The sequence below is a fragment of the Bradyrhizobium genosp. SA-4 str. CB756 genome (assembly GCF_000473125.1).
Classification (GTDB): Bacteria; Pseudomonadota; Alphaproteobacteria; order Rhizobiales; family Xanthobacteraceae; genus Bradyrhizobium; species Bradyrhizobium arachidis.
This window is the reverse complement of the sequence record NZ_KI421499.1, coordinates 6,522,789-6,580,459: the sequence shown is the minus strand read 5'-3', so window position 1 is coordinate 6,580,459 and position 57,671 is coordinate 6,522,789. Positions and strand designations below refer to the sequence as shown.

The following is a 57,671-nucleotide window of genomic DNA, read 5'->3' as shown; positions in this document are numbered from 1 at the left end:
GCAAAGGTGTCGGCCGAGCATGTGTCTGCCGATCAGGCGGTCAAACTGGTTTTGGTGGATGGTATATTCGTGCCGGAGCTATCCGATCTCGGCAAGCTGGAAAATGGACTTGTTGTGCGGTCGCTGCGAGAGGTTCTGGAGCATTCGGTCCCTGGCGACATGGCAGGTCTGGTTCTGTCGACGACGAGCGATTCCGTTATCTCGCTCAACGCCGCAATGGCAACAGATGGCCTGGTGATTACGATCTCCGACGGCAACGCGGTGAAGCGTCCAATTCAAATCGTTCATGTCGCAACCGGCGTGTCGGTGTCCACCTTTACACGCTCGTATCTACAGCTTGGTAAAGGCGCGCATGCGGCCATCGTGGAAAGTTTCGTCTCGGCTGAACACGCGAGCGGCTATCAAGCCAACGATGCGATAATCGCCCTAGTCGGTAACGAGGCGAGCCTTTCGTATATCCGCGTCGCAGCCGCGGCCTCTGACGCCGTGAATATCTCGTCGGCGATCATCGCAGTCGGCGCCAGGGCTAAGCTCGACCTCTTCAGCATGACCTGCAGCGGCTCTATCAGCCGCTATCAGGGATTCATCTCGCTGGCTGGCGAGGGAACCGAGGTCTCGGCGAATGGAGTTAATCTCATCAGGGCCGAGCTTCACGCCGACACAACGATGGTGGTCGACCATGCCGTGCCACATTGCACCAGTCGGGAGAAGTTCCGCGCGGTCGTCGACGATCGAGGCCGCTCGGTATTTCAGGGACGAATTGTCGTTCGTCCTGCCGCCCGGAAGACGGACGCCACCTTGACGACGCGAGCGTTGCTCTTATCCGACGAGGCTGAGGCCGACAGTAAGCCGGAACTTGAAATCTTGGCTGACGACGTGACCTGCGGCCACGGAGCGACATCGGGTGCGCTGGACAACAGTCTCGTATTCTATCTGCGCGCTCGAGGGCTACCCGAGAAGGATGCGAAGTGGTTGCTGATTAAGGCGTTCCTTGGCGAGTCGATTGAGGAGATCACTTCCGAGAATCTGCGCGATTTTGTGACAGCTCAAGCTGAACACTGGCTGCAGGCGGGGCGATGAGCGCACATCCCGCGGTGAGCAATGGCAGTTACGACGTCAACCGTATACGTACGGACTTTCCCGCGCTCGCCATGACGGTGTACGGCAAGCCGCTTGTTTACCTCGATAACGCTGCATCCTCGCAAAAGCCAAACGCGGTGCTTGACCGTATGATGCGGGTGTACTCCAGCGAATACGCCAACGTTCATCGCGGCTTGCACTACCTCGCAAACGCGGCGACCGAGGCGTATGAAGGCGCCCGTACCAAGGTGGCGCGGTTTGTGAACGCGCGCGCAAACGAAGAGATCATCTTCACTCGGAGCGCCACGGAGGCAATCAATCTGGTCGCCCAGACTTTTGGCCGTGAACGCATTAAGTCGGGTGATGAGATCGTGCTCTCCATTATGGAACACCATTCGAACATTGTGCCATGGCACCTTCTCAGGGAACGACTCGGTGCGGTGATCAAATGGGCGCCAGTGGATGATGACGGAAACTTCTTGCTCGATGAGTTTGAGCGACTGCTGACCCCGCGCACCAAGATGGTTGCAATCACACAAATGTCGAACGTGCTCGGCACAGTATTGCCGGTGAAAGACGTGGTGAGGATCGCGCATGCTCGTGATATCCCGGTGCTGGTTGACGGCTCGCAAGCTTGCGTCCATCTGAGCGCCGACGTTTGCGACATTGATTGCGATTTCTACGTCATGACAGGCCACAAACTCTACGGTCCGACCGGGATCGGTGTTCTTTACGGCAAGTCTGAGCATCTGGCATCGATGCCGCCCTTCAACGGCGGCGGGGAGATGATCCGCGAGGTCTCCCGTTCCGGCGTCATTTATAGTGATCCGCCGCACCGGTTCGAAGCAGGTACGCCGCCGATCGTCGAAGCCATCGGTTTAGGGGCAGCTATCGATTACATCAATTCAATAGGCAAGGTGCAAATCCGCAGGCACGAGAGCGTACTGCTCGCTTACGCGCAGGAGAGGCTGGCGGGGATCAATTTCATGCGCGTGATCGGGACCGCGGCACACAAGGGACCGATCGTTTCCTTTGATATGAAGGGGGCGCATGCGCATGATATTGCCACCGTCATCGACCGCGCCGGTGTGGCGGTGCGGGCGGGGACCCATTGTGCGATGCCGCTGCTCAAGCGCTTCGGCGTGCTGGCAACGTGCCGCGCGTCCCTCGGACTTTACAATACACGTCAGGAGATCGATGTGCTCGTGCGTGCGCTTATCAAGGCGCGGCAGCTGTTCTCGTGATTCGGCGAGCCTGCGATCTCCAGGTGGGCAGCTCGCATTGAGGCCTGGAGGATGAGGTCATGCACCTCATGCATAACAGCAGGTAAGCACCTGTAGGTCGCAACAAGCATACATAGGATTGATGGGCCTGTGTCGGCCAGCCGCCCTTGCGGCCGGTCTTCCAGTGCGGCGCCTTCGGCGAGGTCGATCGCAGAGTACTGCGATCGCGAACACGCTCGAGAATTGGGCTGGCAATTTCACGCATAGCCAGCCCTTGTTCAATTTCGAACAGGGCCACGCCAAGAGTTCTCTGCCCCAAGCGTAATGTCGGGTTCGCAACACCAGCCACCGTAACCGCATGAGGCGCGCTAAGCGATTTTGATTGCTATGTTTTTGGTGCTTATGATGCGCTGGCATGCTGGTTGCAAAAGTCTTGCCCAAGAGGCCGCCCTCGCAACAGCTAACTTTTTGAAGGACATCAGATGAGTCTCGCCACGACCCAGAGCATCGCAGAAATCAGGGCTCGCAATAAAGAGCTGATCGAGGAGGTGCTGAAGGTCTATCCGGAGAAAACCGCGAAACGGCGTGCCAAGCACCTCAACGTTCACCAAGCCGGCAAGTCAGATTGCGGGGTGAAGTCCAACATCAAATCCATACCTGGCGTGATGACAATCAGAGGCTGCGCCTATGCAGGGTCAAAGGGAGTGGTCTGGGGACCGATCAAGGACATGGTCCATATCAGCCATGGCCCGGTAGGCTGCGGTCAATATTCGTGGGGCTCCCGACGAAATTATTACGTTGGCACGACGGGGATCGATAGCTTCGTGACCCTGCAGTTCACCTCCGACTTCCAGGAAAAGGATATCGTATTCGGTGGCGACAAAAAGCTGGTCAAAATTCTTGACGAAATCCAGGAGCTGTTTCCGCTCAACAACGGCATCACGATCCAATCGGAATGCCCGATCGGATTGATCGGTGACGACATCGAGGCCGTGTCGAGAGCAAAGTCCAAGGAATACGGCGGCAAGACCATCGTGCCGGTCCGTTGTGAGGGCTTTCGGGGTGTGTCGCAATCACTAGGCCATCACATCGCCAATGATGCGGTGCGCGATTGGATTTTCGACCAGCTCGAGTCCGATGGCAAACCAAAGTTTGAGCCGACGCCGTACGATGTTGCGATCATCGGAGACTACAATATCGGCGGGGACGCCTGGTCATCGCGAATTCTGCTAGAGGAGATGGGCCTGCGGGTGATAGCGCAGTGGTCCGGCGACGGTTCACTAGCTGAGCTCGAGGCAACGCCGAAGGCAAAGCTCAACATTCTGCATTGCTACCGTTCTATGAACTACATCTCGCGCCACATGGAAGAGAAGTTCGGTATCCCCTGGTGCGAGTACAACTTCTTCGGACCTTCAAAGATCGCAGAGTCGCTGCGCAAGATTGCTGGCTATTTCGACGACAAGATCAAGGAAGGCGCCGAGCGGGTGATTGAAAAGTACCAACCCCTGGTGAACGCTGTGATCGCAAAATATCGCCCGCGCCTGGAGAGCAAGACGGTGATGCTGTACGTCGGAGGGCTCCGTCCGCGTCATGTGATCGGCGCATACGAGGACCTCGGGATGGAAGTCATTGGTACCGGATACGAGTTCGGTCACAACGACGACTATCAGCGCACAGCTCAGCACTACGTAAAGGACAGCACGCTCATCTACGATGACGTTAATGGCTATGAGTTCGAGCGCTTCGTAGAAAAGCTCCAGCCTGACCTCGTCGGCTCGGGCATCAAGGAAAAGTACGTTTTTCAAAAGATGGGTGTGCCGTTCCGGCAGATGCACTCCTGGGACTATTCGGGCCCATATCACGGCTATGACGGCTTTGCCATCTTTGCCCGCGACATGGACATGGCCATCAACTCGCCCGTCTGGAAGAAAACGAAGGCCCCCTGGAAGGAAGCTTCGAGGGCCAAGCTCCTGGCTGCAGAATAAACCAACTCATCTCGGTCCGCGCGAAGGCCGGGGCGACACCAATCTCGATTGTGAAGGATTTCAACAATGGCGCAGAGTGCCGAACACGTGCTCGATCATCTCGAACTGTTCCGAGGTCCAGAATACCAGGAGATGCTGGCCAAGAAGAAGATATTCGAGAATCCGCGCGAGCCCGCCGAGGTCGAACGCATCAAGGAATGGACGAAGACGGCCGAATATCGCGAAAAGAACTTTGCGCGGGAGGCGCTAGCGGTAAATCCGGCCAAGGCATGCCAGCCGCTTGGCGCCGTATTCGCCTCTGTTGGCTTTGAGGGCACGCTGCCCTTCGTCCACGGCTCGCAAGGCTGCGTTGCCTACTACCGCAGCCATCTGTCGCGGCACTTTAAGGAGCCTTCTTCCTGCGTCTCCTCGTCGATGACGGAAGACGCTGCCGTATTCGGCGGTCTGAACAACATGATCGATGGGCTCGCGAACAGCTACAACATGTACAAACCCAAGATGATTGCAGTCTCGACCACCTGCATGGCCGAGGTGATCGGCGATGACCTCAATGCCTTCATCAAAACGTCGAAAGAAAAAGGCTCGGTCCCGGCGGACTTCGACGTGCCATTCGCCCATACGCCGGCGTTCGTCGGGAGCCACGTCACCGGTTATGACAATGCGCTCAAGGGCATTCTGGAGCATTTTTGGGACGGTAAGGCCGGAACAGCGCCGAAGCTGGAGCGCAAGCAGAACGGGGCGATCAACATCATTGGTGGGTTCGATGGCTATACCGTCGGGAACCTTCGCGAAATCAAGCGCATCTTGGCGTTGATGGGCATCCAGCACACGATTCTCGCTGATAATTCTGAAGTCTTCGATACTCCGACAGACGGCGAATTCCGGATGTATGACGGAGGCACGACGCTGGAAGATGCGGCCAACGCGGTTCACGCCAAGGCGACAATCTCCATGCAGCAGTGGTGCACCGAAAAAACGCTGCCATTCGTTGCTGACCATGGGCAGGACATCGTATCCTTCAACTACCCGGTGGGCTTATCCGCAACGGATGACTTTATCGTGGCGCTGTCACGCATCAGCGGCAAGGAGATTCCCGAGCAGCTCGCGCGAGAACGTGGCCGCTTGGTCGACGCCATCGCTGACTCCAGCGCGCATATCCATGGCAAGAAGTTCGCGATCTATGGCGATCCGGATCTTTGCTATGGGCTGGCTGCGTTTCTGCTCGAACTCGGCGCCGAACCGACCCATGTGCTGTCCACGAACGGCAGCAAGGCATGGCACGAAAAAATGCAGATGCTGCTTGCAAGCTCGCCATTCGGGCAGGGCTGCCAAGCCTATCCGGGCCGGGACCTCTGGCACATGCGCTCACTCCTGTTCACCGAGCCAGTGGATTTTCTGATTGGCAACACCTATGGCAAGTATCTGGAGCGCGATACTGGAACGCCACTGATCCGCATCGGCTTTCCGGTTTTTGATCGGCATCACCATCACCGGTCCCCCCTATGGGGCTATCAGGGCGGCCTGAATGTGCTCGTGAAGATCCTGGACAAGGTCTTCGATGAGATGGACAAAAAGACGAACGTTCTTGGCAAAACTGACTACAGCTTCGACATCATTCGTTGATGAGCGACGGTGTCGCGTGCCATCGCGATAACTGCGATGGCACTAGCACGTGACCGTTGACCATGCAATTAGTTTGCGCTGAGAGGAAAAAGGGATGAGATCACTAGCGGCCACGGTCCAGAATATTTTTGACGAGCCGGGCTGCGCCAAGAACGGCAGTAAGTCGGAGGCTGAACGCAAGAATGGCTGCACCAAGCAACTGCAGCCGGGTAGCGCTGCGGGCGGCTGTGCTTTCGATGGCGCCAAGGTTGCGCTACAGCCGTTCACCGATGTCGCTCACTTGGTGCATGGTCCGATCGCGTGCGAAGGGAATTCCTGGGACAATCGCGGCGCGGCGTCGTCAGGCTCGAATCTGTGGCGCACCTCGTTCACAACCGATTTGAGCGAAACCGATATTGTATTCGGAGGCGAGAAGCGGCTCTGCAAAGCGATCAAGGAGATCATCGACAAGTGCGACCCGCCCGCGATCTTCGTTTATCAAACCTGCATCCCGGCGATGATTGGCGACGATATCAACGCAGTCTGTAAGGCCGCATCTCAAAGGTTCGCAAAGCCGGTGATCCCGATCAATTCCCCGGGCTTCGTCGGCTCGAAGAACCTCGGTAACAAGCTCGCCGGCGAGGCGTTGCTCGACTATGTGATCGGGACGCAAGAGCCAGACTACACCACCCCGTACGATATCAACCTGATCGGAGAATACAACCTTTCGGGAGAGCTCTGGCAAGTGAAGCCACTGCTAGACGAACTTGGAATACGGATTCTTTCCTGCATCTCCGGCGATGGCAAGTATCGCGAAGCCGCTTCAGCCCATCGCGCGCGGGCGGCGATGTTGGTGTGCTCAAAGTCCATGATCAACGTCGCACGCAAGATGGAGCAACGCTACGGGATTCCGTTCTTCGAGGGGGCGTTCTACGGTATTCAAGATTCGAGCGAATCGCTGCGTCAGCTTGCCCGCTTATTGGTTGAGCGCGGCGCGCCTGCAGATCTGCTCGGGCGCACTGAATCGGTGATCGCGCGCGAGGAAGCGTGGGCCCGGGCTGCGATAGGGCCGTACAAGCCACGATTCCAAGGCAAGAAGGCTTTATTGATTACCGGCGGCGTCAAGTCATGGTCGATCGTTGCGGCACTCCAGGAATCTGGGCTTGAGTTAGTCGGAACCAGCGTCAAGAAATCAACCAGGAAAGACAAGGAGCGCATCAAGGAGCTGATGGGGCAGGACGCCCACATGATTGAGGACATGACGCCGCGCGAGATGTTTAAGATGTTAAAGGACGCAAAAGCGGACATCATGCTATCGGGCGGCAAGTCGCAGTTCGTCGCGCTGAAAGCGGCGATGCCATGGCTCGATATCAATCAGGAGCGTTGCCACGCCTATATGGGCTATGTCGGAATGGTCAAGCTGGTGGAGGAGATCGATAAGTCACTCTCGAGTCCGATGTGGGAGCAGCTACGTCGACCGGCCCCATGGGATGTATTGGCCAAGGCGATGGAGCAGATGCAATCGCCCGTGGCCGCGATCGCCTGCGATCCGGCGCTCGCCGAAACCGCGCGCCGCGCGAGGAAGATCTGCGTGTGTAACGCGGTCGATTTGGGCACGATTGAGGATGCAATCTACGCGCACGGCCTGAGGAGCGTCGCAGCGGTGAGAGAGCATACCAATGCGGCCGGTGGCTGCTGCCAGAGACGCATCGAAGGTATCTTGGTGTCCGAGCCATCTGCCATGCGACAGGCCGCAGAATAGGGAGGCGTCATGGCCATCGTCACGGCGCCGACGAAAGCCTGCGCTGTCAACCCGCTGAAGATGAGTCAGCCGATCGGCGGCGCATTCGCCTTCATGGGGCTGCGCGGGGCGATGCCGCTTCTGCACGGCTCCCAGGGATGCACATCCTTCGGGCTCACGCTCTTCGTCCGGCATTTCAAAGAGGCAGTACCGCTGCAGACCACGGCGATGAGCGAGGTCGCGACCGTACTCGGCGGTTATGAGAATCTCGAGCAGGCGATACTGAACATCTACAACCGTACCAAGCCAAAGGTCATCGGTATCTGCTCGACCGGTGTCACCGAGACCAATGGCGACGATGTGGATGCCTACCTCAAGCTAATCCGCAACAAGCACCCGCCACTCGCAAAGTTGCCAATGGTGTATGTCTCGACGCCTGATTTCAAGGGCGCGTTCCAGGACGGGTGGGAGAAGGCTGTGGCACGCATTGTGGAGGTGCTGGTGGAAGGGCCCAGCGCCAATGGCCTGAGGGACCCATTGAAAGTGAATGTTCTGCCAGGATGTCACCTGACGCCCGGCGACATTGATGAACTCCGCGCCATAGTGGAGGATTTCGGCTTGTGCCCGTCCTTCCTCCCTGACCTGGCCGGATCGCTCGATGGGCATATCCCCGATGAGTATACGCCAACGACCATCGGCGGCATCGGCGTCGACGAAATTGCGAGCATGGGGCGCGCCGGATGGACGATTGCGATCGGGGCGCAGATGCAGCGTGCGGCAGAGGTCATGCAGGTCAAAACCGGCGTGCCTTTTCGTGTCTTCGAGCGGCTGTGTGGTCTCTGTCCGAGCGACGAATTCATGACCTTCCTGAGCGAGATCAGCGGCCGCCCCATACCCTTGAAATATCGGCGCCAGCGCGGTCAGCTCGCCGATGCAATGCTGGACGCACATTTCCATATTGGCGGTCGCAAAGTTGCTATCGGCGCTGAGCCAGATCTTCTGTTCGATCTGTCAGGCATGCTGCATGACATGGGAGCGCAGGTGACAGCGGTCGTGACGACCACTCAGTCGGAGGTGATCGAGCGGATCAAGACCAAGGAGGTACTCATTGGCGATCTCGAGGATCTGGAAGGGCTTGCCAAAACACACCATTGCGACCTCTTGATCACGCATTCGCATGGCAGGCAAGCGGCGGCTCGGCTGAAATTGCCGTTCTTTCGCACGGGTTTTCCGATGTTCGATCGACTTGGTGCGGGACACCAACTATCCGTGGGCTATCGTGGTACCCGCAATCTGATCTTTGAAATCGCCAACCTCGTGATCGCGCACCGCGAGGAAAACGATCGGCCTACGCCCGATAAGTGGCGGACTGCGTCCCGGTTGCCACTTTGCTCGGGCTATCGCAGCTCCACCGGCGCGGCTGCGGGGTCGATTGGATGAAGGTCGCGTTTGCCACTCAGGACCTGAAACGAGTCGACGCCCATTTTGGTTGGGCAAAGAATATCGCAATCTACGATGTCACGCCTGGAGGGCACGTGCTTCTCAAAGCGATCGAGTTTGAGGGCGATCTAAAGGAAGACGGCAACGACGACAAGTTGGCGCCGAAGATCGAGGCGATCAAGGATTGCGCAATCCTTTACGTCGCCGCCATTGGTGGTGCCGGGGCTGCGCGAGTGGTGGCCAATAAGATCCATCCTATCAAGGTGAACAAGCCGGAAAGCATTCTGGTGTTGCTCGAAAAACTCGAGCGCGTACTGAAGGGCACGCCACCTCCCTGGCTACGCAAGGCCATGGCAAAGGACCGAGGGCGTACGTTCGAGTTCGACGAATGAGGTGATATGACCGCAAAAATAGAGCAGCAGGGCAGCGCCGTCGACGCGCCGTTCCTCAAGGAGTTGATCAAGATTTGGCGTGCTCAGGATACCAACGGAGCCTGGGAAGCGAAGAGTGATCTTGACCTGCTCGAACCCTATATCCTGGACAAGCAGAAAAGGCGCGCATTGCCGATTATCGGTGATCCCGATTCCGATACACTGTGGCGGCTTAAGCTGTTCTTCGATGCGGTCGCGCTCTCGATCGAGAAGGAGACCGGCGGGATGATCCAGCCGATTCTGGATCTGCATCATGAAGGCTTCGGCCGCATGGTGCTCATCTCAGGCCGGCTGATCGCCGTGAACAAGCAGCTGCGCGACGTCCATCGCTTCGGATTTGATAATTTCGTAAAGCTCGCGCAGGAGGGCGACAAGTACGTCGGCGACGGAATCGACTTGATTCGGAAATTTCCGGACGTGGCGAACTATTGGGGATACTCATGAGCGATCGTGAAGCACTGAAGGCCGAGCTAAGGAAAGTATCCGTCAAGGCGACGCAGGCCAAGATGGATTTGCACGACCTTTCGGAAGAATTGCCCGTCAACTGGACTTCGATCATGGTGGTGGCGCAGAAGGCGCACGACGCCTATGCCGAACTGGAGCGTAAGAGCCGTGATCTGAAGGCCATGGAAAATACCTAAAGGAGGCCCGACCCATGTCATTTGCAACGCGAGGTGGGCGCGAATGGACGCCAGAATATCTGATCTCGATCAACAGCAAGAAGTGCATCGGCTGCGGCCGCTGTTTCAAGGTGTGCGGTCGAGATGTCATGACGTTGAAAGCAATCAACGAGGAAGGCGAACTTGTCGACCTCGACAATGACGAGGACGATGAGGTCGAGAAGAAGATCATGGTCCTGGACGATCAGGGTGCCTGCATCGGCTGCGGTGCGTGCGCCAGGGTTTGCCCGGCCGACTGCCAGACCCACGTTTCAGCTGCAGCCGAAGCTGCATGAGCGAAGGCAGCTCTCCGGGGCCTCTAAGAGCAGCAGGCCCGGCTCGGATTAAAGGAGAGCATTTTCAGGAACAGCTGAGCCGTAACGATATTACGTCCGTGGTAGGTCTTCAGGTTACTCGTCGCGTCGAGAACGCGGGCGATAAGTTCCAAGGAACATCAAATGCTAGAGGAGACGATCATCCGTTGGTCTTGTCACGCCTGCCAGGAGAGGCATGGAGCCCGTCTAGCGGAAAAGGGTGTTGTTCACGTGGGCAGCAACCTGTGAGTGCTTGATCCTAACCAGCACCCCGAAGTGTGGACGGAGAATGAGAACGACGAGTGGAAGCGGGTCGACAAGCCTACGAGGTAGTCGTCCGTTCTTTATCGCAGGCACGGTGTCAACCCCGATAGTAAACGTGATCCACTGCCGGGTTAATGGTTCTTTCCGCGGTAGTCTCCACAGGGAGCCGCCGCATGATCGCGTTCAAGAGGTGTGCATCTCGACGTGAAGAATGCGGCGCGTAAAGCCCGCAGGCACGACTTCAAGAGGCCAACACCTTCGTACCGGCAGGGACGCTTGTTCCGCCGAAGGCGCACCTGGTGTAGTTTAAGACATGCCTCATGCGGGGCGCAAGTCTTCAGCCAGGCGCGCAAGATGCCCAACTGCCGCCGACGGCCGCCTGGGGAGCAAATAGCGGCCTTACCTTCGCAGCTTGTGTGGCCCGATGCTGACCGCTCGAAACGAGCTCGTGAACCTGCGGCGCGCCGGCCGTTCTCGCTGTACAGCGGCGGATGTCGATCCAGTCCCAACCGACCTTGCCGGCGAGCTGAACCGCGCGTGCTTCATATTGACGATCTGGTTCAGCCTGGCCAGGAACAGATTGCCCGATCCCGTCGTCCTGTGCTTCTGCGGCCGCATCGCCACCTCCGATGCGACGGAATTATGGTTGTCGATAATCCAGAAAATGAAATTCCGAGACTCCGATACCCGGTGCACCATAACCGTACATTCGCAGATCGGTCCACAACGACGAGATGCGGTTTTAGCTCATTTGCTCAGCCGTCCTTCACTGACGAGGGGTTAGCTTCCTCTCACAAGAGCCGGCGACAGATGCTCAACCTCGGCGTCAGCTCGTGGTCAGCTAGACATCTTACTATCCTCGGTAGAGCTCGAGCAACGCGAGCTCAGCACCCCAACCGTACTGACAGGAGAGCGATCCGATGTATGGCCGAATTGTTGGCTCATCTAGCCAATCCACAAGCGCTACCCAGGCTGATGAAGCAAGGCATTCAGATGACGAGGGCTTTGCTGAAAAGCTTGTAGGCATGGCGCCCGATGCTGGCCCAAGTTCGTCTCAGGCAGCGACACGGCCGTACTCCGTAATTTCCCAACCTCCGATCAAAGAGATCGACATCGATGAGTTCGGGGAAGAAGTGAAGGCCTTTTATGGCGACGACATAAAGCACATTGCCGATAATCCACTGGAGTACTCGGATTTCATATCCACAAAAGCTGAGCGCGCGGCAAATGTTGCTAGAACCCAGGGTCACACCGACGAAGATACGGACGAGGCGCGATATTACGCCTATCGCTTGGGTGACAAAACTGTTGGGCTTCTGAGGACAGAAGGAGGACTTCGGGTAGGAGGAAGGCGATTCAGCGCCCAGTTTCCCGGTCGAAACGCGGTCACATCCCAAGTAGATCTTCGGGTTACTCATCCGCTCGTCGAGAACGCTGGCGATATTCTACTTGAGCATCAGCTTCGGCAAGACGGCGAACAGGCATTGATTATGTCAAAACCTGCGCTCCCAGGCATAGAGCCCCGTCTCGCTCAGATGGGCTTTGTTCCTGTGAGTGATAAGAATCACTGGGTACTTGATCCTCACCAGCATCCCGACAAGTGGACGCATAACGCTGAAGGTAAATGGCAACGTGTAGGCAAACCCGAAGGATATCTTGCCGCCGAGAGTACTGGTGCTCAGGCAAACATCGAGCGAGCTTCGAGTGAAGCAAGTGATGAGACAGAGTCGTCAGGCGATGACACGTCTTGGTACTTCGAGCGCCTCAATCTACGCCCGGGGTCGGCTGCCGAATAGTCGCTGTGGACGAGGTCGGGCCTGAAAGCGGTGGCTGCTCGAGCTCATTGAGTATGTTCTGCAGGAATGGCTCGCCACTTCAACACGCGCTTGCGTCAGGCGGCGGGATCGCGCCCAGAGTGCTGCACCGACCAGCGCTGGGGCCGCTCGCCGCCAACGCGGCTTAGCCCTCAGCTGCCTGCGCTGGCGCTGCGCAGCCCGGTGCTCCCCCACCGCGGGTTGGCTAGGGGCCGGTCCTACCGACCAATCCTGCTTGAGTGGGGCATCTTGATACAGTCGGCGACATCGTCAATGCACCAAAGCAGAGCCCGTAAGAGCAGGGGAGGGAGCTCAAAGAGAACCATGAAGCCGATCGCAACCTGGAAATGATATGGCCTCACTACGGGACGGTCAAACTTGGCCGCGAGCCTGATCAAGGACCGCGAAACCCTGCTGGCCTTCTACGACTTCCCTGCCGAGGATTGGGTTCAACTGCGAACGACGGATGAGATAGACTAGCGATTTCTTCATGGGAGACGACGATTGCGGCGATCATTCGACCGCCCGTCCGCATCTAGCGCCGTCGATTGCCGCTGCGGGCGGCCGTCCGGCTCGGCGCCCAATAGACCTGGCGCAAACCCTCCTGATCGCGGCTTGCACCGAGAGCGGTACCTTGTCCAGGATATTAACAGTGTTGTGCACCTAGCATCGCTAGTGTAGGGTGCCGGGAAGCCTTCCAGGGGCCGAGCGCGCCATCGCCGACGGCGACTCCCGGGCCGATCTAGAACTCGCGCTTTGCTTGATCGATCGGGAGTTCGCGCCTGATGGAACAGTATTGGTAGTGTCATTCATGGCGTATCGCTCTCCTCGAGAGGTTTTGGCAGCCTTCCACACCCGCCTCCATACGTCGCCGATCTCAGGCCGTCATCACTCACATTTCCGCAAAGTCTAGCGAAGCTCGAAGGTTCGGTCATCTCGGGCATCGGCCAATAAGCAAGCCGCCTTCTTCGATCAGGAGTCGGGAGCCAGGCTCAGCGAGGTGGTTTCTTCGCGATGGTATGAGCTGGTGCCGGCGCCTGGGTCACGTCCTCGTTCTTATATTTGGTCGTCCGTTAGGAATCCGATCTCAGCGGTGATGGTCGCTGACGGCAACAATGATGGTTGTGCGCCAAAGAGTACTCAGCCAGGTGAGAATGCGGCGGAAGTTGTGGCGCGACGGCGGAGAGGGTGATTATCGGCGCCGCCGGCGCGGCCTTTGACGTAACCGCGGCCGAGGTGACCATCTGCCCCAGTTGTCCTATGCCGGGTTCGATGGCGGAGGGGCGGCGCAGCTCGCGCTTGATGATGCCGAAGACCCCGGGCTTTTGGCCGGAGATGAAGGCGCGACGCGGGTGCACCGAAATTATCAGGTGCGCTGGCGCCCCTCATCGCCGTGGTACTCCACGTCCGAGGCGTGGAAGGAATGCAGCTCCTGCCGCGCTGGCGCTGCCGCTGCGGCGAATCTGCGTGGCCCGGCCAAGCGGAAGGGTGAACGCGTTCTCGAGCGCAGGTTGACCTTCGATCTTGCGGCGGATCTCGCGGATAATCCGGCCCAGCCGCCTGCGCAGGATGCGCAACCGCCGGTGACGCCGCTTGAATTGCTTGCAAGGGCGTAGCAGGAAGCCATCACTGCCGCGGTCTTGGCAATACAAAGATAGGACTGCCGCAGCTTGACGCCCGGGCTTGCTCGCCAGGCGGCTGATCCCCTTGATCACCGCCGGGGCGGCAGCTTAGAGGCTCCGATGCCCGGTGCACTAAAAAGCAGGATTTGCAAACCAGTCCACAACGACAAAGTGCGATTCTAACTCGTTCGCTTAGCCGTTCTTCACGGGCGGCGAAGTATCTTGAAAGCTGAAGACGGTGGTATCGATACTGAGGGAGGTTCGAGCCTGATTCCTCAGACAATGAGCCTTCACTGGAGCGCGCTCTTAGTAGGGGGCTGCTCGTGCAGTAAAGTAGCTCCAACAGCAGCTGCGGGCCAGAAATGACGGACATTTCGCCGTTCCACGCGGGCACTAGCCTAAAAGCGGGGGCACGTTCGCCGCGTGCGCCCCCTCGCGGGCGGGGAGCGAGCGTTCACGTTCTGGGAAGCACTTGCGATGCCGCGATGGATACGCCATCGCAGGGCATCCGGGCCTTCCGCAGCGTGGCGATTAGCGAGCAGCAACCAGCCATCGAGTTTAGCAGTCCGGCAAATGGTCCAGAAAGTTTGGAGCGCGAAAGCTGTAGCTGCGCAGCCCGGCATGGAAAGGGCAGCAAGGCTCAATGCTCCAGCGAATTGTTCTGAATTGTGCGTCAACGCCAATGAGGTATGCTGCGACGGCGAAGCTTGCGGTTGGATTGCCGGAAACACGTTCCGACACTTGTACGGTTCTTGCAGGCTTGATTGCGCGCGACAATGAAGAACGTTTTGCAATAAACGAGCGATGAATGCAGCCAGACGCGATCTATGCGATTTGCGGCTTTAACGACATTCCGAGCCGCCAGGCCATAGGATTCCATCTTATGATCGTCGATGATGATGGCAATCACGGACCGTGGTCCATCATTGTGGTGCGCTGGGGCAAAAAGGTACTTGGCTATGTCAACAAATGCCCTCACAACAACGTCAATTTGGACTGGGAGCGGAACCAATTCCTGGACCCAGACGGTATCCGACTGATGTGCGGCAAGCACGGTTCGACCTTCGAACTCGGCACCGGCCGGTGTGTCGAAGGTCCATGTCAGGGTAGAACGCTCACACCGATCGCGTTGGCAGTTCTGGATGGTGATATCTGTGTTCTCGGTGTGCGTCTTGTCGAAGACGATGCATCGCCCAACAACTGAAGACCGCCTCAGACCGGGCGGTTCTCGTTGCGGTTTTTCACCGGCTCCATCCTCTTTAGCCCGCCGTCGTAAGAGATCTCCTCATAGGACAGATCGAGATCCTTTGCGGCATCGAGGAGGTAATCAAGCTTACCGCGCGGATCGAGTTTCTTGATGTCGTCCTTGTTCAGCCCAACCAGATCCATCATCTCCTTCCAGACCGTGGATTCATCGCACGGTAGGACGTGAAAGCTAATATCACCGATCTTCACTCGGTACTTCGCCAGTAAATCAATGTTGTTGCAGAACATGAAGTAGCGGCCGGTTGGGCTTAAGGCGCCGTCAAGGACGGTTGCGACGTCAGCAAGATAGGCGAAGGAATGCAGGTAGCCGGCCAGCACCGGAATAGTGCGTTCGCCGTCCTGCGCGATCGTCAACACCTGCTCAATCGAATAGTCTGGCGGTCGTTTCTCGTCCGCGACCTGATTCTGGAATTGTAGTGCCACGTCGCCGCGGAAGCCGAACCGGCCCGCCTTCGTAGTCCCGCCTTTGAGTACAGCATTGAGCAGGCGGCCCTCCTTCTCAAGTCTGCCGAGTGCGGTGTTCTCGATTGCAGTCATTAAATTCTTCCTCGATCTAAACTCTTCACCGACGCCTTGGCCGGTGCAAGATGCGATGCAAATTGCTTGCCGTTCCATGCGTAGCGGCCTTCGCCGTAACTTAAAAGAAAACGCGTCAGTGCCTGCTATCGGCTCACGGAGCCTTGTCGGAAACCCGACACCGGTTTCCAACACCAACAGTCGCGATTCAAAGAAGTGAGCATCATCAAGCGTATGCGCGCTGGCACGTGACTTGCCCCTAGCAGCTAGATCCAAGATGATGAGGGAAAGCCGTGATCAACCTGACGCACAGCGCAGTGAACGCAATCAAGAGCGCGATTTCATCGTCGACGCACCCGACCGGCGGTCTGCGCGTCATGATCGAACCGGGCGGCTGCAATGGATTCAAATACAAGATGGGTCTGGCCGAAGAACCGAATCCTGACGACGCCGTGATCGAATGCGATGGGCTGAAGGTGTTCGTCGATAACAAGAGCCGTGAGCATCTGATCGGGACGACCATCGATTTCGTAATGGCACTGGAGGGTTCTGGCTTTATGTTTCACAACCCGAACGCCACCGCGAACTGCTCGTGCGGAAAATCGTTTGGCTGATGAAACAGATCGTTCAGCTGATGAGGAGGACATCGAAGCATGCCGGCCGAACCGGAACAACTGAGGCAATCGTCGCCCATTGCGACAGGCCGAGAGCGCCGCATTCGCGGCGCTATCGGAGAGATCCGACCCAATCTGGGACGCGATGGTCGCGACTGTCACCTGATCGGGATCAATCGTAGTAGGGTCATGGTCAGGCTGTCCGCTGCCCGCACGTTGTGTAAGCTTTCGAGCGTGACGCTGAAAGGTATTCAGGCGCGGCTTGTCGATAAACGCGACGAATTGGGTCGCCTGATCCCCGGCGTGGCTGCAGGCGAGGTGGCGGATTGAGCGAAAATCCAATGCTGATTTACCTCGATAACAATGCAACGACTCGGACCGATCCATCCGTCGTGCAAGCCATGTTGCCGTTTTTCACCGAGAAGTTCGGAAATGCATCGTCCACGCATGCGTTTGGCAGCGAGGTCGCAGTAGCTGTGAGGCAGGCCCGGCGTAGCTTGCGTATCCTGCTAGGGAACGCATGCGATCATGAGATCGTTTTTACCTCGGGAGGGACCGAGGCTAATAATGCCGCGATCCTCGCTGCGCTTGCGACACACGAAGATCGCGACGAGATTGTCACCACGTCAGTTGAGCACTCCGCCATTCTTGCGCTAACGGAGCAATTGGAGACAAGAGGAGTCAAGACGCACATCGTGCCCGTAGATTCCCGCGGCCGGCTCGACATCGAGGCGTTTCGCGGCGCACTCGGGCCACGCACAGCGATTGCCTCTGTTATGTGGGCCAACAACGAGACCGGAACGATTTTTCCCGTGGAGTTTCTGGCCGGGTTGGCCCGGGAGGCCGGCGCGCTGTTTCACACTGATGCGGTCCAGGCCATCGGTAAGGTGGGCGTGAACCTGAGGGACAGTGCGATCGACATGCTGTCGCTATCCGGGCACAAACTGCACGGCCCCAAGGGGACCGGCGCGCTATATCTGCGCAGAGGAACAAAATTCCGGCCGCTGATCTGCGGCGGATCACAGGAACGAGGGCGCCGAGGCGGGACTGAGAACATTCCCGGCATTGTCGGCCTGGGAAAAGCCGCCGAGCTTGCGGCGGAGCGGCTTGAACCCGAACGCGTTCGCATTGGCGCTTTGCGCGACCGTCTTGAACAGGGAATCTTAAAGAGTGGCGAGTGCGTTGTGCTCGGCGACACCGGCAATCGGTTGGCGAACACGACCAATATTGCCTTCGACAATCTCGAAGGCGAAGCCATCGCCCACCATCTCGATCGGGCAGGCATCGCTGTGTCGCTCGGATCCGCCTGCAACTCCGGCTCCATTCAGCCATCGCATGTTCTGCGTGCCATGCAGGTGCCGCAGTGGCGGATGCACGGCGTCGTGCGCTTTTCCCTGTCGCGTGAAACCTCTGTCGCGGAGGTCGATGAGGTCGTGTGCGCAGTGTCCGACATCGTCGCTCGCCTGCGCGCCACCTCCCCCGTCGCGGTCAGGGAGTAGACCTCGTGAAAATCATGATCCGCCGGTCTCCGGACGCGGGCCTGTCGATCTACGTGCCAAAAAAGGATCTCGAAGAGCCAATCGTTGAATCGGAGTACGAGACGCTATGGGGCGGCTGGATCAAAGTAGCTAACGGCTGGGTGCTTGATTTGCCTGAGATGCCGAGCAGCACACCCTTACCGATCACAATTGACGCTAAAAAACGGGGCGGGAAGGGGGACGATCCGTGAAGGCGCCCCCACAGATCGACTTGGTCGATGGTGCCGATGCAAAGGCGAGCTCGTGGACATCGCTGCCGGGTTGAGGGCCGCGCGCGCCATTCCCTATCTCGGTCCTGGCCTCGCCGAATCGTGCAGATCCGATATGCCGACCACGCCAGAGGCGTTGGCCAGCTTCTTCGCGAGCAAGGTTACGCCGCCGCGGCGGGCTAGCGACAATGCGTGGGCGCAGCATATCGAGATCAGTAAACACCGTCCGCCATGACGGCATTGATGACGCAGGCCTTCGCTCGGCCAGTCGAGCCGACGCGTTTGCACCATCATCTTGCGTCCCTGTCCCTGCCCGTCATAGTCGACCCGTGGTATGATGCCGCTATGCGGACGTGCTGGGTGAGCGCGATGGATAGGGCGAAGTGCAGGGTATCACCCGCATCGCCATTGACGAGAATTGCTGGTATCGCTTTTACGATTCACTTGGCCAAGAGGTCGTCAGTGCTGTGGCCGGCCGCTCGGCGACGGTGTTGTACAAGCCGCATGGCAGCGTGCAGCCGGCCAACAACTTCCTTAGTTCCGACGCACACATGTCGAGGCGTTGACCGAAATCGACATTCAGACACCAATTCCGGACATCATCAAGGAAAGGCGAACACCGGACAGACCTTTCTCTTCATCGGCTGTCGCTTCAACGATTAGCGTATCTATGCCCGGCAGATCATCAAGCGCTCGGCCGACACCCACTATGCGATCGTGGATCCCGGACGCGCCCTCTCGCAACGAGCTTCTCGAGCAAGGCCTTACACCGCTTGCGACCGGGCTCGCTTGCGCGGTTGAGATACTGATCACGCATTAGCGTCCTTGTGAAGCCCGAATCCCCCAGCTCGTGTCGAGTTATTTGCGAGCGCCGCAACGCGAGAAGATCCGTTCAGACGGAGCCGGGTTCCGGTGAGCTCAGCGCGAGAATGAATGCGCAAGCCATGAAGCGCTGCGTGAGAATGACGACGTATCTGTCGCACTGACAACAAGCGCATCATTGCATGTTCTTACATGAGTCAGCGCCCATCGTTTCCGCCAATTCGTGGGCGTATGGCTGCAATTTCATCGTCTCCTCCATGGCATGCAAGTTGCTACCCAGCTTCTTGAGGCTGGCTCACGGATGGTCTTGGGGGCCGATGATGCCTGAAGGGAAAAATGAAAATGAACGCGGTCGTCGGACGCGGAAAATATGTCAAAGCTGCAGTGGATGGCGGCAAGATGAAGTCCGCCGCCGAGCATAAGGGCTGCCGCGCTTCCGCCAACACCGGGCAGGCGAGCTGCGGCTCGCAGGCAGGGCAAGGCGATCTGCCGATCGAAATCTGGGAAAAGGTCAAGAACCATCCCTGCTACAGCGAAGAAGCGCATCATCATTACGCTCGCATGCATGTCGCGGTCGCGCCTGCCTGCAACATCCAGTGCAATTACTGCAACCGAAAATACGACTGCGCCAATGAATCGCGTCCGGGTGTGGTAAGCGAGAAGCTCACGCCCGAGCAGGCGGTAAGAAAAGTGCTCGCGGTCGCGACCGCCATTCCGCAGATGACGGTCCTTGGCATCGCTGGTCCCGGCGACCCCCTGGCCAATCCGGCAAAGACGTTCAAGACCTTCGAGCTGGTCGCCAAGGCGGCTCCAGACATCAAGCTTTGTTTGTCAACCAACGGACTGGCTCTGCCGGACCATATTGATACCATCGCCAGGTCCAAAGTTGACCACGTCACCATCACTATCAACACGATCGATCCCGAAATCGGCGCCAAGATCTATCCGTGGATCTTCTTCAACCACAAGCGCTACACCGGCATCGACGCGGCAAGAATACTTACCGATCGCCAGCTGCAAGGCCTCGAGATGCTTAGCGAACGAGGTATCCTGTGCAAGGTCAACTCGGTGATGATCCCGAACATCAACGACCGCCACTTGGTCGAGGTCAACAAGGCGGTGAAGTCGCGCGGTGCCTTCCTTCACAATATCATGCCACTGATCTCCGCGCCCGAGCACGGCACCGTATTTGGACTCAACGGTCAGCGCGGACCGACTGCGTGGGAATTGAAGGCGCTGCAAGATGCTTGTGAAGGGGAGATAAAAATGATGCGGCATTGCCGCCAGTGCCGCGCCGATGCGGTCGGTCTACTCGGGGAGGATCGCAGCGCAGAGTTCACCACCGATCAGGTCATGAAAATGGACGTCCAATATGACTTAGACATGCGCAAGGAATATCAGAGCAGGGTAGACCGTGAGCGTGCCGCCAAAGTCGCGGCCGGCCAAAAGGAGCTTGCCGAATGTGCCGGAGAGATGAGCGCGATCACTCTTCTAGTGGCCGTCGCAACCAAGGGCTCGGGGTTGATCAACGAGCACTTTGGGCATGCAAAGGAATTCCAGGTTTACGAACTTTCTACATCCGGCGCCAAATTCGTCGGCCACCGCCGCGTCGACGTTTACTGCAAGGGTGGTTATGGCGAGGAGAACCGGCTTTCCGCCATCATGGGGGGCATCCCTGACTGCCATGCGGTCTTCGTGTCCAAGATCGGCGGCTGTCCGAAAAGCAAACTGATCGAGGCGGGGATCGAGCCCGTCGATCAATACGCCCATGAGTTCATTGAGACGTCGGCGATCGCCTGGTTCAAATCCTATTTGGACAAGGTGAAACGGGGGGAGATCCAGCACGTGCAGCGCGCCGGCGCCGCGATCCGGCAAGTATCTGGGATCTCTGCAGCGTAAAGGGGGAATATGTGCCGTTCAAGATTGTCGCCTCGCAGTGTACTAGCTGCTCAGCCTGTGAACCCTTATGCCCGAACGATGCCATCTCGGAGAAGGGGGGGAGCTTCGTCATTGAAGCAGCGAAATGCACTGAATGTGTTGGCCATTTCGACGAGCCGCAATGTGTCGCCGCCTGTCCGGTCGACAACACCTGCGTGGTTGACACATCCTTGCCTCGCTACCAGGCGCCAGCTTAAAGCGTGAGGCCCGTGAGTGGCATGCCAATAGCTGGTTCAGAAAGCGTCATTAGCTACGTGCTGCGCGTTGGCGGCGGCGCAGGCGCCGACGTTCGGTCCTCCATCACGGACGAGGACTGCACTGGATCGCCGTGCGTTCGTGCTGTAGCTGGTCGGCAGCACGGCCTTGGCGGGCTTTCATTCCGCGCGGTGGTGCAAAGGCGGTTCGCGCTACCGAGAGCGACCTTCTCGCCAGGGCTGCCATCGTCGATGTAACTAACGATGCCGCGCGATCATGAAGTGATGCAGGATCTTGCCTGCGGTAGGCGCGGCGGCTCCCCGCATCTCCAAAGGAGCGAAGCATGAGGAGCGATACATGAACAGCATCGTTCGCGACAGCGACGTCGTCGAGCTCACCGAGCCGCCTGCCTTCAGCTTTGGCGAAAAGGTGCGAGCCAATCGCACCATCCGCAATGATGGCACCTATCGCGGCAAGGAGATTGGCGACGTTCTCGTCAAGAGGGGAGAGGTGGGTTACGTCGTATCGATCGGCACGTTTCTGCAGCAATTCTACATCTACGGCGTCGAATATCTGGAAAGCGGCTACCGGGTTGGCATGAAACGCAGGGAACTGGAGCCGGTGGACACCTGCGCGGAGGTCGATGATCTGCCGTTGCCGGAGGAGTCATGACGCAGCGCGGCTTTCCAAAATATTGGCGTGGCGAGCGGGCCAAGACCGCAGTCGACCTCGTTAACGACCACTCATTTCCCGATACAGAGCCCGAGGGAGTCTTGCTCGCCGCCGGAGCGAGCGGAGAGATCATCAACGTCGCAATCAATACCGAAGCGAACGTGCCGATCTACGTTGTCGAGTTTGGTAAGCAGCTGCTCATCGGCTGTCTAAGGAAGAAATCACAGTGCTTTGAATGGAGGCGTTCGCCGTGAATGCTGCGCTGATGAGAAAGATAAAAGCCGGGCTGGTGCCTCACCCCAACGAGCTCGATCGAAAACGGATCGAGCGCGGCTTGAGCTCACGCAGGCGCTATCTCTACGTCTCGCCGAACGTGACGCCGGTGAGGGGCGGCTACCTCGTCGAGAGCCCATGTTGCTCGCGCAACGTCAACAAGGATGGCGCTCTCATCGATGTCGCGCTGATTCTTTATGATACCGTGTGCGGGGTCTGGAAGCTGTTTCGCAAGAACCACGCGCGAGGAATCTGGGAATTTTACAGCCTTTGCCATCGGTTGACTTCTGCAATCGACGAATTGAACGCGGATCCGGAGCGTCTGTTTTGGCAATGAAGTCCCGGCTTTTAGGAGTCAAAGAGGAGCCACGATGGCGCTCACCGCGGAGGAAGTGATCGAAATTGAGCGGCTGCTTGCAGCCGAGGGCGCCGAGATGGGTCCGTTTGTCGAGCTGCGCCGCCGCTTTCCGCAACTTGCTTGGGTGCGCTGTGATGCGTCGGATGTGGCGGATCAGCCGTTCCGGCAGTTTCCGCGTTTCGACCTTCATCTGATCGATGGATCGGATCACTGCGTGCAGATTACGGCCGATCCGACGCGGGCCACCGGCATCGTATTGGCCAAAAGGAATGTTGAGCGGTGAGCACTGCACTAGCAGAGTATCGGCTTGATGGCGCGCACACTGTGGAGGAGAATACATCATTCATTCCACTGTCCGATCCTGATATCACCTTCGCCGAGCTCTCTGCCGTTGAAACGCTGCTGTGTTCGCCGCAAATCTCCAACTGGCGGACTACTGAGGCGTTTGAGCACGCTTTCGCCGCCTATCTTGGTCGCAAATATGCTGTTGCGGTCTCGAGTGGTACCATAGGGCTCCTCCTTACGCTGAGGGCGCTCGGCATTGGCCCCGGGCACGAGGTTATCGCCTCTCCCTACTCCTTTCGTGAGACCGCGTATGCCATCAGTCTCGCAGGCGCACGAGCGGTATTTGCAGATATCGACGATTGGTCGGGAGCATTAGTCCCAGCGAAGGCCGAAGAGCGCATCACGGCCAACACGCGGGCGATTGTCGCCGGCAATCCCAACGGTCATCCAGCGCCATGGTCGGAGCTGCGCGCGGTCGCGCAGCGCCATCGGCTGCTGCTTTTGGAGGATTCCACCGAGGAGATCGGATCGAGCTACAAGGGTGAGCTCGTCGGCCGCTTTGGCGACACCGCGGTGTTTGACTTTGCTCAGCCGGTGGCCCTGACCTGTGGCGAAGGCGCAATGGTGGTGACCGACGATATCGACATCGCGCTCGGCTTGCGTCGCCATCGCGCCCATCGCGTGGACGAGCGCTCTTCCGTTGTCGTCGGTAGCACGGCACCTTATCAGGCTGGCATGAGCGATCTCACGGCTGCCCTGGGCCTAGCGCAGCTCAAACGTCTCGATGAAATCCTGGAGCGCCGTCGGTTCGTCGAGCAGCTCTATAACGCGCATATGCAATCATTTGAGGGCATCAAGCCGCCTCATGTTGGCCCTGATGTAACCGAGGTGAACTGGTTGCTTTATCTCGTTCATCTGGGGACGCGCTTCACGCGATCAGGGCGCGACGCCATTATCGAAGATCTGCGCGGCGCGCAGGTTGAATCCGCCGCCTATAGCCAACCGCTGCACTTGCAACGCCACTACTGTGACTTTGGCTATCGGCGTTGCGATTTCCTGGTTGCGGAAAAAATAGCAGATCGCGCTCTTGCGCTTCCGTTTCACACCCATCTCACGAACAAGCAGATCGAGTTTACCGTCGAGTCCATGAAAGATGCGTCGATAAACGTGGGAGCGGGTGTCGCGATTTACTAAGATGATTGTCATCCACGACACGGAAGAACGAGGGTTGAAGTTGCGATGAGCGTTGTAGGTCTCATCGCAAGAAATGAGCCTCGGACCGAGGATCCTCGTTTGTGGCAGCGTTGTCGGATACATCGTGCCCCACATGCCGGAAGCGTGCCGCATGCCGCTGGAGGTATGCACTCGACTTACGACCGCAAGAGAAATGCTCCTAGCGAGCGCGAAGAAGACCTGCTCGATAGCAGAGAAGGCGGCGCGTCCAAGGCGCGGCTTGAGAGCCTACGCGTCAAGGTGCCCAAAGCCAAGCACATCAAAGTCGAGAGTCTCCGCTCAGGATCTTTAGAGTTACCAAAACGGGGGATCGGTATGAACTCGCAACAAGTCATCATCCACGTCCGCTTCGCTCCGAACGGAAGGGTGATCCAAATCAGCGAGCGTCCGGCGAAGCTCACGCCGAACCAGTGGTTTGACGTCCTCAACACCCGTGCCAGCTCCGCCTATCGAGCGCTCGCTCGTGGTCGTGGGATTTTTCAACTGAGCCGAACTGCGATCGAAGCCTTCAAGCAGGAAACTGCGAGGCCGGGATGAGCGAACCTATAATCGACAACCTGATGAGCGGTCAGATCGAGGTTTTTGTCGTCTGTCCGGCCGATGCCATCGAGCGGAGTGGGGCCATGAGCTTTAGCTTGTCGCGGATTGACGATAGGGGCGAGAGCCGGCCGTTTCCGATTATTGTGGTGCGCACCTTCGGCAATGACTATTTTGGTTACGTGAATCGTTGTCCGCATGAGAGCGTCTGGCTGAACATCGGCTCCGGTACGTTTTTCTCGACGGACCGCTCCTTTCTTAGATGCGGCCGGCACGGAGCGAGATTCGAGATCGACACTGGGATGTGCATCGACGGCCCCTGTGACGGACAATCGCTTGAGCTGGTAGCGCTCGCCGTGATCGAAGGTGACGTCTGCCTGTGCGGCGTCAAGCTGCTGGAGGATGATCGGTTTGCCGACCCCTTCGGGGACAGCGACGAGACCATGGATATTACGATCCATCCGGACTAACGGGCCTATCGCTTTGTTGTGCTCAAGCTGCCCGAGGCGCTTTGCCCTCGAATGAGGCCATTGTACTCGTGAGCGTTGGTAGACGCGAGTCACAGCTTTCGATTGGGTGAGACAAAACGGCCACCTCGTCGGATTGCGAACTTGCACTCCGCGACCTCCGCAGCACCAACAAGCTGCTCTTGCGCTGGCTCGTCAAATCGAGGCCGGCAGGCGGGACCCGCTTCCTATCGCTGTCGATATGTTTGAGGGGAAATGCCCTCGGCGGCTGGAAGATCGCCGAGGGCATCGTCTGGGCTTGGAGAATGGCGGGACCCAGACTGACAGGATCGTTTGGGGGATGAGGAACGACGATCCTGTGTCAGAAGGCCGGCCGGTGCAGCTGGCGTTGTTGCCTACGCTGCAACTGCCATGCCAAACCTCGGTTCGTGCGACGCTCTTAGCGATTGGCGACACCATCGTCAGTTAGAACCGGTTAGGAGCAAATGCATTCATGGGCACGTGCATGTTGTTCCGCATTCTCCACTGCAAGCGCATCTTGACCGGCCGTATGAAAGCGTGATCCCAATGTGTTGCGGTTTAGCGTTGCTGCCGATCGGAATTGCGACCCGGTCTGGTCTGCAGCCTCACAGGTGACTCGGTGCATCCCTGCCTCGTTGGGCTCTCGAGGCAGGCGCTATGGATGGGCAGCGGCGCGACGCAGCGTCCAGCTTCAGAGCGAAAAAGATGCTGTGGGCTCGCGCCAGTCAATGCGGCCAGCCGATCACCCATGGCAGAACACGGCGCTCGATTCTGCGCACGATCTTCGAGCTCCTCGCTAGGCGGCTTGACGGTCATGAAGATCGCTGCTCATTCCAAGATCTGATAGCGCAAGAGCTGGGAAAAATAACCGAGCTTCTCGGTTATTCTGCGTACGAATTGCAGAAGGGTGAAGCGGGAGGTCAAACGCAGTGCGAGGTTTGTCGTGTCCGAGACAGTAGCGAACGACCTTGTCGCAACTTTCGCAATCATTGTGTGTCGCGCAAAACAAGGGTCGTTGCAGAAACGGACGTTGCGCGTCTGGTGCGCAACTTGCTTTACAGAAGTTGGATGGTGAGCAAGTGATGCGGCAGCAGAAAGATCGTGATGAGAGCAGAAGAGGTTGAAGTTGATCGAGGAGGCTGCTCTGGGCGCGAAGATAATATCGCTGATCTTCAGCGACGACAATCACTATGGCGCTCGCTCATTTTGCCTGCCTTGGCAAGCGCGAGTGGGGATCATAAGCATCACTTGGTTGATGCGACGTTCAATCGTAAGAGATTGTGGGTTGCGATGTGCTCGCATCTTGTCTCTTCTCAGATGAAGCACATTGTTCACAGGATAGGCGCATGAACACAGAAACCGAATTCGAGCTTCCTCAACTTTATAGGCATCATGTATTTGCCTGCAACACGCAACGTCCGCCAACTCATCCGCACGGGAGCTGTGGCGCCTCCGGCGCGCAAGCCCTGTGGGATCGAATGGCCAAGGCGATCGAAGCGGAAGGCCTCAACGATATTGGCTTCACGATGGCAGGCTGCCTTGGCTTTTGTAACTCTGGTCCCTTGATGGTCGTCTATCCCGATGGGGTGTGGTATCGCGCGGCCACGCCTGAGGATATTGACGAAATTGTAAACTCCCACCTCAAGCAGGGAAAACGTGTCGACCGCCTTGTGATGGTGTTAAAGCGAAGCTAGACGCCTCGATTAGCGGCCACTTGCCCGGGCTAGCAAGCATCGACGGCTTGTCGGCGATGAGCTGGCTGCTCGGAGGTCAGATCGCCTGAGATTGAGCGTAGCTATCACGCCCCGGATGAGAACAGCATTCATTGACGTTTCCGCGCGTGCCGCCCTTCTTCTCCGGCCCTATCGGCAAATGGCGCCTTTGCAACGCGCGCATCCTAGGTCAATCTGTTCGTGTACGGTCACTCCATGCCGCGCGATTCGTAGCTCACAGCAAGATCTTTGCTGCAAATGGCGCCGGCGTTTCGCGAAATGACGCGCCCTTGACGCGTCATCTCGCTCTGCTTGCACTGCGGTGAGGTTATTGGACGCGCGGGATGAGCTCGCCGCGTCCGGGTTGATCAAGCGGATTTCTCTTTCTGGTCCTGTTCTAGCGTCAGAACTTGTAAGTGACGCCGCCGCTGACGAGCCATGGATCGATATTCGCTCGCCCGGTGACGGGAATCGAATTGTTTACGGTCGCGGAGTACTCCGGCCGCAGCCATAGCTTCTTCACGTCAAAGTTGAGGCCCCAGTTACGATTAAGCATGTAATCGAAGCCGAATTGGACCGCCGCGCCGAATTGGTTGCTGATGCGCAAATCCGTTACGGCAAGACCGCCGAGCGACGTATTGGCTGCCGATTGGTTGAAGAATGCGGTGTAGTTGATGCCCGCGCCGATATAGGGCTTGAGCGCGCCGAGATCGGTGAAGTGATATTGCAGGGTCAATGTTGGCGGCAACAGCCAGGCTTTGCCGATATCGAGGCCAGTGAGAGCGCCATTGCCGCTGATGTGATGGCTGGTCACGCCAAGAATGAGTTCGGCGGCAACGTTTCGCGTGAAGAAGTAGGTGATGTCGAGCTCGGGTATGGCTTGATCGCTGATCGAAAGCCCAGAACTTGGTGAGGACAGCGGGGGCACCCCGGCGACCCTGACTGAGCTGCCTGCGGTATCCGGCAAAACGCCAAGCACGCGCAGGCGTATCATCCATGGATTGAAGGGTTCGATCGGGGGCGCTTTATAGTAGATCGGCGCCCGGGCCAGATCTGCAGCCTGTACCGGGATGCTGGCCAACGAGGTTGCTAGCGCGAGGAGTGATGCCCTCGTCAGAACTCTCCTTGTTCTCATCGAATTCTCCATTCCAAAAAAATCGCGCGAAGAGCCGCGCGAGATCTCTGTCACACAAGGCTACTGGCGGAGATTTGATGCCGATCAAAATGGAGCGAGCAGAGCGCAATTATGCCGCTAAGTTGCATAAGGATCACGGTCACGAAGCGTCGAGATCTGTTCTGATCGTTATTCAATTCAAGAGAGCCCGGTCTCTTCAAGAAGCCGCAGAAAGCCGAGAGTGGAAAGCGTCATCTTTGGCTTATTGGGCGCCCTGGGGGAGGCTTCTTCGTTTCCTCAGGTTTGCGGACACGCGTGGGGTTTGATTCGTGCAGGCATCCCTCGAGATCTTCTTGCGTCTTGCGGCCAAGCAGTGACAGCGCGGACTCATGATCGAGCCGACAAATCGTGCCCCGCCTATGTCGATCAGCGGTCGGATCGCCCCCCATCAATGCGGGTGCGCTTGCCGCGTCGATAGTATCGGGATTGACTTCGCCTGACTTGTACGTGCCGCAGCTCGGTTCAACCAGGAGCCGACGGGCATATGGCCGAAGAACCTACGTAATTCCTCCCCGTCCCATGGCTCCTTCAAAGATGTCTTGGGCTATCACGTCGGGGCCGGCGGACTTCAGCGCTTGAATCTGGCGCGCGTTAGTGGCGCAGCCGGGCTTCTGATAGAAGATGATTGTCGCCACGACATACCTATGTAGGCGCGCCGGAGCTGAACGATTGGCAAGCCGCGGCTGCTTCGGGAGACCGTTCAATTTCTTCAAAGTCAGCGCACCAAGCGCCGTACCATGTATGCAACCTCGCCGCTGGTGCGCCAGGTTTCGGGCCCGACTGGCATATTCACTATCCTGAGATCGGAGCAACTTCCGTTCCACAACTGAAGCCATCGGAACAGGCGCGCCAAATCGGTGTTTTCGCGTTGATGATTGTAGTCGTTGTTAGTTTTCTGACAGCCGCGCAGATCCTGTTAGATCCAAAACAGCCAGGACCTTGCTCACCAGCTTGTTGGTTTTCGGAAACGTAATCAGAAGGTTAAGGAGCGCGGTCAAGCGTTGGCACGGCGGTTGCTAAGAAGCGGCAGCAACACTGAGTGAGGGCTGAGTGCACGCCGACGCGTAAGACGAGCGATGTGCTCCTTCCCTTAAACCCGTGTGCCCCGTTTCTGAGAGAGAAACAAGCTCGCGCGCAAGAAGCGCGCAACTTTGGCAAATCGGTTGATGGAGAGCAACATGTCTTCACTGAGACAAATCGCGTTCTACGGGAAGGGCGGCATCGGCAAGTCGACCACTTCGCAGAACACGCTGGCGGCGCTGGCTGAGATGGGTCAGAAAATCCTGATTGTGGGGTGCGACCCGAAAGCGGACTCGACCCGCCTGATTTTGCACGCCAAGGCGCAAGACACGATTTTGAGCCTTGCCGCGAGTGCCGGCAGCGTGGAGGACCTCGAGCTCGAGGACGTAATGAAGGTCGGCTACAAGGACATTCGCTGCGTGGAGTCTGGTGGTCCTGAGCCGGGTGTCGGCTGCGCCGGCCGCGGCGTCATTACCTCGATCAATTTCCTGGAGGAGAACGGCGCCTACGAAAACATTGACTATGTCTCATACGACGTGCTCGGCGACGTCGTTTGCGGTGGCTTTGCGATGCCGATCCGCGAGAACAAGGCGCAGGAAATCTATATTGTGATGTCCGGTGAAATGATGGCTATGTATGCCGCGAACAATATTTCCAAGGGAATCCTGAAATACGCAAACTCTGGCGGTGTGCGGCTGGGCGGTCTGATCTGCAATGAGCGGCAGACCGACAAGGAGCTGGAACTGGCGGAAGCGTTGGCCAAGAAGCTAGGCACTCAGCTGATCTACTTCGTGCCGCGCGACAACGTGGTGCAGCATGCCGAGTTACGCCGCATGACGGTGCTCGAGTATGCACCCGATTCCAAGCAGGCCGATCACTATCGCAATCTTGCGAACAAGGTTCACAAAAATGGCGGCAAAGGCATCATCCCGACTCCAATCTCCATGGACGAGCTCGAGGACATGCTGATGGAGCATGGCATTATGAAGCCCGTGGACGAATCCATCGTCGGCAAGACCGCCGCCGAACTCGCGGCCTCGTAAAGGTCGCGAGTCGCGGCCTTGCGAAGGCGCGCGACGAATGCCGGTCTCCCTCACCGCCCATCCCGGGAGGCCGGCATTCTGACGATCGACCCTGATCAAAACCGGGATGCGGCAGCGCAAGCCAGACCATTGTGGAAACTCGCAAAATTATGTCCGAAGCGCACTTCCTTCCGTGTGCCGTTGAGGCCAACAGTCAGATGCACAAGGGAATTGCAACCTACCGCCTACTCACCGGTGTGCCTCCTGCAGATGCCGATATTGCCATCGACAGCAATTTCGATTGCCATGTCTTAGCGTCTATCTTGGCGGCTGCCACAATGGATGGGGGCTCCCTTCCCGAGAAGGCCGGCCTGTCCGGCCTTGAACTGGCGGCCTTGCTGGAGCAGTACTTTCCCTCGCTTGAGATCAAGCTCGCGGAGCAGCTCTCGGTTTTCAGGTGCGAAGGGGACGAAGAGATCGCAATGCTGCGCGATCTCTTGCTCAAGCAACGCTCGACGGAACGGGATATTGGCCGCTGGCTGGCTGCCATGATAGCGCGGCGCGCCATTGAGCCAGGCCATCTGTGGGAAGCTCTCGGCTTGCGCAATCGCGGCGAACTCTCCCGGCTGCTGAGCCGCCATTTCGCGCCGCTCGCCGCGCGCAATGTCAACAATATGCGCTGGAAGCGCTTCTTCTACCGCATGCTTTGCGAGAATGAGGGCCTCGTGATGTGCACGACACCCGTGTGCAACCAATGTGACGACTTCAACATCTGCTTCGGCGAAGAAAGCGGTGAGAGCCGGATGGCCGAGCGCCGGCGGGATTTTCTGTTGCAGGCCGCTCGGCCGGTCGTTGCCGGCGACTGGCCATCTGAGCTGCCACAAGGGTCCGCGATCGCATCATCATCGGAGAAAGCCTCGCAGGATTTGGTAAGCCGCGCGGAAGGTTGAGGGCGCGGCCGACGCCGTTTCGAGCCAGCGACCATGTGTCCAAGGCGGCGGCTCAAGTGCTCCGCAACAATTCTCACATCCTGGCGTGCCGCAACTGCACTAAAGTTCGAACTCGGCGGGGCAATAGGCAAGGCGTCCGCTTCATGAGCCTGTCGCATTTACGACAATCGATTTGCTGAAGCTTAGGTAGATCAAACCATGAGGAGCTCTCGCGTGATTGCCGCTAGCACCGCCGCAAAATCGTCTTGGTCCGACCAGGTGGGCGCCAAGCCCACCGTGCTCAACGACACGACATTACGCGACGGCGAGCAGGCACCTGGCGTTGCGTTCACCACAGAGGAAAAGCTAGCGATCGCGCAGGCGCTGGCGCGGGCCGGAGTCACGGAGATCGAGGCGGGAACGCCGGCGATGGGCAACGAGGAGATCTCCGCCATTCGCGCCATTGTCGAAGCAGATCTTCCGCTGACCACCATAGGCTGGTGCCGGATGCGGGAATCGGATGTCGACGCGGCGATCGAAGCAAGGGTGTCCATGATCAATATGTCGATCCCGACCTCCGACGTCCAGATCGCGACCAAGCTAGGTGGTCATCGCGACCTGGCGCTGGAACGGGTGAAGCGACTGGTAGGCTATGCCTGTGCGCGCGGACTTGAGGTCGCCGTCGGTGGTGAGGACTCCTCCCGCGCCGATATCGATTTTCTCATCAGACTGATGGCAACTGCAAAAGCCGCGGGCGCGCGTCGCTTTCGTATTGCAGATACGCTCAGTGTGCTCGATCCCGACGCAACCTACGTGCTGGTCAGGAATTTGCGTGCGACCACCGATCTCGAACTCGAATTTCACGGTCACGATGATCTCGGACTCGCAACCGCCAACACGCTCTCCGCTATCAAGGCCGGCGTGAGCCACGCCTCAGTGACCGTCATCGGGCTGGGCGAGCGCGCCGGAAATGCCCCGCTCGAGGAAATCGCGGTCGCACTCAAACAGCTCTACGGGCGCGAGACTGGCATCATACTCCCGGAGCTCGAGAACGTCGCCGCGGTGGTAGCAGCCGCGGCCGCACGTGCGATTCCTGTGAACAAGGCCATCGTCGGAGAGCATGTATTTACGCACGAATCCGGCATTCATGTCGATGGCCTTTTGAAGGATCAACGCACCTATCAATCGCTTGATCCCGTTTTGTTTGGCCGCTGCAACCGCTTTGTGATCGGCAAGCATTCCGGACTTGGGGCGATCACCGCGTTACTCGATGAACTACAGCTCGTCGCCAGCGCCGATCAAGCCAGACAGATTCTGTCGCAAGTCCGCAAATATGCCATCGAGCACAAGCGCTCGGTCGAGCGCGAAACCGTGGCGGCGATCTGGCGCGACGTGTGCGGATGCCTGGCAACCCACCCCGCGTGAAAAGCCGTGTCCAGCAGCGTTTGCATAAACAGACGCGCCGCAAGATGGCGTCCGATATCGCTGATGGGCCCGCACGGCGTCCAGCTTTCGCACGTCAGATCCCCTGGCGCGATCTCATCTCCAGATCTTACTTCCCGTTCCGCCATACATGCTGTGACCTCCTACCCAATGGCGAGCCGCCCCGCACTGCCAATCGGCGTCTTCTCGCGCTGAGTTCCGGTCCGGCGACCGTCCTGACGAGCGTCAGCCTCGATCGTGGTTTGGCCATTGATCCCGCCAGCAGTTACCGTCCAGAGCTAATCCGAAGGAGAAGTTTTCATGATCAACTCATCCCCGGCAGCCGGTATCCTGGATCGGCTCAGCAAGGCCTCATCGGCGGAGGATTTTTTTTCGCTACTTGGCGTCGATTACGACCCTAAAATCGTGAATGTCGCGCGCCTTCACATCTTGAAGCGCATGGGACAATACTTTGCAAAAGAGCAATTTGCTGGTGCCGCAGAGCCGGAAATCAGAGCTCGGTGCAAGGCGATGCTGGAGCGGTCCTATGCGGATTTCGTGGCATCGTCACCGATCGACCAGCGAGTGTTCAAGGTTTTGAAGGAGGGGGCCGCAGACCCTAAGAAGGCGACGGCCTTTGTCCCATTGAGCGAGCTGAAGTGATCTAGCGTTCCACTGCAAGATGTGCCCGACGGGGCACCGTGGCAACCCGATGGGCGGCCTTCGTCTTTATCCGGGTCAGCTCTCTGCAGTTATCACCCGAGCGGCGGCTGTCGTATTCCCGACCCATGTCCGGACTGGTCGTGTCCAGGTATCAGCGGATTTCAAGTGTCTGCCAAACCATTACTTTCGACTGACTTTCAGTGCTTTTTGCAACTGGTACGACACTTGCTGCTGTCCTGCCGACCCGATCGTCGATGCCGACGGATGGTAGTCGTCCGAGATGAGATTGAAGGAAGACCCATGATGCTGCTTTTAGTGCCTGCCGAGCCCTGCGCCATCATCTCGTCGCCTACGATCGCGCCAGGTCCGTTCGAAACGGTCTTTGACGCGATCAAGGCTCCATATGGACGGTGAGATGGTGGTCAATGGATAAGTCGCCCGTTCGCGCTACACCTGGAGAGGGTATGCACAGCGTCGTCCGCATCAAATCGGCCCCGGATTTCGCTCAGATTTGTATCCACCTCGTGGCGGATAGCAACATGCGTCAGGACGAGGGCCAACGTCGGCCCATACGGGCTGTCCGCGCTGGAGGCTCGGCATGGATCGCGTGACAGGTGCGTTGCCGGTATCGCGCTCGTCGTCACAGTCAATGTGGACTGGTGGGCCGAAACTGAGGCGCAGGTATTGCGCAGCGAACGGAATCGCCAATTCAGGCATGGAAGCGAACGGTCAGAATCACCGCGGCGTCCTGGCCACCGCGGTGCCGCTCGTCAAACGCGGCGCGCAAGCGTTCAGTGTGGAAGACCTCGCCAGATCCGGCCGGACCGGTACGTCTATCGCGACGACGCGTCTTGTTGTGAGGCCGGTCGGACCAAGCAGACGGGGCAGAGCAGCCGGCCACTTGCTGACCAAAAGTGATCTTCAGTTAAGGAAGCTAAAAAGCAACCTGTGGCGCGGGCGCGCCTATCTTTGAGGGGAATTTAGAGTATGAGCAATGTCACCAGAACGGTCATGCCGACGCCGGCCGGGCGCGCAGCAGCCAAAAAAGAACTGCCGGAGCACTTCAAGGCGTACAAGCACGTCTGGGTCTTCGTCGAGCTGGAGCGTGGCCAAGTGCATCCGGTTTCATGGGAGCTCATGGGTGCGGGCCGCAGGCTGGCCGACAGGCTAAAGGTGAATCTTGCCGCTGTCGTTATCGGTCCGGAAGGGCAGCACACACGTAACGCCGCGCTTGACGCCTTTTGCTATGGCGCCGATCTGGCCTACCTCGTGAGCGACAACGTTTTGTCGGATTACCGAAACGAATCCTATACCAAAGCGCTAACCGAACTCGTCAACACCTACAAGCCCGAGATCCTGTTGTTGGGGGCGACGACGCTCGGTCGCGATCTCGCAGGTTCCGTGGCGACGACTCTGTCGACGGGGCTCACTGCCGACTGCACCGCGCTCGACGTCGATGCCGATGGTTCGCTCGCGGCGACGCGTCCGACCTTTGGCGGCTCGCTGCTCTGCACGATCTATACCTTGAATTATCGTCCGCAGATGGCAACCGTCCGCCCGCGGGTCATGCCGATGCCTGAGCGCGTCGTACGCGATGCCGCTCGTATCATCGTCCATCCGCTCGGTCTTCTCGAAGATGATATTGTCACAAAGGTATTGTCGTTTCTACCCGACCGCGATGCAGAAACCTCCAATCTGGCCTACGCCGATGTCGTGGTTGCGGGCGGCCTGGGACTGGGATCGCCTGAGAACTTTCGGTTGGTGCGCGAGCTCGCAACTCTGCTTGGCGCTGAATATGGCTGCTCGCGTCCTCTGGTACAAAAAGGGTGGGTTACGTCTGACCGGCAAATCGGCCAGACGGGGAAAACCATCCGGCCAAAGCTCTATATTGCCGCCGGCATTTCCGGAGCGATTCAGCACCGCGTTGGCGTCGAGGGCGCGGATTTGATCGTCGCCGTCAATACTGACAAGAATGCTCCGATCTTCGACTTTGCCCATCTCGCGATCGTCAGCGACGCCATCCAACTGCTACCCGCGCTGACGGCCTCATTTCGCGCCCGCCTTTTGCCGAACTCGCGCGCCCGAATCGCGGTCTAGAGGAGATGATGATGATTGAAGAGAGATTTGATGCGATCGTGGTCGGAGCCGGTATGGCCGGCAACGCGGCGGCATTGACCATGGCTAAGCGCGGCATGAAGGTGCTGCAGCTCGAGCGGGGCGAATATCCAGGATCGAAGAATGTGCAGGGCGCCATCCTCTATGCCGACATGCTGGAAAAGCTGATCCCAGAGTTTCGAGAGGAGGCGCCGCTCGAACGTCACCTGATTGAGCAGCGGTTCTGGATGATGGACGATCGTTCCCATGTCGGCATGCACTACCGTTCAGACGAATTCAACGAGGAACGGCCGAACCGGTACACGATTATACGCGCCCAGTTTGACAAATGGTTCTCTTCCAAGGTGCGGGAGGCTGGCGCGACCTTACTGTGCGAGACGACCGTCACCGAGCTCGTACGGGATGAGCGTGAAAGAATCGTCGGTGTTCGTACAGATCGCCGAGACGGCGAAATACATGCCGATGTCGTCGTGCTGGCCGAGGGGGTCAATGGCCTGCTCGGGACGCGCGCGGGCCTGCGCGCGCGGCCGAGACCCGACAACGTTGCGCTCGCGGTGAAAGAGATGCACTTCTTGCCCCGCGAGACTATCGAGGCGCGCTTCAATCTCAAGGGCGATGAAGGCGTCGTGATCGAGGCGGTCGGTACCATTTCCCGCGGCATGACCGGAATGGGTTTCATCTATGCCAACAAAGAGTGCATTTCGCTGGGCATCGGTTGTCTCGTCGCCGACTTCCAGCGCACGGGCCAGACGCCATACGGCCTGCTCGATCAATTCAAGGGCCATCCCTCCGTGGCACCCCTGGTAGCAGGGTCCGAAGTCAAGGAGTACTCGGCCCATCTCATTCCTGAAGGCGGGTACAAGTCGATCCCGCAGCTTTATGGGGAAGGCTGGGTCGTAGTGGGCGATGCGGCCCAACTCAACAATGCCATTCATCGTGAGGGTTCCAATCTCGCGATGACTTCCGGCCGCATCGCTGCCGAAGCGATAGGTCTGGTGAAATCGCGCGGCGAGCCGATGAGTGCAGAAAATCTGTCGATCTACAAGAAGATGCTAGACGATTCCTTCGTCATCAAAGATCTAAAGAAGTACAAGGATTTGCCGCCCCTAATGCATACCCAGTCACAAAACTTCTTTCTCACCTATCCGCAGCTCATCTCCAAGGCGATGCAAAACTTCGTGCGCGTCGATGGTACGCCCAAGGCTGAGAAGGAGAAGGCGACCCTGAAATCCTTTGTCAAGGCGCGGTCATGGGCGGGTCTGTTCGGTGATGCTTGTCGTTTTGCCCGGGCCTGGCGCTGACCGCGACAGTTGTGAAGCCCAACAATGGAAGGTCAAAGTATGAATGTCGAATTCCCAGTCCGCGTCGAAGACAAGCTGTATTATAATCGCTATCTTGTCGACATCGGTCACCCTCACGTCAAGGTCCGTGCGCACACGACGCCATCGCCGCAGCTCCTTGCACTTTTGAAAGCCTGCCCCGCGCGATGCTACGAGCTAAACGACAACGGCCAAGTCGAGATAACAGTTGACGGCTGCATCGAGTGCGGTACCTGCCGCGTGATCGCCGAGCCCACCGGCGACATCGAATGGAGCCATCCGCGCGGCGGATATGGAGTGCAGTTCAAGTTTGGCTGATAGTGGAACAGGCCGTGGTGCGACCGAGTTAGGCGATAGGACTTCACCGCATCATTGGCGCATTCCGCGTCACTTGCGCGGCGCCGGGACGTCGAGCAAGACCCTCTTCGGGGGGACGCTGCACAAGCCATAACGTGCAGATGTGCCGCTCGTTCGGGAGCCGCGAAGGACTGGTTGTGACCTCACTGAGTGGCGCCACAACGCAGTCAACCGATGGTAGAGGAAGGATCAGCCCCTCGCCTGAGAGGGGGCAGGCCCAGCGGCCTCGATTGCGATTGCCACTGACTGCATGATCGCGGCAAAGCGCACGGCGGTCTGGATCGCTTCGGAATTGACGCCCGCGACTCTGAGTGTCTTCTCATGGGCATCGATGCAGGCACCGCAGCCGTTTATGGCGGAGACCGCAAGCGACCACAGCTCGAAATCGGACTTGTCCACGCCGGGATTGCCGATCACGTTCATACGCAGCCGTGGCGGCATCGTTTTGTATTCCGGGTTGGAGACAAGGTGAGCGAAGCGGTAGTAAACGTTGTTCATTGCCATGAGGCTGGCTGCGGCTTTCGCTGCGGCAATCGCCACAGATGTCATCACAGCGGACGCAGCCGATTCCATCGCGGCAATCAGGACTGCATTGCGAGTGGCAATCGCGCTCGCCAGCAGCAGCCCGTATTTTCGTTGTGGCGAAAGCGTCTCATCGGCCATCAAGGAGGTCAAGTTCAGCCTGACATCCTTCGCGAAATCGGGAATCTTGTCGCTTAGTTGTTGGATCGAAGACATGCTGCCTCAAGCAACCTTCAAGGTTTCGCCGCCGATTTCCCTGTTGCAAGGACAGAGCTCGTCGGTTTGCAGCGCGTCCAGAACGCGGAGCGTGTCCTTAGGACTGCGCCCGACGTTGAGATTGGTCGCATAGACGTGCTGGATCGTATTTTGGGGGTCAACAATATAGGTGTAACGATAGGCAACCCCTTCGGGTGAACGCACGCCAAGACCGTCGACGAGCGTTCCCTTTGTGTCGGCAAACTGCCAGATTGATAGTTTGTGCAGGTCGACATGTGAGCGCCGCCAAGCGAGCTTGCAGAACTCATTGTCAGTCGAACCACCCAGTACCACCGCGTCGCGGTCGGCGAATTCCTTGGAAAGCCGGGCAAACTCAGCGATCTCTGTCGGGCAGACGAAGGTAAAATCCTTGGGATAGAAGAAGATGATCTTCCATTTTCCTGGAAAGCTCGCTTCAGTCAGCGTCTCGAATGCACTCTGTCCTCCTTCTTCCTGCGCTTGAAAACCGGGCTTCACGCCTGTGATTTCGAACGGCGGCAACTGACTTCCAATTCCGAGCATGCTGTCCTCACAAGTTCGCTCTGTGTAGAAGGTGGCTTCACTGTTGAAGCAAGCTATGTGCCATGCGTTCTCAGGAGTGGAGTCCAGCGGCTTTGATACGGGCATACCCGGGCGCTTGGAGCGTTGATCAGCGAGAAATTTGTAGCCAAGCTCCCTTCCCACAGTCTTGTACGCGGGCGCTGGCCAGGCGGTTGGCGGCGACACGGCAACCAAACCTGAATCTTAGCAATCTCGTAGTCGACCGGCAGGCATTGCAGAACCGATCGAGGGATTGATGTCGGCTTGAACTGGTTAGCGCCTGCGGCTGGTTGAACTGCGACGTCTCACTGTCGAAGGTTCGCAAAGGTACGTTCGCGAGGAATCACGTGGTACGGAGCGTGGGAGCGGACGCCGGAGCTAAGGCTGTTTTCGGAGGGCGAAAGAGCCTGATGCGCGATTTCGGAGACGACGTGCTCGACAGTCTCACTGTCGTCATCAGGTCGGGGTCCCCAAATAGCCGCAGCTGGTGCTGACGCTGCGCGCCACGCGCGTTGAGATCTCGCGCAATCACTGCTCCAAGGATTGACGATCACAAGCGGTAGCGTACCACCGCCCGAGGTGAAGGTTCGACAGTCGCGAAGGCATTTTTCTGCAACGGCTGTCAGTACTGGTAGGCCCACGAATTCGGCGCGCAGGCCCGCCCCGGCCGTCGCTTTTGTTTGGCGAATTTGTTCATCACGAGAAGATCGATCTTGTTGCGAAGTGCCTGGGAAACGACAGCTGCGGCCTCGGCAAGCCCATTTGGATCGAGATTACAGGACAGAGCTCCGGCTGCCGAGTGGCTGGGAAATCGAGATCTCTTGTCCTGTCGCAACGTCGATTGCGAGCATGATGTGCGTGTCAATTGCGCACCTCGCGTCTAGCTGCACGATGCCGCCGATGCGTACGGCTTGCTGCGCGATATCCTCAGCGAAATCAGCGAGTAGCCTATCCACATCGTCTTTTAGACGGTAGCGAATAGCCCCGACACTATTCGGATCTATCTCATCCAAATCATCGATCGCGTCCGGGTTCCTTTTGATGTGTTTCTCGTATCCGGGCACGGCTGTCGAACGCTCTCATGCGGATCGCGGCAGGCGTTGCAAGCACCGATCGGCAGCCTCGAACGGAACGGCGCGCGCGATCTCCGCAAACACCTCCGCTCCATTGCTGAGCCGTAGCGCATCAAAGGAGCGCCGCGTGATGCGCGCCAAAAGCGGCACGCCAGAACGGCCAGTTTCTAGAGCCAGAACCAAGGTGACCTCCGCCTCGTCGAACGGCAGAAAGGCTTTGATGCGTGCCGGAAATACATTGAGGATAGAGCTTGCACGTGGGGGCTCGCACGCGATGCTGACATCGCCGGCTGCGATGCGCAGCCGCAGCTGCGCGCCCGGTCTAAGCGGCACTCCAGGGATCAGAAGGCGCGCCCCGTTGAGGTGGAGCATGATCAGCCCATAGCGCCCGTCATAGCCGCCGACCAAGGTATCAAGACAGACTGCCGCTTCGCCGCGCCCAGCTAGCGCCGGATCGCTCTGAACGACGTTGAGCGGCCCGGCCGTAGTCACGACGCCATCTTTCATCATGACAAGATGATCGGCAAAACGCTCGATATCGGCGTAATCTTGGGTGATGTAGATCATCGGCAATGGGAGCTTTTCCCGCATGCGATCGAGAAATGGCAGGATCTCGCATTTGGCGGCGCGGTCGAGCACAACGAGTGGATCGTCCAGCAAAAGTAGCCGAGGCTGGCCCAACAGTGCGCCGCCAAGGGCAAGTCGCTGTCGCTCGGCGGCGGAAAGATGTGATGGCGAACGCTCGAGCAGCGGCGACAAGGCGAGCAATTCGACCACACCGTCAAAATCGATTAGTGTTGGTGTCGATGTTGACGCCTTGTATAGGAGGGTGCGCCGTACAGTCCAATGAGAAAGAGGAATTGGTGGTCGGAATACATATGCGACGGGACGCAGATGAGGGGGTCGAAACGTCGTCTCATCCTGCCAAATCTCTCCATCGACCGCACAAAATCCAGTCGGCACATGCTGCACGCCAGCGATGCAGCGCGCGAGTGTGGTCTTCCCGCACCCGGGCGGACCAAAAATTGCCGTGACGCCTTTGGCCGGCAGGCTGAATTGCGCATCTAACGGAATGTTCGCAAGAGAGCCGTTGAACGCAACCTCAATATAGCCCGTTTTTGCTTCTCTCATGAACCTACGCCTGTGCGGTGTCTTCCCATCCAAGTCACGAGCACAATCGCTGCGATAGAGATGATCGCCATGCCTCAGATAATCCGGCCTGTGCCGCTCCAGCACGGCGTCTCTGCTCGCCTGAGGGCAAGAGCTGCGGCGGCGGACTGCAGATCTGTGTTAAGATCAGAGGCTTCTTGAGCATCTCCGCGCCGCGACGATCGTGACAGTCGGACGCTGCCCAGTGCCCTTGCCAATGAGTGGCAAAGCGCCTGTCCCTTAGCGCGAGGTTTTCAGCCTGCTTCGGCGGCCCCGGGGCTTTTGCTGAATGTCCAAATTGCGCGCCTTGAGAGGTTTGGCGGTGAAGATGTCGGCTCAGGCCAGAGCTGAATACTGGCTCGGGGCCGGAAATCCGCATCAAGGATCCCACGGCTTTGCTAGCCGATTTGAAGTTTGCGCCGGGAGCGACGGTCATGGCTTCTGCATTCTTGGGTGCGAGCGGCATCAAAGCCAGATCAATCAGGATGAATCGGATAAATCTCATTGAAACTCCGCTTCCCGCGCCCCTTCTTTGGCGGCGACTGGTTGGTCGCTACCCAGCAATCCGCATGCCGTTTCAAGGAATATCTGCGCGTTTTGCGGAAAGGGAGGCTGTGTCTCAGTCTCCACCAGACATCTTAAATCACCACATCTTCTTGTAGGACTCTGGACGCTCGCGTCACCATTCGCACATGTAGGAGCTATCAGTTGGAAGCTGAGGATGATCCATCGCCTCGTGGATTCGGGATGGTGTTTGGCAACATGCGGCCGTAAAACTCGTCAATGAGGGACAAGTGCATGCCATCCGATCTGGCGCACGTTCCGATCTGTGCGGAGGAGAAGGTCGGGGGCCGGGCGCTTGGAAAAATGGCTGATGTGAGATGATATGCGGTGCCCGCGAGCTAGGGCAGAACGTCTTGCTAGCAGCACGGCTTACGGACGTATTTCAGGGCGCGCGGGCCTTCGTTGCCTCGCGAGTCGACGCAGGATTGAGCTGCCCGAGATGGATGATTTGACCGGCCCCCAAAGGAACTCTGGCGTCGCCGACGAGCGGGTTGGGGCTCGAGGCCCGCAATTTGAGCCTGCTGAATGCTCCAGCTTGGACCGCATAGCGTGTCGCTATCGTGAAGGCCTATTTGTCTAAGGAGGGCTTTGGCGTTGCAATGGTGCGCGTGGGCAGTATCGGGTACTCGATCTTCGGCAGCTGTCCGGTGAGCGAATTCAGAAAGGCGACAATTTCGTCAGTTTCTTCATCGCTGAGCTCTGCTCCAAGCTGAACCTCACTCATCACGCCGACCGCTTGCTTAAGACTCCAAACCTGACCAGAATGGAAGTAGGGCGGGCGCAATGCGACGTTGCGCAACGGCGCCGAGCGGAAAACATACTCGTCGCCGAGGTCCTTGGTGACGGCAAAACGACCTTTGTCCTCCTTTGGAAGTTGGCTTTCGGCTGGCCTTTTAATGATGCCGAAGCGAAAATAATCCTGTCCGCCGACGTTGATTCCGTTGTGACAAGAGGAGCATCCCTTTTCGATGAATAGCTTTAGCCCGGCTTTCTGTTGATCGTTGAGAGCATACTCATCGCCCTTGAGGTACTGATCGAAGGGGGCGTCGGGAGTAATCAAGGTCGCCTCGAAAGCCTCGATGGCCTTGGCGAAGTTTGCAAACGTAAGCGGCACCGCTTCGTTGGGAAAAGCCTTACTGAACATAACGACATAATCGGTCATTGAATTCAATGTGCTGAGTACGCGATCGGCCGTCGCGTTCATTTCGGTGCTGGCCTGGACAGGGCCTGCTGCCTGCGCCTTGAGATCCGCCGCTCGCCCATCCCAGAACTGCGCCACGTTGAAGACTGCGTTATAGACTGTTGGCGCACGACGAGACCCCAGCTGCCAGCGATGACCAATCGATCTCGGGCCGGCATCTACCCCGCCCGTCCCAAGGTTATGACACGTGTTGCAGCTGATAACTCCGCTTGCGGATAGCCTCGAATCGAAAAACAAGGATTTGCCAAGCGTGACCTTTTCATGGGTGATAGGATTGTCCTTCACCGCTGGAACGACTGAAGGAATCGGCTTGAAAATCCGCTTGGCGGCGCGCATCAGATCCTCATTGGCGCCGGCTGCTGGGGAAACCAGAATGGCTGACGCCACAACACTTAACCTGCAGGCCCTGGAAAGCTCGCTTAACACTATTTTCCTCATGTGATGTCTCGCTTTTCTCCTAGATCCTGGAATCGCAAACATAGCGCTCGGTCCGCGTCCGCCCGCAGAACGACGTGCAGCAGTCAACGAATGGTGTCTTCCGTATGCTGGGCTAGGCTGCACCCAGGCCGACGCTCCGCCGGTGCTATAGCAACCGGCGTGCCAGGGGCCCAACGGCGAAGCCTGCCGAGCTGGTTTCATGCAATTGCGCACTGTGATGCAGCAAGCGGCTTGAGACTGTCGAATTGACGGTACCTGACGGGTGCGACGAATCATCATCCAGCCACAGGAATCCTGGCCTGTCGGTCCAAGCCTCCGTGCTTCCCGGAAAACTCACCCGTCTTTGACTCTGCAGGTCAGCTGGCTGAGACCGCGAACAAAGCGAGCTGCGCCGGCGCAGCTTGTCGTTGCTCGCCTCGATGCGTGCGCTTTGAGCCTTCAACCCCCACACTAAGCTGATCGCCACCAACATCGGTGACGTTCCTACCCGCGGGCAGTCGGTCAGGCGTGCAGTTGTTGGGAGTGCGTCCTACTGCCACCAATGTGGGTATGCAGTTTCATCACGTATTCACACGTGCCGGACGCTCAAAGTGCTTGAATCGACCGTGGCGTCAGGTTGTAGGCATTGCGAAGCAGAACGCCACCGGTGAGACAGCATCGCCACACATGCGCTAAACGGCCGATCTTTGTCGTACCTCCGTCTTCGCAATGAGCGTGTTGCGCGTGGCGAGACGATGATTCGGAGGCCGTAATCATTGCGGCTGCCCCTTAACAGGCACGATCATGGCTGCCGAGGCGCCCAATCCGGCAAACAGATTACGCTCGCGGGGTAAAGAACAATAGTGAAGGATATGCGGCTTAAGACAGGTTTGGTGAATCAAGAGGGACGAATGAGCTGGATTTGCAATGCGCATTGCTGTGCATCCGCCCTCGCTGCGATCGTGATCGCGATCGCAGCCACGTGGTGCACAGAACAAGCTCGTGCGCGAGATCGTGGGGCCGAGCAAGTCTTAATGTCATGCAGACTAGACGTGATGCGCTTCTGTGACCGCTTTAGAGGGCCTAGCGATGTGGAGGTAGCAATCTTTTGCCTTAGGGACAATTTCAAGAATTTACGCGGCGAATGCCGCCGCATGATGCCAATTGCGGCGGAGAGAAACGAAGGACCAAGACGGCGTCTCAATAGGCTTCCGGTCGTCCTCCATCGAGAGTGAGGCGTCCGAGTGGCACTTGCAGAAACTGAGCGACAGTGAGGTGTTCAGACCTATGGGCCAGAGTTTGGCCAGCGTGGCCGAAAGTCGATCGGGCTGAAGCATCAGCCGGTCGCGCCGCAGTTCATCTATCGGGGGGCTGAGCTCCGTGAACCGATTAGCCCCGATCAGCGATCGATGTGCGCCCACGCGTGATACGAGATTGCAATGCGCTCTGAACTTCAATTTCGTACTGATCAGTTGCGCGCTTCAGCGCTGCAGCGATCCGCCGACTTTGGGCCCGCCGCGAGATTGCCATCGGCTTGGTCGTAGCTGGTCGGAAGGACAATCTGCGTAACTGCGGTGGTTACGGCAGGACATCTGCAGGAATTCGTGCTGCCCATCAATCTATGGCGTTGTGGTCGGCAGCCAAGTATTTTCCGGCAGGTGGCTAAATCGGCTATAGTTGGCAAAGATCGCCGGCGTGTTAGCTTTGGAGGTTTGTTCCATCGCTGTCTTCCAGCTGGGGATTAGCTTGGTCTCGACTACGGGGCTCAAGGACAGATAGAGCTAGGAAATCTCGCTTGTTAGCGGCCGGTCGACTTCCCGAAGGAACCGCTTGATGCCATTGCGGCGTTCTCGATGCGCGCTTCAGGCGAGTCGCTTCGCCCGATCGTCGTGCTCTTGGCCGAATACACTTTAGGGCTCAAGGTCAAAGGAAACGCTGTCGACAAGAGCCGTTCAAAGGCAGAAAGCTGTTCAAGCAGACGCTTCTCAACGGCCTTGCGCTCAGGTAGGTCCCTTTTAAGAGATCGACGGCAGCGCCAGATTTCGTTCCGCAGCCATCTGATCTCACTTAATGTATCATCAATTGAAGTCATCACAGATGTAGTTCACTTTGTCCCTGGAGTGTCAAGCATGGCGATCGTCAGGCGCATCGCAGAATGGAGATCGATAGGGCGGCCTGCTGATTGCCAGCTTTTGGACGATGGCCAGGAAAGCCATTTGAACCGTCGGCACGGGGCGCCGGGCCAGCCATTGTCAAGTACACTGACCGGTTGGAGTCGCGAGATGGCATGGATGATGGAGAGATATAGACAGCAGAATATGGCTGACCTCAGCCGTAATTCGGTTTTTAGCGGTCCAGCGAAAGCGCGCTCGGTGAACAGCCGCACTCGCAAGCAAATCCAACGGAATAGACGGTTCTTATTCGGCAAGAGGCGATGACCGGCAGCACTGATGGCCGCACAGAGCGCTGCGGTGGGTCTTATGTCCCTTTCAAACCAGCCTCACGAGGGCGCTAGGCGAAATCGATCGCGCCAGCGACATCGTTGAATTCTCAATAGTGGTGTTCACGCGCGACAAGCAAATGCGCAACGCCGACCATTCGGTGTTCCAGCAAAAGGCGGCGGCTGAGTTTCGATCTAATTTCTGCCGAGTTTCCAGGAAAGCATTCGCGCCGGAAGATCGTGGGGCTACGCCACGACCTGCAACGCGTTGAGCCGAAAGGCCGGAAGTCAGGCGGGCCGGGACGTTTGCGACGACGTTCTGATTGGGAAGGTCGGAATTAGGGGCGCTTTCCATATTTGCAGCATCATTCGGTCGGCACTCCAAAAGAGCGGAATGCCGCTGTGGAGCTATAAGAATCGTGCAGCTCTCGCTATCTGAAGCCGTGCGCCTGTGCTGAGGAGAAGCGGTCCGAGCAGTGAGGTAACCGACCAAATAGATCTCTCGATAGCAGCGTTCAACGGGCATGAAGCTGCAGTGTCGAAGATCACTACCCTTCGCAGCGACACTCTCGCGACGCGGTGGCCAAAGATTACAGAACTGAACAAAAAATCAGAAGGACTAGGTCTTGAGCGAGGCGGAGAATGAGGTCGTCAAGCACATGCTCTCGTCATTGACGACCAGCTTGTTGCAGACTCGTATCGCGCCCTCTGACGAGCAGGTGATGCATCATTTTTGGTTAGCCTGCGAGAGAGCGGGACTGATCGCGTCGGAGGAGATAGCAATACGGGTCTTGGCACGTGTCTCACGCGAGATCAACGAGGCACAGTCGATGCTCGAGTTCATTGGTCGCGGCGCGGATCGACTACATTGAGCTCGACATACAGAAACTCTGTGTCGCACCAGTGCAGATGCATCTGTTCGATCATTCAGTCGAACGGGGAAGGGTCAAGTGCCGCCTCATCAGCGCTTGCCCGTCGAGATGTGCGACGGTGAGCCGAGGCGGGGTGCGGGTCTTCGTAGCCGATGTCAAAATGGCTCGGAACTCGTCACCGGAGAAATTTGGCGAACCCGTGTTGTTAACCTCGGGTGCGCGCCGCGTCTCGTAGCCATGGCCGAGCGGCGTTAGGCGCGATGGGCTGCAAACTATTTATGTCAGCTATTTTGCGTAAGCGTTTGAACGTAGCGGGAAGTGGGGCCGCCTCGCCGCAAGCGACAGCAAAGTTGCCGGCCTAAGCGTCCCGCTGCCGGCGTGCCGGCACCCGACACCAGTCGACCCAGCTCGAAGTGATTCGTCTGCGGAGCGCTGAGCTAAACTTGAGAAATTGATGGGGGCCGTCCAGTTTCCTCGCTCCGCGGTCCGTCAGCTTATCGACAGCTGCCTCTCGTAGCATGAACGTCGCCCGGCTCAACGGGCGTAGATCTGGCAGGGGACACCGGGATAGACTCCAATATCAACCGATCCACGAGCGAGACTTCGCCTGGGTTCGCTGCACCCTCTGAAGTTACTCGATAGCACTCGCAGCAGCGGTTCGCGCCGGCGGTGCGTGAGACCTCATTGCAGTTAGCCGGCGGAGCGTCATCCAAGGCGGGGGTTACCGGTTCTAGATGCGCCGCCCCGGCGCGTTCGCTTCATTTTGCCACCGAAGAGACGACATCCATGAATGCAGAACAGCTTGGCGCTGGTACTCCTTCAGCAGCTTCCGATTCGGAAAGCTCCGAACAGGGCTCTCCGGCCGCATCGCAGTGGGGAGAGGCCTTGACGGACGTGCAGGCGTCCGCTGCCGAGGCGGCTGCCTCGCAGGATGAGGTGTTGGCGGACTGGGCTGCCGAAGACGGGCAGGGGCAACATGAGGACCGGCAACAGGCGGTCAGTCGAACGAGGGCTTGGCGTGGCACGGGTGATCTCAATGAGCCGCTAGATCTGTCGTCTCTGTCGCTGACCGCCTTGTCGGCGTCCATTCTGGCCGGGTTGCGCCGCCTGAATGTGGACAACAATCAGCTGACCAGCCTGCCCGAACCCCTTCCAGCAACGCTTCAGGAGTTGGACGCTAGCGGTAACCGCCTGACCCACCTGCCCGAGCTTCCAGCCGGGCTCCAGCGTCTGAACGTCGACTACAATCAGCTGACGAACCTACCCGAGCCTCTTCCCGCCGAGCTCGAATGGCTCAGCGCCAGCCACAACTGGCTAACCAGCCTACCTGAGACGGTCCCGCCCGAGCTGCTGTGGCTCGGCGCCAGTAACAACCAGCTGACCAGCGTGCCCGAGACCCTGCTGACGCAGCTAACCCGTGACTCGAGCGTTGATCTGGAGAATAATCCGCTCGCCGATTGGGTGCAGGCCGGCCTGGCAACAGCGATGCATGCCGGACACTATTCCGGTCCGCAGGTTTTCTTCTCGACCGCGGATGGAGCGGTAGAAGTTCAGCCACGGTCCCTGCAAGAGGTTGCCGCCGATTGGCTCGAGGGCGAGCCCACGGCAATGGCGACTTGGCAGCACTTCGCCCATGAAGCGGGGGCCGCGGACTATGCACGCTTCCTCGACAGGCTCCGGGGCACCGTGAACTATGGCAACGAGACGTTCCGACAGGCCATCGCCGAAGATTTGCGGCAGGCAGCCGTCAGGCCGCGTTTGCGCGAGCAATATTTCGAGTTGGCTTCGGGAGCGAACGCGAGCTGCGAAGATCGCATAACTTTGACCTGGAACGGCATGCAGACCGCACGCCTGAACGCTGATGTCGAAGACGGCGTCTATGACAGGCGACTGGGCGAACTGCTCCAACACGGCCGCGTCATGTTTCGCTTGGAAGCGCTGGACGGAATCGCGCGCGAGAGGGTCAACTCGCTTCGTCGTGCCGATCCCGACGCGGACGTCGATGAAATCGAGGTCTACCTTGCCTACCAGACCCAGCTGCGCGACCCGCTCGAGCTGCGGCACATTGCTCCCGACATGCGCTTCATGAACGTCTCTCACGTGACAGAGGACGATGTGGCCAGCGCCGCGGCATCGGTGCGGAACCAGGAAGCGGCGGAATTTCCGGACTATCTGGCAACGCGCTGGCAACCATGGGAAAGCGTGGTGAGGCGCATCGCGCCCGAAGATTATGCTGCCATGCAGGAGCGGCTCGTCGAGGCGATGGCCGAAGAGTTTGAAACCCGTCTAAATCTCCGACTGGCCGAGGAAGGTTTGACAGGCGATGCCGATGCCGAGCGGGTGCTCGGAGCCCAGATCCGAAACGAGATCGCCCGCGAGATCAAAAGCGCGGTCATGCACCAGGTGCTCGGCAAACTCGGCTTTGATCTATGAGCCTCCTGGGATGGAAGGACCCGTCGATCCGCCTAGCCGCCAAGGTGAAGACAGTTCGATCCTTTCGAAGACGCGCGTGTCTACATGAGCCATTCGGCGAATGAGCTGCCGTCAATTGCCGGTCCCGTGGTCCGTGCGGACGATCACGGTAAAAATGCGCAATCCACCTGAAGACTCGTATACCGCAATTCATGCGCTCGCTTCCCTTTGAGAACGTCATCGAAGACTACTCATAGGCCGGACGAATAGATGGCGAGCAGATCGGAATCTCAAGTAGCCCTTGTGCAACGTAGGCTGTCGATATCCGTCCCACGAGATCGATAGGACTTTCGCAGCATGACGCTCGAATCCAGATCGCGAAACATGCTGTAATTCCGTCGGATCCATTGATGCAGCTCGGTGGACCAGTCCTTCTCGTTGCGCAGATATCCGGTGAAGGAAAAGCTAAGTCGGTCTATATACCTCTTGAGGAACAGCGGAAGCGCGGGAATCCGAAGCACTCGCTCGTCATCCATCGCTTCGGGTAATCCGCCGCGCAGCACGAATTCATTGTGGACGGTGACCAGCGACGCCGGCGGAATTCGCCGCCGCAGCATTTCGTAACCGCGAAAGGAGATGCGGTCATCGCCCGCAACGAAGAGGATGATAGGAGCGACATAGCAGCGCTCTGTCTCCTTCATGAAGCCGATCTCCTCGCACATCTTGAAGAATTCGTCGAAGGCGTGAAAGCCGAGATCGATTACCTTGGGTACCCGATCGTGGATGACAAGAGGGTCCATCAGCTGCATCTTGCCGTAGGTGTCGATCACATCCGCGGTCTCCGTGATGTTGGGGAGGTAGTCGAGCAATGATGGTTCTTTCAAGTTGACATCAAACGACAGCACTGTGCCGTTTTTCAGCAGCAAGAACTCGCTCATGGCCCGAGCGATGAGAGTTTTACCGACCTGCGGGCTAGGAGAGCAGATGATGTAGATGGGGGTCTCAAACATAGCCAGCAGATCAATTTCGTTTCGTACGTGGGCCCGACCTGAGCCCGCTGAATATGCGACTACTTTTCGCCTGCCCGGGTGGCGGACTTGGCGCCGGCCAATTCCGTCAAGTTGATGCGATCAAATTCGCTCCAGACATTTGCCAGCCAGTGCCGGACATAGCCGCGCAACACGAAGGAGTTGTTCGCGGGTTCATCGTTCCGCCCCTTGTTTGCTACGAAGTCTACGAATGGGACGGACGCGACTTCCACCTGCTCATAGGCCATCTCGTTAAGCTTCGGTATGACCAACTCAGTCGCATGTTTGATGCGGTGAAAATAGGAATTATATGTCGCTTGATCCCACTGGAAGAATTGAGTGTCATTGATGAAGTTCTTGACCAGGTAGTATTTTGCGCCGCTCATGAAGGTCGCGGTTTCGGCGATCTCGTCTAGCGAAGCGATGGATGATCCCAGGATATGGAACACGGCAAACGTGATCTGGCCAGACCGTGCCGAGTCCAGAAATCCGATGTCGCGCAAGGAAGCCAGCGCAGAGGACAGTAAGCCTGCGCGAGCATCGATGACAGTGACGGACAGCCCTGAGTTCAGGGTATCGAAGATCTTCATCTGGTCCGCCGTCGTCGTCATGTCGACGATCTCGGTGATCCCGGGATAAAAGCGCTTCAGCGTTCCCCTCGGCGACTCCGTGTCGAATGCGCGTGTTTGCACATTGTTGACGCTGAAGTAGTCCAGTAGCGTTCGTGATACGGTCGTCTTGCCGACTCCCCCCTTGTCCGCACCGACCACAATTACAACTGGCTTAACCATGGAAATCTCCTGAGACACTCGCTATTGCCGCGCGCAAAGTGCGCAACCGGCGCGTCTCTGCTTTGGGTGCGAACATGGCAGAAAGAAGGGGCAATGAATCTTCGATGCGAGAGCTCTGCAACCGATGAATGTTTTCAACATCAAGCGAGTGACGTCCTTGGATCCCGACGACGATGCAGGCCGAGAATTGGGAGTAAATCACTTGTACTAGTGATCTATGTGAGGTTTGGGTGGCTGGAATGCGCGCCGCCAAGCACCAACGGTCTCCCTGTGGTGATCGGCGATCGCCTATTGCGACCCTATCTAGATTGGCATAAAGCGACCGAATCTTACGTAGCGTTAGATTGCGAGTTAGGGGAAGAAAAAGGGCGGTCCTACGCGATACGACTATGGCTTGGTAATTCATCGTAAATCATCAAAGGTCCGCTGGATCAGATCGTCGTCTTTTCGGCAGACAATGACCCTGAACGAGCGAGCTCTCACTCTGCTGAAGGGATCGAGATATCGAGCGCTGAAACGGGCTGCTGACGCAAATAGCAAGCACGCATCTGTTCGCGTCGAGGCGAGATTATCGTCTCATGGAGGAGAGATCAAAGGGTGTGGGGGGGCACGCCCGATGGCGCAACATCAGTGGCGAAGCGAGATCGAGAACGCTGCGTCAAAGAAGGCCGGCGTCGAGCGAATAGGACCGGCGATCCTCCCGTCGGGCACTGCGGGAAGCTGCACGGAATGAACGATGGCCTGGCGCGTGTGCGCTCTCGCTGGCCGCTTCCTTAGGTGCGTCGGACGGTGTACGTTACCGTTTTGAAGCGCCCACTCTGATCACCCTTTCGTTTTACTCGCCAAGCCCGCTTGAAATGGAATGCGAGGTGCGCGTCCACTTCTCGCTTCTTCTGGTGGGTCGCGCTTTATATAGTTGGTCTGCATATTCGGCCTCGGCGTAAAACTACGCCACGCTTCCCTTCACATGGGGCAGCCACCGGAGCGCTGCCAGACACCCCCTAGGGTTTGCGCTGGAGGGGCATCGATCCCGCTAGTCATCTGGAACGCAAGTTCGTCACATTAGTTGATGGCTCGAATCTTTGCAGAGGAGAGCGCTTGTGGGGAATGCAGGTGTGAGAGGCCGGCCGATGCGACGCACTGGTCGATCCGCTCGATGGCTGCGGAAACTGGCTTTTCCCACACCACGATCCGCCGAATGTGGACGGCGTTCGGCTTGCAGCCGCACCGTAGCCAGAGATTCAAGTTGTCGAGCGATCCGCTGTTCGTCGACAAGATACGCGATATCGTCGGGCTTTATCTATCCCCACCGAACCGAGCCCTTGTCCTCAGCATCGATGAGAAAAGCCAGATTCAGGCCCTCGATCGTGAGCAGCCGGTCTTGCCGATGATGCCTGGCGTGCCGGAGCGTCGCACGCACAGCTATGTGCGGCATGGCACGACCACGCTGTTTGCCGCGCTCGATGTTGCTTCCGGCTTTGTCATTGGCAAATGCTACAAGCGCCATCGGGCGGTCGAGTTCTTGAAGTTCCTCAAAGAGATCGACGCTCAAATCCCCGAGGGACTTGCTGTCCATATCGTCATGGACAACTACGCCACCCACAAGACCCCCCAAGATCAAAGCTTGGCTCGCTCGCCGGCCGCACTATCATGTCCACTTCACGCCGACTTCCGCGTCATGGATCAATCAGGCCGAGCGCTGGTTCGCTGAACTCACCAGAAAGCAGATCCAGCGAGGTGTTCACACCTCCGTCAGACAGCTCGAGGCCGACATCCGTACCTTCATCGAACTGCACAACAATAACCCGAAGCCCTTCAAATGGACCAAGTCCGCAGACCAGATCTTGGCTTCCGTCAAACGCTTCTGCCACAAAGCCCAGCAGACTTTATGTGGCGAACTTTAGATTCACGTGACTAGCGCCACGGTACATAAGGCCAGCCTGCCGGCTTAACGCAGCTCGAGCACACGCCGAAGGCGTCCGAAAGTAGCTATCCTCTGGCGCTGCGAAGAGCTCCGATCCGGCACGCTGATAGCCTGGAAATGAAAAGAAATGGGACAAGCCATTTGGTAAGGTGTTATTTCCCCGCCTGAGCTATTGCCCGATGGCAGGATGACATGCCTCAACTTACTGTTCGCCGGGGCCGTCTTCTATCTTGCATTTGGTTGCCCTGAAGACTTCAACCCGGACTGCTTGTTTGGCAACGCGCTTGAGCAAAAACGGTGCTTGAGCGGCCGCATGGTAACTGTCCACGAGCGAATATCTCTGCAGGCTGAAGCCGGTGGTTAGACCCAGTCTACGCGCAACAGCCAGGGGCTTGCCAAGCGCCTGGGCTGCTAGAACGTCAATTCGGTGGAGCCGTCGGGGCGGCGTCTAGTTGCTGGGCGCCTGGCGAAGGTGTGGTCGCCGGTGGCATGGTGGTCGGCTGCGCTGCGTCCCTCGGGGAGCGGCCGACGATAATTGTGAGCAGACCGTCGCCCCACAACCGCCGTGCCGCTCTCTTGGCGTCCGCCAACGTCACCCCATCGACCACGGCGTTGTGCTTTTCGAAATAGTCGATGGGCAGCTTGTCAAGCTGCTGCTGCTGCAGCGTCCGCGCAAGCTTTGATGATGTGTTGAGAGCCAGTATTTGCGACCCTTTCAGGTAGGACTTTGCATCATCGAGTTCCTGCTGAGTGGGTCCCTCCTCGGCGATGTCGCGGACCTGCTTCTCGATTTCTTCGACCGTTTCGTCGGCTCGATCGGCGCAGGTGCCACTATTCCCGAGAAACATGGCTGAATGATCCAGCCACACCAGGTTCTCACGAACCGAATAGGCTAGTCCGCGTTTCTCGCGGACTTCGCGGAACAGACGCGCCGTCAGGCCGGCGCCGCCGAGGATGTGGTTGACGACATAGGCTGCCATGAAATCGGGCTCGCTGCGACGGAAGGCTGGACCGCCAAAAGTCACAACTGTCTGCGGCACGTCGAGCGGAATAAAGAGCCGCCGCGGCGGCTTTGCTGCAACGACTTCAGGAACCGGCACCGCTTCCGCTTCGGTCGGCAGGCTGCCAAAGGTCTTGTCGAGCAGTTTGCAGAGGACCTCTGGACGGACGTCGCCGACCACCGCAAGTTTCAGCGTGTCTTTTGCTATCACGCGCCGAGCATAGCCCTTGAGATCCGCGATCTCGATTTTCGGCACGCTATCCAGCGAGCCCCCGGCTGGGCGAGCATAAGGATGATCGCCAAAGGCGACTTCGAGAAACTTGAGATGGGCCAGAGACGAAGGATCGGTCGAGTCGTGCCGAAGGCGCGCAAGCACAGTGGCACGGATCCGTTCGACGTCGGTCGCGTCGAAACGGGGCGAGGTTAGCGCCATCCGTAAAAGGTCGAAGGCTTCGTCTGCGTTGTCCTTGAGCGTGCGCAAGGAACCGCGGAAGTGATCATGGGTCGAGTGAAAATGCAGATCAATGGCACGATGGTCGAGCCGCTCATGGAAGGTCTTGAAGTCAAGCCCGGCAGAACCTTCCTTGAGCAGGCCAGCGACCATGTGGCTCACGCCAGGTTTTTGTTCGGGGTCCTGAGTCGCGCCGCCGGTGAAGGCAAATTCCATCGCGATCAACGGGAGAGTGGAATCCTGCACGAACCAGGCTTCTATACCGCAAGACGAAACCAGGCGCTTGATCCCGGTCCCGGCAAGCGTCCTCGTGGCGGCAAGCGAATTGGGCGAAGCGAGCATCGCGATTGAGAGGGAGGCTCCCCCGAGGAGGATCTCACGTCGTGTGCAAGGATGGATCATTAGAGCTTCTCCCCCTGTTTTGGGGTGGACTCTTTGATGAGATAGCCGGTCACCGATCGTTTCTTGTCGAGCCATTTCGGCGCGGCCTCGTGCACCTGCTGTGCATCGACCGCGCGGATGCCGTCGGCCCATCCTCGAATATCGTCGACGGATAGTCCCGTTGTCAGGCCGCGGCCATACCAGCGGGCTAGCATTTCCTGATTGTCCTGGACATAGGTTACCTGCGCGATCAGCCGCGTCTTGACCCTCTCGAGATCCTCGGTGCTCGCGAGATTACCCGCAATGTCGGCTATTACCTCGTCGATGGCGCGCTCGATCTGGCTGAGTTTGACGCCGGGTTTTGGTAGGGCAAAAATCGCGAATAGCGAGGGATCGAGCGCGGCAGAGTGGTAGCTCGCTCCGGCAGTGACGGCGAGCTGCTTTTCGACCACCAGCGAGCGATAGAGGTATGAGTTGACGCCGCCGCCCATCAACTGCTCGAGCACGTCAAGCACTGGACCCTCGCCCGCGGCTGCGGTGCGAGCCGATGGTACAAGATAATAGCGGTGCAGGGCTGGCTGCTCGACGCGGGCATCGGCCAACGTCACTGTGCGCGGCGCTGCCGGCGTCGGCTCTTGCGGCCGCAGGCGTTCCAGGGGAATTGATGCTTGCGTGGGGATGCCGCCAAATGTCTTCGTCACCATCGAGCGGATTTCCTTGGGGGCGACGTCGCCAGCGACAATCAGGATCGCGTTGTTCGGTGCATAGAAGCGCTTGTAGAAGGTAAGCGCATCCTCTCGGGTAAGAGTTTCGATTTCATGGCGCCACCCGATAATGGAGCGACCGTAGGGGTGATTGAGGTAAAGCGCCGCCATCATCTGCTCGGCAAGACGTTCACGTGGATTGTTGGCGACCCTCATATTGAATTCCTCCAGCACGACGTCGCGCTCACAAAGCACGTCCTCATCTTTGAGAATGAGACCGGTCATGCGATCGGCTTCAAATTCCATCATCTTGCCGAGGTGCTCGAGCGGCACGTGCTGGAAATAGCTGGTGTAGTCGAGCCCGGTGAAGGCGTTCTGATTGCCGCCGGCGCGCAGGACGGCCGTGGAGAAGGCATCCGCCGGATGTTTGGAGGTGCCCTTGAACATCAGGTGTTCGAGGAAATGCGCGAGCCCCGATTTGCCAGGCGGCTCGTCGGCGGAGCCCACCTTATACCAGATCATCTGAGTCACAACGGGTGTGCGATGATCCGGGATCACGAGCACCTGGAGGCCGTTCTGAAGCGTGAAGCTAGCGGGTCGATCCGATCTGACCCTGTCGGCAAGGACGCTCTCCTCTTCAGGTAGATATAAGTCAGTGCTGTCATCCATCCTGTGCTCGACCGCCGCCGCGGTGGGCGTCGTCGAGCCGGAAGTATTAGCGGCGGTACCTCCTGCCTCGGCGGTGACCGAAATCAGATTCTTCATGGTAGCGCCTTTCATTCCATGCTGATCCACGTTCACGGCAGACAAATCCGACAAAGCGCGGAGCCGCTCGTTGTCTGCCAAACAGCAGAGCAAAGACCGGACCAGTTGCTGGAGTGGTGTACTCACGGCCGCGCGCACGCCAAGTGGATACAAAACCGAACTGGCACCTACCATCCTGGCAAAAGGTGAACCGTCGACATGTCGTGAACACGACATTTACAGACAACGCGTCAGGGATAACCTGGCGTCAACTGGCGCAATGGAAAACTTGCAGAAGAGGTGGATTGAGCTGGCGGTATGACGTCCGAGCAATTGTCCGTAGGCTCGCGGTTACAGATCTCGCTCTACACGATGAGTGGCTTGGCAATATTTCTCATGGTAGCGAGGCGGGAGTCTGCCAGCAGCTCCTTGGAGTACACTGCGCCGAAGTAGTCCAGGACGAAGGTGCCAGAATAGCATAGGTTATCCGCCGCGCGGATTAGGTTGTCGAGAATTGTGCCGACTTGGCCAATGCGGTCGCGATAGCGCGAGCGGATAACATTAACGGCGTTCATCGAGTGGACCGCCTCGTCAGCAATTACCTGCCGCAGCCAATGATGGAACGTGGTGTTCCCAAGGGCGTCATAAAACGGCTTTTCTGCCGCATAGGCGCGGCAAGTGCACATTTCATCAAATGCGATCATAACCATCACGGAAAACTCGTCCTTCAGGTGTTCAACGATCGGCCCAAAATCATGAGATCGAGCCTCCAATCTCTCCCGAAGAGTCCTCTCGGATCCATTGGCGACAAGTTCAATGATCCGGATGAATCCGTCGGTGTGGCGCTCTTCGTCAATCGCCCAGGCGTTAAAGAATGCAGCAGCTTCATCGGAAGCGATAAGATTTCTCGCGACTAATTCTTGTTTCAAGTACCGGGCGTCATATTCAGTGTACAGATCAGGCCACAATTTGTCCCAACGTGCGCGGACAGCCGGCGGCTCGGCGGCGAACATCGCTGGCGTAAGAGTATTGAATAATTCTTTTGGACTCCAGTTCCGTCGAAACGGCGTGATCATCCAAGTGCCCCTAAACCCGTAGGACGCGAGCGCGCCGGCGCACAATTGCTGTCGTCCGTACGCTCGCAGAGCATATGCTACAAACAAGAGCCCGTCGCCTCCTTGTTTTGGTAGGCTGATGGCCAGAGGTCTTTCGGCTGGCTGAAGCGTCCCCTTGAATGGCGCATTAGCCTTTTGTGATCCACGCGGCCGCAAAACCAGGGACACTTGTCATTGCTAGTTCCGGGTCTAAAACGGCCTCACTCGACCTCGTGAGGGCGCTCTGGTGGGCCGCCATGCTGACAGGCACGATAGTTTGACCAGATCGACGGTGCCGCATATTGAGGGGTACGACTGCGGCACGTTTTGAAGCACAATTTGCGGCACACGTGGCATCTGATGGGAGGCCCGGCATCAATCGGGTGTGGACCAATGGTGGTAGTCTGCGTCCCAGTGGATCCCGAACGTTAGTCTCGTTCCCATAGCCCCTTAATTTTCGGGATTGCGGCGATACTACTTCCCATGAGTATCGATGAGTATCTCTGGCCTACTTCGATTCTGCTAAATTCTCAGTGAAATCCCTGTGCACTCCGGCCGCGCAAGCGCACCGCTAAACAAATAAACGGAGCAACGGAAGAGACTCGGAAGGTTATGCGATAAGCTTACGCTACCTAGTAGATTGCCGAGGGTTGCGCGATTGAGAGGATCCTCGCTAAGCAGCATTTCGGTTGTCGACCGGCGAGGTAAACAGCTGCTCAATCTCGCTAGCTTCGATGAGACGGAGGAAGTCACAGTTGCGTGCCCGTTTGCTGTTTATGGAGGAAAAAGGATGGCGACAAAGCGCCGGCTCTCTGTCTTTCAAATCACCAATAAACGGATTGCTCAAACGGCTTCCACTCCGACCGCTAACGGATCGAAAACGGTTTTCGAGCAAGTTCTTGCCCGGGATAGCAGGGGAGGAGATCCACACATGAGCGGAGCGGCCGTTATGGAAAACGTGCGCCGCTATCGCGCGATAGCTTCGTTGTGCCGTCAGTCAGCCACATTTCGGCCAATCCAACGGGACTCATTGCTAGCGCAAGCTGCAGAGTGGGAGGAACGGGCGATCGCAGAGATCGAGAGATACTTCAGTTGTTCTGCTGCACGTCCTGCTTGATTGCGCTCGACGATGAAAAGTATCCACCACCTGGCCAATAGGTCGGATCACGAAAGGCAATGCTGGCCAAACGATCCAGTTTCCGATGTTGCGCCGCGCAAGGAAAGCGGAAGCTCAATTCCGCCATCCCCTGCGGATGC

At 58.0% G+C, this 57,671-nt stretch carries 51 protein-coding genes and 3 pseudogenes (1 of these 54 only partly in view); 38 read left to right on the top strand and 16 right to left on the bottom strand.

All coding sequences use genetic code 11. From position 1 onward, the window contains the following. From sufD to fdxB, 10 genes are all read left to right on the top strand, one after another. Nucleotides 1-1,080, top strand: the 3' portion of a protein-coding gene (gene sufD, locus BRAGE_RS0131590; RefSeq protein WP_027563319.1) for a Fe-S cluster assembly protein SufD. It extends 243 nt beyond the left edge of the window; only the last 1,080 of its 1,323 coding nucleotides appear in the window; the start codon falls outside the window, past its left edge; it ends in the stop codon at nucleotides 1,078-1,080. Next, nucleotides 1,077-2,324, top strand: coding sequence for a cysteine desulfurase (locus BRAGE_RS0131585; RefSeq protein ID WP_027563320.1), 1,248 nt, complete (start codon nucleotides 1,077-1,079; stop codon nucleotides 2,322-2,324). Before sufD ends, BRAGE_RS0131585 begins: the two co-directional genes overlap by 4 nt. Nucleotides 2,325-2,785: 461 nt before the next feature. Next, on the top strand, nucleotides 2,786-4,288 hold the full coding sequence (gene nifD / locus BRAGE_RS0131580; protein ID WP_027563321.1) for a nitrogenase molybdenum-iron protein alpha chain: 1,503 nt from the start codon (nucleotides 2,786-2,788) through the stop codon (nucleotides 4,286-4,288). 66 nt (nucleotides 4,289-4,354) lie between these two features. After that, entirely contained in the window at nucleotides 4,355-5,911 is a 1,557-nt protein-coding gene (gene nifK, locus BRAGE_RS0131575; RefSeq protein WP_027563322.1) for a nitrogenase molybdenum-iron protein subunit beta, read from the top strand. 94 nt (nucleotides 5,912-6,005) lie between these two features. Next, nucleotides 6,006-7,652: a nitrogenase iron-molybdenum cofactor biosynthesis protein NifE gene (gene nifE, locus BRAGE_RS0131570; protein WP_027563323.1), complete on the top strand. Its 1,647-nt coding sequence runs from the start codon at nucleotides 6,006-6,008 to the stop codon at nucleotides 7,650-7,652. Nucleotides 7,653-7,661: 9 nt separating this feature from the next. Continuing rightward, complete coding sequence (nifN, locus tag BRAGE_RS0131565) at nucleotides 7,662-9,071, top strand: nitrogenase iron-molybdenum cofactor biosynthesis protein NifN (RefSeq protein WP_027563324.1); 1,410 nt, start codon at nucleotides 7,662-7,664, stop codon at nucleotides 9,069-9,071. Next, on the top strand, nucleotides 9,068-9,463 hold the full coding sequence (gene nifX / locus BRAGE_RS0131560; RefSeq protein ID WP_027563325.1) for a nitrogen fixation protein NifX: 396 nt from the start codon (nucleotides 9,068-9,070) through the stop codon (nucleotides 9,461-9,463). Before nifN ends, nifX begins: the two co-directional genes overlap by 4 nt. Before the next feature lie 6 nt (nucleotides 9,464-9,469). Next, nucleotides 9,470-9,946: a NifX-associated nitrogen fixation protein gene (locus tag BRAGE_RS0131555; protein WP_027563326.1), complete on the top strand. Its 477-nt coding sequence runs from the start codon at nucleotides 9,470-9,472 to the stop codon at nucleotides 9,944-9,946. Continuing rightward, nucleotides 9,943-10,143, top strand: coding sequence for a CCE_0567 family metalloprotein (locus BRAGE_RS0131550; RefSeq protein WP_027563327.1), 201 nt, complete (start codon nucleotides 9,943-9,945; stop codon nucleotides 10,141-10,143). Before BRAGE_RS0131555 ends, BRAGE_RS0131550 begins: the two co-directional genes overlap by 4 nt. 14 nt (nucleotides 10,144-10,157) lie before the next feature. Next, nucleotides 10,158-10,457 (top strand): ferredoxin III, nif-specific, encoded by a 300-nt coding sequence (gene fdxB, locus BRAGE_RS0131545; RefSeq protein WP_027563328.1) that lies wholly within the window; start codon nucleotides 10,158-10,160, stop codon nucleotides 10,455-10,457. 728 nt (nucleotides 10,458-11,185) lie between these two features. Here the strand turns inward: fdxB and BRAGE_RS55170 are convergent. After that, nucleotides 11,186-11,357, bottom strand: a pseudogene (locus BRAGE_RS55170) (IS5/IS1182 family transposase); the annotation flags it as partial. A 302-nt stretch (nucleotides 11,358-11,659) separates the two neighbouring features. Between BRAGE_RS55170 and BRAGE_RS53580 the strand changes: the two are divergent. Then, nucleotides 11,660-12,535, top strand: a complete 876-nt coding sequence (locus BRAGE_RS53580) for a host specificity protein (protein WP_231164219.1) — start codon at nucleotides 11,660-11,662, stop codon at nucleotides 12,533-12,535. Between the two features lie 1,105 nt (nucleotides 12,536-13,640). Here the strand turns inward: BRAGE_RS53580 and BRAGE_RS58075 are convergent. Then, nucleotides 13,641-14,231 (bottom strand): annotated as a pseudogene (locus BRAGE_RS58075) (IS5/IS1182 family transposase); the annotation flags it as partial. Between the two features lie 752 nt (nucleotides 14,232-14,983). Between BRAGE_RS58075 and BRAGE_RS0131525 the strand changes: the two are divergent. Continuing rightward, nucleotides 14,984-15,379, top strand: coding sequence for a Rieske (2Fe-2S) protein (locus BRAGE_RS0131525; protein ID WP_027563332.1), 396 nt, complete (start codon nucleotides 14,984-14,986; stop codon nucleotides 15,377-15,379). 8 nt (nucleotides 15,380-15,387) lie between these two features. On the opposite strand, the gene BRAGE_RS0131520 is transcribed toward BRAGE_RS0131525, so the two are convergent. Continuing rightward, nucleotides 15,388-15,978, bottom strand: coding sequence for a hypothetical protein (locus tag BRAGE_RS0131520; protein ID WP_027563333.1), 591 nt, complete (start codon nucleotides 15,976-15,978; stop codon nucleotides 15,388-15,390). Nucleotides 15,979-16,250: 272 nt separating this feature from the next. Between BRAGE_RS0131520 and BRAGE_RS0131515 the strand changes: the two genes are divergently transcribed. The 14 genes from BRAGE_RS0131515 (at nucleotide 16,251) to BRAGE_RS0131450 (ending at nucleotide 25,101) form a co-directional block, all read left to right on the top strand. Beyond that, a complete protein-coding gene (locus BRAGE_RS0131515) occupies nucleotides 16,251-16,571 on the top strand; it encodes an iron-sulfur cluster assembly accessory protein (protein WP_027563334.1) in 321 nt (106 codons plus the stop codon). Nucleotides 16,572-16,610: 39 nt separating this feature from the next. Then, nucleotides 16,611-16,901: a NifU family protein gene (locus tag BRAGE_RS0131510; RefSeq protein ID WP_027563335.1), complete on the top strand. Its 291-nt coding sequence runs from the start codon at nucleotides 16,611-16,613 to the stop codon at nucleotides 16,899-16,901. Further along, nucleotides 16,898-18,070, top strand: a complete 1,173-nt coding sequence (gene nifS, locus BRAGE_RS0131505) for a cysteine desulfurase NifS (protein ID WP_027563336.1) — start codon at nucleotides 16,898-16,900, stop codon at nucleotides 18,068-18,070. The genes BRAGE_RS0131510 and nifS overlap by 4 nt, the downstream gene beginning before the upstream one ends. A gap of 5 nt (nucleotides 18,071-18,075) precedes the next feature. Beyond that, a complete protein-coding gene (gene nifT, locus BRAGE_RS0131500; protein WP_028146453.1) occupies nucleotides 18,076-18,300 on the top strand; it encodes a putative nitrogen fixation protein NifT in 225 nt (74 codons plus the stop codon). A gap of 401 nt (nucleotides 18,301-18,701) precedes the next feature. Then, complete coding sequence (locus BRAGE_RS57200) at nucleotides 18,702-18,884, top strand: hypothetical protein (protein WP_028146452.1); 183 nt, start codon at nucleotides 18,702-18,704, stop codon at nucleotides 18,882-18,884. 598 nt (nucleotides 18,885-19,482) lie between these two features. Then, nucleotides 19,483-21,039, top strand: a complete 1,557-nt coding sequence (gene nifB, locus BRAGE_RS0131485; RefSeq protein WP_027563337.1) for a nitrogenase cofactor biosynthesis protein NifB — start codon at nucleotides 19,483-19,485, stop codon at nucleotides 21,037-21,039. Between the two features lie 11 nt (nucleotides 21,040-21,050). Then, nucleotides 21,051-21,275, top strand: a complete 225-nt coding sequence (locus BRAGE_RS50415) for a 4Fe-4S binding protein (protein WP_035730299.1) — start codon at nucleotides 21,051-21,053, stop codon at nucleotides 21,273-21,275. Nucleotides 21,276-21,630: 355 nt separating this feature from the next. After that, complete coding sequence (locus BRAGE_RS0131480) at nucleotides 21,631-21,945, top strand: nitrogen fixation protein NifZ (protein WP_027563338.1); 315 nt, start codon at nucleotides 21,631-21,633, stop codon at nucleotides 21,943-21,945. After that, a complete protein-coding gene (locus BRAGE_RS0131475; protein WP_027563339.1) occupies nucleotides 21,942-22,199 on the top strand; it encodes a nitrogen fixation protein NifZ in 258 nt (85 codons plus the stop codon). The genes BRAGE_RS0131480 and BRAGE_RS0131475 overlap by 4 nt, the downstream gene beginning before the upstream one ends. After that, nucleotides 22,196-22,555 carry a DUF3024 domain-containing protein gene (locus BRAGE_RS0131470; protein WP_027563340.1) on the top strand — a complete coding sequence of 120 codons (360 nt, stop codon included), beginning with the start codon at nucleotides 22,196-22,198 and terminating at the stop codon, nucleotides 22,553-22,555. Before BRAGE_RS0131475 ends, BRAGE_RS0131470 begins: the two co-directional genes overlap by 4 nt. 34 nt (nucleotides 22,556-22,589) lie before the next feature. Beyond that, nucleotides 22,590-22,859: a DUF6129 family protein gene (locus BRAGE_RS0131465; protein ID WP_027563341.1), complete on the top strand. Its 270-nt coding sequence runs from the start codon at nucleotides 22,590-22,592 to the stop codon at nucleotides 22,857-22,859. 41 nt (nucleotides 22,860-22,900) lie between these two features. Continuing rightward, on the top strand, nucleotides 22,901-24,055 hold the full coding sequence (locus BRAGE_RS0131460; protein WP_027563342.1) for a DegT/DnrJ/EryC1/StrS family aminotransferase: 1,155 nt from the start codon (nucleotides 22,901-22,903) through the stop codon (nucleotides 24,053-24,055). A gap of 165 nt (nucleotides 24,056-24,220) precedes the next feature. Then, nucleotides 24,221-24,631, top strand: coding sequence for a hypothetical protein (locus BRAGE_RS57770; RefSeq protein WP_347336537.1), 411 nt, complete (start codon nucleotides 24,221-24,223; stop codon nucleotides 24,629-24,631). Beyond that, entirely contained in the window at nucleotides 24,628-25,101 is a 474-nt protein-coding gene (locus BRAGE_RS0131450; protein ID WP_051378215.1) for a Rieske (2Fe-2S) protein, read from the top strand. Before BRAGE_RS57770 ends, BRAGE_RS0131450 begins: the two co-directional genes overlap by 4 nt. An 846-nt stretch (nucleotides 25,102-25,947) precedes the next feature. On the opposite strand, the gene BRAGE_RS55160 is transcribed toward BRAGE_RS0131450, so the two are convergent. Further along, the gene (locus BRAGE_RS55160; RefSeq protein ID WP_141263294.1) at nucleotides 25,948-26,304 is read right to left on the bottom strand and encodes a hypothetical protein; all 357 of its coding nucleotides are present in this window, start codon (nucleotides 26,302-26,304) and stop codon (nucleotides 25,948-25,950) included. A gap of 161 nt (nucleotides 26,305-26,465) precedes the next feature. Here BRAGE_RS55160 and BRAGE_RS0131440 point away from each other — a divergent pair, with 161 nt between their 5' ends. Next, a complete protein-coding gene (locus tag BRAGE_RS0131440) occupies nucleotides 26,466-26,813 on the top strand; it encodes a (2Fe-2S) ferredoxin domain-containing protein (RefSeq protein ID WP_027563345.1) in 348 nt (115 codons plus the stop codon). Between the two features lie 421 nt (nucleotides 26,814-27,234). Here BRAGE_RS0131440 and BRAGE_RS0131435 read toward each other — a convergent pair whose 3' ends face one another. After that, on the bottom strand, nucleotides 27,235-27,978 hold the full coding sequence (locus BRAGE_RS0131435) for an OmpW/AlkL family protein (RefSeq protein WP_051378213.1): 744 nt from the start codon (nucleotides 27,976-27,978) through the stop codon (nucleotides 27,235-27,237). A gap of 1,205 nt (nucleotides 27,979-29,183) precedes the next feature. Between BRAGE_RS0131435 and nifH the strand changes: the two genes are divergently transcribed. From nifH to BRAGE_RS0131395, 7 genes are all read left to right on the top strand, one after another. Further along, nucleotides 29,184-30,068: a nitrogenase iron protein gene (gene nifH / locus BRAGE_RS0131430; RefSeq protein WP_027563347.1), complete on the top strand. Its 885-nt coding sequence runs from the start codon at nucleotides 29,184-29,186 to the stop codon at nucleotides 30,066-30,068. 149 nt (nucleotides 30,069-30,217) lie between these two features. Further along, nucleotides 30,218-30,997, top strand: a complete 780-nt coding sequence (locus BRAGE_RS0131425) for a nitrogen fixation protein NifQ (RefSeq protein WP_028146451.1) — start codon at nucleotides 30,218-30,220, stop codon at nucleotides 30,995-30,997. Nucleotides 30,998-31,210: 213 nt separating this feature from the next. After that, complete coding sequence (gene nifV, locus BRAGE_RS0131420) at nucleotides 31,211-32,401, top strand: homocitrate synthase (RefSeq protein WP_430642212.1); 1,191 nt, start codon at nucleotides 31,211-31,213, stop codon at nucleotides 32,399-32,401. A 318-nt stretch (nucleotides 32,402-32,719) separates the two neighbouring features. Then, a complete protein-coding gene (gene nifW / locus BRAGE_RS0131415) occupies nucleotides 32,720-33,061 on the top strand; it encodes a nitrogenase stabilizing/protective protein NifW (protein WP_027563350.1) in 342 nt (113 codons plus the stop codon). Between the two features lie 987 nt (nucleotides 33,062-34,048). Then, nucleotides 34,049-35,158, top strand: coding sequence for an electron transfer flavoprotein subunit alpha/FixB family protein (locus BRAGE_RS0131405; RefSeq protein ID WP_027563351.1), 1,110 nt, complete (start codon nucleotides 34,049-34,051; stop codon nucleotides 35,156-35,158). 11 nt (nucleotides 35,159-35,169) lie between these two features. After that, nucleotides 35,170-36,477 carry an FAD-dependent oxidoreductase gene (locus BRAGE_RS0131400; RefSeq protein WP_027563352.1) on the top strand — a complete coding sequence of 436 codons (1,308 nt, stop codon included), beginning with the start codon at nucleotides 35,170-35,172 and terminating at the stop codon, nucleotides 36,475-36,477. A gap of 39 nt (nucleotides 36,478-36,516) precedes the next feature. After that, complete coding sequence (locus BRAGE_RS0131395) at nucleotides 36,517-36,813, top strand: ferredoxin family protein (RefSeq protein ID WP_027563353.1); 297 nt, start codon at nucleotides 36,517-36,519, stop codon at nucleotides 36,811-36,813. 228 nt (nucleotides 36,814-37,041) lie between these two features. Here BRAGE_RS0131395 and BRAGE_RS0131390 read toward each other — a convergent pair whose 3' ends face one another. The 6 genes from BRAGE_RS0131390 to BRAGE_RS0131370 all read right to left on the bottom strand — a co-directional run bounded on the left by BRAGE_RS0131390 (nucleotide 37,042) and on the right by BRAGE_RS0131370 (nucleotide 42,594). Then, a complete protein-coding gene (locus BRAGE_RS0131390) occupies nucleotides 37,042-37,590 on the bottom strand; it encodes a carboxymuconolactone decarboxylase family protein (protein WP_027563354.1) in 549 nt (182 codons plus the stop codon). A 6-nt stretch (nucleotides 37,591-37,596) separates the two neighbouring features. Continuing rightward, nucleotides 37,597-38,151, bottom strand: a complete 555-nt coding sequence (locus tag BRAGE_RS0131385; RefSeq protein WP_027563355.1) for a peroxiredoxin — start codon at nucleotides 38,149-38,151, stop codon at nucleotides 37,597-37,599. Nucleotides 38,152-38,791: 640 nt separating this feature from the next. Beyond that, on the bottom strand, nucleotides 38,792-39,034 hold the full coding sequence (locus BRAGE_RS58070; RefSeq protein ID WP_084334823.1) for a DUF2478 domain-containing protein: 243 nt from the start codon (nucleotides 39,032-39,034) through the stop codon (nucleotides 38,792-38,794). Beyond that, nucleotides 38,943-39,233: a DUF2478 domain-containing protein gene (locus tag BRAGE_RS58065; protein ID WP_051378211.1), complete on the bottom strand. Its 291-nt coding sequence runs from the start codon at nucleotides 39,231-39,233 to the stop codon at nucleotides 38,943-38,945. Before BRAGE_RS58065 ends, BRAGE_RS58070 begins: the two co-directional genes overlap by 92 nt. 15 nt (nucleotides 39,234-39,248) lie before the next feature. Continuing rightward, complete coding sequence (gene modC, locus BRAGE_RS50390) at nucleotides 39,249-40,373, bottom strand: molybdenum ABC transporter ATP-binding protein (protein WP_051378567.1); 1,125 nt, start codon at nucleotides 40,371-40,373, stop codon at nucleotides 39,249-39,251. 1,150 nt (nucleotides 40,374-41,523) lie between these two features. Beyond that, a complete protein-coding gene (locus tag BRAGE_RS0131370) occupies nucleotides 41,524-42,594 on the bottom strand; it encodes a cytochrome-c peroxidase (protein WP_027563356.1) in 1,071 nt (356 codons plus the stop codon). 3,045 nt (nucleotides 42,595-45,639) lie between these two features. On the opposite strand from BRAGE_RS0131370, the gene BRAGE_RS0131360 reads away from it, so the two are divergent. Together BRAGE_RS0131360 and BRAGE_RS0131355 are read left to right on the top strand one after the other, a co-directional pair. Next, nucleotides 45,640-45,885, top strand: coding sequence for a hypothetical protein (locus BRAGE_RS0131360; protein WP_027563357.1), 246 nt, complete (start codon nucleotides 45,640-45,642; stop codon nucleotides 45,883-45,885). Between the two features lie 786 nt (nucleotides 45,886-46,671). After that, nucleotides 46,672-48,318, top strand: a complete 1,647-nt coding sequence (locus BRAGE_RS0131355) for an NEL-type E3 ubiquitin ligase domain-containing protein (protein WP_027563358.1) — start codon at nucleotides 46,672-46,674, stop codon at nucleotides 48,316-48,318. A gap of 269 nt (nucleotides 48,319-48,587) precedes the next feature. Here the strand turns inward: BRAGE_RS0131355 and BRAGE_RS0131350 are convergent, their stop codons facing one another. Beyond that, nucleotides 48,588-49,307, bottom strand: coding sequence for a hypothetical protein (locus BRAGE_RS0131350; RefSeq protein ID WP_027563359.1), 720 nt, complete (start codon nucleotides 49,305-49,307; stop codon nucleotides 48,588-48,590). Between the two features lie 59 nt (nucleotides 49,308-49,366). After that, the gene (locus BRAGE_RS0131345; RefSeq protein ID WP_027563360.1) at nucleotides 49,367-50,116 is read right to left on the bottom strand and encodes a hypothetical protein; all 750 of its coding nucleotides are present in this window, start codon (nucleotides 50,114-50,116) and stop codon (nucleotides 49,367-49,369) included. A gap of 1,123 nt (nucleotides 50,117-51,239) precedes the next feature. Here BRAGE_RS0131345 and BRAGE_RS50375 point away from each other — a divergent pair. Then, a pseudogene (locus BRAGE_RS50375) lies at nucleotides 51,240-52,020 on the top strand (IS630 family transposase); the annotation flags it as partial. A 439-nt stretch (nucleotides 52,021-52,459) separates the two neighbouring features. Here BRAGE_RS50375 and BRAGE_RS0131335 read toward each other — a convergent pair. The 3 genes from BRAGE_RS0131335 to BRAGE_RS0131325 all read right to left on the bottom strand — a co-directional run bounded on the left by BRAGE_RS0131335 (nucleotide 52,460) and on the right by BRAGE_RS0131325 (nucleotide 56,396). After that, nucleotides 52,460-53,893, bottom strand: a complete 1,434-nt coding sequence (locus tag BRAGE_RS0131335; RefSeq protein WP_051378208.1) for a M16 family metallopeptidase — start codon at nucleotides 53,891-53,893, stop codon at nucleotides 52,460-52,462. Continuing rightward, a complete protein-coding gene (locus BRAGE_RS50370; protein WP_051378563.1) occupies nucleotides 53,893-55,245 on the bottom strand; it encodes a M16 family metallopeptidase in 1,353 nt (450 codons plus the stop codon). Before BRAGE_RS50370 ends, BRAGE_RS0131335 begins: the two co-directional genes overlap by 1 nt. 440 nt (nucleotides 55,246-55,685) lie before the next feature. After that, entirely contained in the window at nucleotides 55,686-56,396 is a 711-nt protein-coding gene (locus BRAGE_RS0131325) for a hypothetical protein (RefSeq protein ID WP_231164220.1), read from the bottom strand. Nucleotides 56,397-57,345: 949 nt separating this feature from the next. Between BRAGE_RS0131325 and BRAGE_RS57195 the strand changes: the two genes are divergently transcribed. Beyond that, on the top strand, nucleotides 57,346-57,531 hold the full coding sequence (locus tag BRAGE_RS57195) for a hypothetical protein (protein ID WP_084334825.1): 186 nt from the start codon (nucleotides 57,346-57,348) through the stop codon (nucleotides 57,529-57,531). Nucleotides 57,532-57,671 lie beyond the last annotated feature (140 nt).

Excerpts from the sequence above, each read along its gene's own strand:
- nifB (WP_027563337.1), top strand. The coding sequence starts at position 19,483 with ATGAACGCGGTCGTCGGACGCGGAAAATATGTCAAAGCTGCAGTGGAT.
- BRAGE_RS0131390 (WP_027563354.1), bottom strand. The coding sequence starts at position 37,590 with ATGTCTTCGATCCAACAACTAAGCGACAAGATTCCCGATTTCGCGAAG.
- BRAGE_RS0131400 (WP_027563352.1), top strand. The coding sequence starts at position 35,170 with ATGATTGAAGAGAGATTTGATGCGATCGTGGTCGGAGCCGGTATGGCC.
- BRAGE_RS0131450 (WP_051378215.1), top strand. The coding sequence starts at position 24,628 with ATGAGCGAACCTATAATCGACAACCTGATGAGCGGTCAGATCGAGGTT.
- BRAGE_RS0131520 (WP_027563333.1), bottom strand. The coding sequence starts at position 15,978 with ATGACTGCAATCGAGAACACCGCACTCGGCAGACTTGAGAAGGAGGGC.
- BRAGE_RS0131405 (WP_027563351.1), top strand. The coding sequence starts at position 34,049 with ATGAGCAATGTCACCAGAACGGTCATGCCGACGCCGGCCGGGCGCGCA.
- BRAGE_RS0131440 (WP_027563345.1), top strand. The coding sequence starts at position 26,466 with ATGAACACAGAAACCGAATTCGAGCTTCCTCAACTTTATAGGCATCAT.
- fdxB (WP_027563328.1), top strand. The coding sequence starts at position 10,158 with ATGTCATTTGCAACGCGAGGTGGGCGCGAATGGACGCCAGAATATCTG.
- nifE (WP_027563323.1), top strand. The coding sequence starts at position 6,006 with ATGAGATCACTAGCGGCCACGGTCCAGAATATTTTTGACGAGCCGGGC.
- BRAGE_RS0131355 (WP_027563358.1), top strand. The coding sequence starts at position 46,672 with ATGAATGCAGAACAGCTTGGCGCTGGTACTCCTTCAGCAGCTTCCGAT.
- BRAGE_RS0131510 (WP_027563335.1), top strand. The coding sequence starts at position 16,611 with ATGCCGGCCGAACCGGAACAACTGAGGCAATCGTCGCCCATTGCGACA.
- BRAGE_RS0131475 (WP_027563339.1), top strand. The coding sequence starts at position 21,942 with ATGACGCAGCGCGGCTTTCCAAAATATTGGCGTGGCGAGCGGGCCAAG.
- BRAGE_RS0131345 (WP_027563360.1), bottom strand. The coding sequence starts at position 50,116 with ATGGTTAAGCCAGTTGTAATTGTGGTCGGTGCGGACAAGGGGGGAGTC.
- nifN (WP_027563324.1), top strand. The coding sequence starts at position 7,662 with ATGGCCATCGTCACGGCGCCGACGAAAGCCTGCGCTGTCAACCCGCTG.
- BRAGE_RS0131370 (WP_027563356.1), bottom strand. The coding sequence starts at position 42,594 with ATGAGGAAAATAGTGTTAAGCGAGCTTTCCAGGGCCTGCAGGTTAAGT.
- BRAGE_RS0131465 (WP_027563341.1), top strand. The coding sequence starts at position 22,590 with ATGGCGCTCACCGCGGAGGAAGTGATCGAAATTGAGCGGCTGCTTGCA.
- BRAGE_RS0131385 (WP_027563355.1), bottom strand. The coding sequence starts at position 38,151 with ATGCTCGGAATTGGAAGTCAGTTGCCGCCGTTCGAAATCACAGGCGTG.
- BRAGE_RS0131555 (WP_027563326.1), top strand. The coding sequence starts at position 9,470 with ATGACCGCAAAAATAGAGCAGCAGGGCAGCGCCGTCGACGCGCCGTTC.
- BRAGE_RS0131425 (WP_028146451.1), top strand. The coding sequence starts at position 30,218 with ATGTCCGAAGCGCACTTCCTTCCGTGTGCCGTTGAGGCCAACAGTCAG.
- BRAGE_RS57770 (WP_347336537.1), top strand. The coding sequence starts at position 24,221 with ATGCACTCGACTTACGACCGCAAGAGAAATGCTCCTAGCGAGCGCGAA.
- BRAGE_RS0131480 (WP_027563338.1), top strand. The coding sequence starts at position 21,631 with ATGAACAGCATCGTTCGCGACAGCGACGTCGTCGAGCTCACCGAGCCG.
- BRAGE_RS0131585 (WP_027563320.1), top strand. The coding sequence starts at position 1,077 with ATGAGCGCACATCCCGCGGTGAGCAATGGCAGTTACGACGTCAACCGT.
- BRAGE_RS53580 (WP_231164219.1), top strand. The coding sequence starts at position 11,660 with ATGTATGGCCGAATTGTTGGCTCATCTAGCCAATCCACAAGCGCTACC.
- BRAGE_RS57195 (WP_084334825.1), top strand. The coding sequence starts at position 57,346 with ATGAGCGGAGCGGCCGTTATGGAAAACGTGCGCCGCTATCGCGCGATA.
- BRAGE_RS0131325 (WP_231164220.1), bottom strand. The coding sequence starts at position 56,396 with ATGATCACGCCGTTTCGACGGAACTGGAGTCCAAAAGAATTATTCAAT.
- BRAGE_RS0131435 (WP_051378213.1), bottom strand. The coding sequence starts at position 27,978 with ATGGAGAATTCGATGAGAACAAGGAGAGTTCTGACGAGGGCATCACTC.
- BRAGE_RS0131525 (WP_027563332.1), top strand. The coding sequence starts at position 14,984 with ATGCAGCCAGACGCGATCTATGCGATTTGCGGCTTTAACGACATTCCG.
- BRAGE_RS0131550 (WP_027563327.1), top strand. The coding sequence starts at position 9,943 with ATGAGCGATCGTGAAGCACTGAAGGCCGAGCTAAGGAAAGTATCCGTC.
- BRAGE_RS0131395 (WP_027563353.1), top strand. The coding sequence starts at position 36,517 with ATGAATGTCGAATTCCCAGTCCGCGTCGAAGACAAGCTGTATTATAAT.
- nifD (WP_027563321.1), top strand. The coding sequence starts at position 2,786 with ATGAGTCTCGCCACGACCCAGAGCATCGCAGAAATCAGGGCTCGCAAT.
- BRAGE_RS0131350 (WP_027563359.1), bottom strand. The coding sequence starts at position 49,307 with ATGTTTGAGACCCCCATCTACATCATCTGCTCTCCTAGCCCGCAGGTC.
- nifK (WP_027563322.1), top strand. The coding sequence starts at position 4,355 with ATGGCGCAGAGTGCCGAACACGTGCTCGATCATCTCGAACTGTTCCGA.
- BRAGE_RS50370 (WP_051378563.1), bottom strand. The coding sequence starts at position 55,245 with ATGGATGACAGCACTGACTTATATCTACCTGAAGAGGAGAGCGTCCTT.
- nifH (WP_027563347.1), top strand. The coding sequence starts at position 29,184 with ATGTCTTCACTGAGACAAATCGCGTTCTACGGGAAGGGCGGCATCGGC.
- nifW (WP_027563350.1), top strand. The coding sequence starts at position 32,720 with ATGATCAACTCATCCCCGGCAGCCGGTATCCTGGATCGGCTCAGCAAG.
- nifX (WP_027563325.1), top strand. The coding sequence starts at position 9,068 with ATGAAGGTCGCGTTTGCCACTCAGGACCTGAAACGAGTCGACGCCCAT.
- modC (WP_051378567.1), bottom strand. The coding sequence starts at position 40,373 with ATGAGAGAAGCAAAAACGGGCTATATTGAGGTTGCGTTCAACGGCTCT.
- BRAGE_RS0131335 (WP_051378208.1), bottom strand. The coding sequence starts at position 53,893 with ATGATCCATCCTTGCACACGACGTGAGATCCTCCTCGGGGGAGCCTCC.